A 57127-nucleotide genomic window follows, 5' to 3' on the forward strand; every position below is an offset into this window, starting at 1 on the left:
AAACTCTCCAAGAAAGTTGATTAGCTCATTTGTTACGTTGGCTTAGTTTCTTAAAAGAAACTAAAATTTATTGTTTGTTTGCACGATTTTGTTTGTTTAGTTTTCAAAGAACAATTTCTCTATCGCTCAAAAGCGACTTTATTAATATATCACCCGCAAAACATAAAGTCAATAACTTTTTTCAAAGTTTTTTATGTCAGCAGCGACGTTTATTAATATACCAAGATACTTATTTATTGTCAACGGATATTCACAAAAAAAATTAAAGTTTTTCCTTACCCCTTTTTCCTATCCTTCTTTCCTCTTCTCATATACTTAAGACAATCATGTGGAGATGCCACCCTGCGAAAAAGGGTAAACAATACTTTATATCTCTCTTCCATTGCTCTCTTTACTATATGGTCGATTCGATCATCTCTTAAATCAAAAAGGATTTCATCCATTTCTCTTTTAATAAGGTATTCCATTTCTTTTACTTCTTTATCATTTATTAGAAATCCAAACATTGAATAACCTCCAACGAATTATCTAGTTATTGTAGTCATTTCCAATTATTGAGATTTTATTATAAGATTTTCTAATCATATTTTAAAAAAAGCCCGCATAGGTTGAGACAAGGACAGTATTGGACGAGGTGGGGACGATGAAATTCTTTTTTGTATTTAACGGGAAGTCTTTGAAGAACATTTCACTTATTTTAATTGCAGCATTTTTTACTGCATGGTTTCTCTACATAGAGAACCTTACACAAATTCCTGTCTTTTCAACAAAGGATGGTCCGAAAGCGATTTATAGAGGAGAAAAGGGTCTTGCACTTTCTTTTAATATTGGTTGGGGTGATGAAAAGGCAGAGCCTATTTTAGACACCTTAAAGAAGGAAAATGTAAAAGCAGCTACTTTCTTCTTAGCTGGGTCGTGGGCCGAGCGACACCCAGACCTTGTTAACCGAATCATAAAGGATGGCTACGAGATCGGTATTCTTGGTTACGAATACAAAGACTACAGGGACTTAGAAGATGTGAAAATTGGCCAAGATATCTCAAAAGCACAAGAAGCCTTCAGAAAACTAAATGTGAAAGATATTAAATTACTCCGCGCTCCAACCGGTCATTTTGATGAGCGGACTTTAAAAATTGCCAAAAGATACGGATACACAGTAGTCCATTGGAGCGTGGATTCAAAAGACTGGAATAATCCAGGGGTCCCAGTCATTGTTAAAAATGTAGGTAAAGCAGACAAAGGCGATATTGTTCTTCTTCATGCTTCCGATTCAGCAAAACAAACGGCAAAAGCATTGCCGTTGATTTTAAAGGATATCCGCCAAAAAGGGTTTAAACTTGTTTCCGTATCAGAAATGATCGCTAACGGAGAGGCCAGTTCAAAAGAAATTAGATAACACAAAAAAACCGTCCAACTTTTTAAATGGACGGCTTTTTTGTCTTTCTCTTATTTACGGGTTTATTACTTTGGGCTTGGCTTGCCCTTTTTTGTCTTTCCTGCTGTGATTGCATGTTTAATTTATGCAAAATCAAAAGTTGGTAAGCATTACATGCCATTAATGCAAACATCATGAGGTAAAGCCAGCTATGTTCATTTACACGAAGGACTGGTACCCACTCAACTAATGTAACCACAATCATAAAGAACATGGCAGGAATAAATGCATCGCGATTGGTCTGTTTTACTTTATACCACGCTGCCGCCAATGCAGCTGCTAACAGGATGATAGCTAGACCAAAGTACGGGAGAATAGAATCACCTGGGTCAGCAAAATTTTCGTATCGCAGATAAACTAAATCAAATAAACCAAAAAGAATAAGAACAATTTGAACAGCATTCCACAATGAAGCAGATTTAAAAATTCCTAAACCGAAGCGGTGAACTGTTAAATATGCAAAAAAGCCCATTTGGCTAATGACACTAAACAAAAAGCCCATGACAATTAACCAAATCAATGTCGACAAAATATCAATGAGTTTAAATTCAGTAAAATAGGGCTCAAACTCATTCCAGCGAACAATAAAGCCCACAATAGCCGTTGTGAGTCCGCCCACTAATAATGTGTTTAAAAATAATTTTACCCAATTACGGCTTGTCACACTATAAACCTCCAAAATACAAAAATAATCAACATTATGATTGTACCAAGCCAAATTTGAAAAATCCATAATTTATAATTCCATACGAATAATCTTTCACAAGTTAAAACATGCTAAACTTAAGGATTTTTATGTGAAAGGGGCTTATTAATGAAAGCAAAGAGCATATTGCGCCTCCTGCCCATCTTGGTGTTTCTGACAAGCTGTTCTGCCAATGAATCCAGCGGCGGAGGACAAGTTGATTACGAACAAACGAAAAAGATGGTTGTTGATATTCTTAAAACGGATGATGGGAAGAAAGCACTCCAAGAAGTAATGTCAAGTGATGGCATGAAGGAAAAGCTGGTAATGGATCAAAAAGTAGTCTCTGATACGATCCAGCAAACTCTCACATCAGATAAGGCAAAAGATTATTGGAAAGAAACGTTTAGTGATCCTAAATTCGCACAAAGCGTGTCAAAAAACTTAAAAGCTGAAAACAAAAAGTTACTAAAGGAATTAATGAATGACCCCGAATACAGAGGAATGATGATTGAGGTTTTTAAAGAGCCAGAAATTCAAAAAGAGATGGCAGATGCATTAAAAAGTAAAGAGTACCGGTCTCATCTACAGAAAGTCATCACAGAAACAGTAGATAGTCCCTTGTTTAAAGCAAAAATACAAGAATTACTCTTAAAGGCAGCAGAAGAGGCAAATAGCAAAGCCGCAAGTAAAAGCCAAAGCTCCGACCAAGACAGCGGCAGTAAATCCGACACAGGGGGCTGAAGCAAATTATTTATCTTAACCTCTACTATCTAAAAAAAGAGAAGCCTTTTCCAGAAGGAAAAGCTTCTCTTTTTGAGTTTATTTATTTTTTGGCTCTGTTAAATTTGTTTGTTGATTTCCGCTCCAGGCGCTCGCTTTCCGCGGGCGTGCCGGGGAGCCTCCTCGGCGCTTAAGCGCCTGTGGGGTCTCCCCTGCCCCGTACTCCCGCAGGAGTCGAGCGCCTTCCACTCCAATCAACGGACTATAAAAAACAACAATCTCGTTTAACAGAGCCTATTTTTTAAGTAAGGCCGTTACTTTTTCAGCGATTTCTAAATAAATTTTTCCAGTCTGATGGTCTTCTTGATAGATCGATGGAGCGAAGTCTTCTTCGTTCCAATCAGGCTGGTTAAGCGGTAAACGGCCAAGAACTTCCGTATTCAATTCCTCCGCTAATTTATCGCCTCCGCCTTGGCCAAATACATATTCCTTTTCACCGGTCAGCTTACTTTCAAAGTATGCCATGTTTTCAATGACACCAAGAACTTCATGGTCAGTTTTCAGTGCCATTGCTCCTGCACGTGCTGCAACAAAGGCAGCTGTCGGATGCGGAGTAGTAACAATAATTTCTTTACATGCCGGAAGCATAGTGTGAACGTCTAAAGCCACATCCCCAGTACCTGGTGGCAAATCTAATAATAGATAGTCGATATCGCCCCACTCTACTTCACTAAAGAAGCTGTTTAACATTTTCCCTAACATTGGGCCACGCCAAATAATTGGCGAATTGTCTTCAACAAAGAAGCCCATTGAAATGACTTGAACGCCAAAACGTTCTACAGGGATAATCTTTTCTCCTCTAACTACAGGTCTTTGTGTAATTCCCATCATATCAGGCACACTAAATCCATAAATATCGGCATCAATTAAGCCAACCTTTTTGCCTAGGCGTGCAAGAGCGACAGCCAGGTTCACTGACACTGTTGATTTACCAACACCGCCTTTTCCACTTGCAATCGCAATGAAGGTGGTTTTATTTGAATGAAGTAAGTTTGTATCATTACTTTCTGGTTCCGCATGACGATGTGCGGCTAATACTTCTTCAGGGAGTTCGCTAAAGCGGATTCCAACTGTTGCTGCACCAGCTTCTTTTAGCAAATTAACAATTTGTGTTTGTAATTGAAGCTGCTCCGCTGTACCAGTTTTCGCGATTGCCACTTTTACGCTGACATGGTTTTTTTCTTCTTTGATTTTTATTTCCACAATAGCATTTAATTCAGCTAATGTTTTATGTAAAAATGGTTCTTTAAGGCTGCCAAGAACCTCATAGATTCTTTCCTCTGTTAACATAAAAAAGCACCTCACATTTTGAATTCGTTTCCATCTCTCAGTATATCATAACCAAGTTAAGAAACAGTTAAATGAATCACACGTATTTTTAATGCTATCTGCTTTTTTTCAAAAAAAAGAGAAGGTGTTCTCCCACCTTCAATACTCTGGCTCGACGAGTTCTTTTTCATTCGTATAATAACGAGTGATTCCTTGATAGATGGAAACGGCAATTTTCTCCTGGTAGGAATCCTTTTTTAACTTTTCCTTTTCTGCAGGGTTGGACAAAAAGCCAACTTCAACTAGAACGCCAGGTTTCTTCGCATTTTTTAAAATATAGACGTTATTAATGGGCTTCGCTCTACGCGTCGTATTCTGTAAATTTGTCCGCAGCTCGTCTTGGATAAACTTGGCTGCTTCTGCATTTTCCTTATATTGTGGCGCATAGAAGGTTTGCGCCCCACTCCATCTCGAAGAAGGAATCGCATTTAAATGAATACTGACAAAAAAGTCATTATCACCCTCGTTAATCATTTTCAGTCTAGTTTTTAAATCTTCCACTTTTCTTCGACTGTAACCCCGTGTATCAGAAGCCGCTAAATCGGTATCTGTTTCTCTAGTCATAATCACAAGGGCTCCCTGCATTTGCAAGTAATCCCGAACTTTTTTGGTGATTTCAAGGGCAATGTCTTTTTCTAATGTTTGACCCGTTCCTGCGCCGCCATCTGGTCCGCCGTGGCCCGGGTCAAGCAAAATGATTTTTCCCGACAACGGAAGATTCCACGCACTCAACGAGTCATCTTCAACAAAGTCATATTGTAAAACGAAAAATAAGACAAATAAGCCTACAATAAAACTAATTATTTTCAGTCTGCGCTTTGACACCCCGATCATTCCTTCCCGCTCGTCCCTATTCTCTAAACGATATGTGACAAAGGGGGGATTTAGAACAGGAAGAAATGCTAGACCTTAGTGCAGGCGGAGCTTGTGACGTCTTTGCCCTTTTTCAAAGCCCTCTCTCCACCAGATATGGATATACTGCTCACATAGGTAATAAAGTGATTCACTCATGGCGCCTTCTTCCCCGCTTCCCCAATAAAGGAAAAAGTTATATAACGTATCAATAAGGTGTTTTTCTTCTCGGTAGCAGCGTTTTCGAACATCATCAAGGTTTTCGCCATGATAGCCAAACTTGCTATATTTTGCTCCCAATAAAAAGGATTCAAGAGCGATGTCATAGCAGGCTTCTTCAATTCCTGTATTCATGATGAGGCTGGAAACAATTTTTGTTGAACCAAAGTATTGTTGGACTCGTTCTTTTAATGTATTGATCGATAGTTCCCGGAGAACTGATCGTTCATATTTTATTTGTTTTTCACGTTTTTTTTCCTTAAAGGTCGTAATTACTGTCACTACTTTTCACCTCTTAGAACTATTCTTTATCTAGGGTTCAGAAGAAATGCAAAGTTTTAAGTTGCCAATTTTTATCGGGTGGATCTCTAAATTGTTAACAAAGAATTCAAACCATTATTATGTTGTTCTTTGTAAAATAAGAGGTGGTCCCCAAAAAATTGTGGAGAGGAAGTGGCACATGCCGCATTATAAGTCTCGTGTGAGGTCAAAGGAATTACGAGTTCTGAGTTCATTGAATGTACGAATGGAGCTGTCTTTCAAGGAAAAGCAGCGTCATGCTTACCTTGAAAAGGGATACCAGGGGGAAGTGTTCTTTGACCAGTTAACTTCGGAGTTAAAAAATGATTTATACATTTTAAATGATTTAGGCCTTGAACAGAATAAAACGTTTTTTCAAATTGATACATTAATTATTTCACAGCATACGATTTATCCATATGAAATAAAAAACTATGAGGGGGATTATCGATATGAATCAGGAAATTTCTACCCCAAATCATCAAAGGATGAAATTAGTAATCCTTTACATCAATTAAAACGAAGTAAGTTGATCCTTCATTCTTTACTTAAAGATCTTGGCTTTCACTTACCTATTGAAGGCAACGTAACCTTTGTAAACCCCAATTTCACCTTATATCAAGCCCCATTAAAAGAGCCAATTATTCACCCCACTCAACTAAACATTCTGATGAAAAGATTAAATGAGATTCCATCAAAACTAACAAACCGCCATAAAACGCTTGCTGATCAACTAATCTCATTGCACCAAACTGACAATCCTTTTACCCGTTATCCCCCTTATAACTTTGGTCAATTGAAAAAGGGGTTTATTTGTGGAAAGTGCCACTCGCTGATCATTCCTGGTGAGGGGAAGATGATGATTGTCTGTGGTACATGCGGCCACATGGAAACAGTCGATTCTGCTGTTTTACGGTGTGTGGAGGAATTAATGTTGCTTTTTCCTGGCATCAAAATTACAACTAATCTGGTTTTCGAATGGTGTGGGGTTGGGTCAAAAAAACAAATTAGTCGAATCCTTAAACAAAACTATACTTTGATGGGGTTTGGTCAATGGACTTATTATGAATAGATTTACCAAGGCAACTCTTTTTCCTACACAGAGGTAGGCGCGATTGACTACCCTATGTACTCTTTTTTTCGCTACATGGTCGTCAATAGCCCTTATTGTCTACCCTGGCGAATCTTTTTTCTCTTGCTCAGTCGTCAATCGCCTCTATTGTCTACCCCTAGGGACCTTTTTTTCCCCTGCTCAGTCGTCAATCGCCTCTATTGTCTACCCCTAGGGACCTTTTTTTCCCCTGCTCAGTCGTCAATCGCCTCTATTGTCTACCCCTAGGGACCTTTTTTCCCCTGCTCAGTCGTCAATCGCCTCTATTGTCTACCAAGACGAATCTTTTTTCTCTTGCTTAGTCGTCAATGACATCTCTAATCACTGGTTATTTCTTCAATTTCTCATCCTAAAGTTGTAGGAAAACTTCAAGCTTTTTTCCGAAGGCTGATTTTCAAGAACCCTGTATGCTTAAGACATTAAGAAACAAAGGGAGAGATAGATATGAATAATAAAGTTGTGATGATTACAGGAGCTTCTAAGGGATTAGGCAGAGCGTTGACATTAGCTTTTGCAAAGGAAGGAGCAAAACTGGCGATTTGCTCAAGGACACTAGAAAAACTCTTAATAGTGAAAGACGAAGCTCAAAAGTTAGGTGCTGAGGTTCTCGCGGTTACTGCGGATATTTCTAAATCACGGGATGTGGAACGATTCATCGCGATGACCGAGGAGGCATTTGGCCACATTGATGTCCTCATTAATAATGCATCTATCCTAGGCCCTAGCCCAATGCCTTTACTTCTCGATTACCCAGAAGAAGATTTTGCGGAAGTGCTGCGAGTAAATACTGTTTCCCCATTCCTTGTGACAAGAAGAGTCATTCCAGGGATGCTTGAGCGGAACGAAGGATCAATTATTAATGTAACTTCCGAAGCTGGGCATACGGGTTATGCAGGATGGGGCGCATACGGAATTTCTAAATTCGCGGTTGAAGGTCTCACTCAAACGTGGGCGGATGAATTAAAGGAGACAAATATAAGGGTAAACATGGTCGATCCCGGTGAAATGGACACTGATATGCATCAATCGGCCGTCCCCGACTGCGATTATCCAGTAGCTAAGCCGGAAGATGTCATCGAAATTTTTCTTTATCTAGCATCAGACAAGGCAGCAGCAATTAACGGCCAGCGCTTTGAGGCCCAAGCAGAGGAGGAATTGTGATGGCAACAAGAGCTTTAGATTTTTATCTGCCGGATGAATTAAATGCTTCCCTTCCCCCTGAAAAACGCGGTGTACGAAGGGACCTTGTCAGGATGCTGGTTCTCGACCGGACTACAGGAGAAATCAGGCATGATCAGTTTTTCCACTTAGCAGATTATCTCCAATCCGGGGACCTGCTTATTGCCAACAATAGTCGAACCATCCCTGCGGTTTTACACGCCAGTTGGATACGAAACAAGGATTCCGTCATGCCCAATGTAGAAGTGCGGCTGGCTAGACGATGCCGCCAAGATCTATGGGAGGCATTAATTGTTGCTGCTCCAGTCAAACCCGGTGATATGCTCGAATTTTCACCAGACTTGTCCGCAATGGTAATTGCCGAAAAAGGGAATTCCCCCTTAAAAATCATTGAATTTACGAAAAAAGGAACGGAATTATTTAATATGATATATTCCCTTGGTGAGCCAATCCGTTATGAATATATCGAGGAGCCATGGGACCTCGATTACTATCAAACCGTTTTTGCCAGTCATCCCGGTTCCGTAGAAATGCCCTCTGCAGGCAGAGCCTTTAGCTGGGAGTTAATTTTCAAATTGAAGCGACAGAACATCCAACTTGATTTTATTCAATTGCATACAGGATTGAGCTACTTACTTGATGATACCTATCATCAATCACCTGAGGAAAATATCGAGGAGTACCATATCTCTAGACAAACTATGGACCGAATTATCCAGACAAAAGCCGCTGGCAAACGTGTCATTGCGGTTGGCACCACCGTGGTTCGGGCTCTTGAAAGTGCTGCTAAAAATGGAGTCTTTTCGGGCACAACCAATCTCTATATTGACCAGCAATATCCTTTAAAAATAGCCGACGGAATCATTACAGGTCTTCATGAACCTCAAGCGAGCCACCTTGATATGCTGTCCGCCTTTGTATCAGAGCAGCATTTGCTTCAAGCATACAATCATGCCATCGAAGCGGGCTATTTATGGCATGAGTTTGGAGATATGAATTTAATCTTATAATCCGAGGAGGGACCAAACATGCGTTTCCACCATTATGGTCTTGAAGTCGATAATCTCGAGGAGTCTTTAACTTTCTACAAAAAGCACTTAGGACTTCAGGAAGAATGCCGAATCTTTTTCATGGGGGAAATAATTGTGTTCCTTACTGCTGGTGATTTCCGGCTGGAACTAATCTCCAATCAACTTGAAGAAAAAAATGTACATTTATGCTTTGAGGTAAATGATCTCAATGAAGCCCTAGAGATATTTAACTCCCATCAAAAAATCGAAGGGCCTTACAAGTTAGAAAACGGCTGGGAGACCATTTTCTATGAAGGGCCAAATAACACCGTTATTGAGTTTCTGCAAGTAAAGCCTATTCTATGAATTTCTGACATCATACTTCCATCCGATAAGCTATAATTACAGTAAATGCAGACAGTGGAGGAAAATAGAATGTCTGAGGAGAATAAAGATATTGGCATTTTAAAAGAAATTGCTGAGTTATTAAACGAAGGAACGGATACAAAGGACGTTTTATCTGGAGTACTGAAAAAACTCCTTCAAGTAACTGGTTTACAAACTGGATGGATTTTTTTAATGGATGAGCATGGTATGCATCACCTTGCAGCTGACGAATCTCTGCCCCCTGCTTTGGCAGCTAACCAAAAAGAAAGAATGTGCCAGGGTGGATGTTGGTGCGTCAATAAATACAACAATAAAAAATTAACTAAAGCAACGAACATTATGGAATGCAAGCGAATTGAAGAAGCAATCGAAGAACATGCTGGTGAAACTTGCGGGCTGACCCATCACGCCACCGTCCCTCTCGGAGCTGGAAATGAACGATTTGGGATTTTAAATGTTGGTTCGCCTTATAAGACACATTTCAAAAAGAATGAACTAGCTTTACTTGAAGCTGTTGCCTATCAAATCGGTACAGCGTTAAAGCGAATTAAACTTACTCAGCGGGAACAGGAAACCGCACTTGTTGCCGAGCGAAATCGGCTGGCAAGGGATCTTCATGATTCCGTTAATCAACTGTTATTTTCCCTCAGCTTAACAGCAAGGGCAGGAGTGGAAATGACTGAACAAGAAGATGTAAAACATACGTTCGGATATATAAAGGACTTAGCTCAGGAAGCTCTTGGAGAGATGCGAGCATTGATATGGCAGCTGCGGCCGCTTGGGTTAGAGAATGGCATCGTAAGCGCCTTAAGAAGTTATGCTGAAATGCTTGGCCTAACCATTCATACCGAGGTTACAGGAGCAGCGAGCATTCCTGGAAAGGTCGAGGAAGCATTGTGGCGTATCGGTCAGGAGGCGTTAGCCAATTGCAAGAAGCATTCCCAGATCACTGAGGTTGACTTGATGTTCCATGCCGCTAAGGACCACGTTGTGATGATCATCAACGATCAAGGCTGTGGCTTCCATTTTAAAGAAAATGTAGAAATCCCCACGCTCGGACTTAAAAATATGAGAACACGGACAGAATCACATAACGGACAATTTTTAATAAAGAGCAAACCAGGAAGCGGGACAGAAATAGAAATCCGTATTCCTTTTTAGAGAGGAGAATTCACATGAGTATACGCATTCTAATCGCTGATGATCATCACGTCGTCAGAAGAGGTCTTGTCTTTTTTCTTCGAACACAAAAAGACCTTGAAATTATCGGGGAAGCCTCCAATGGCAAAGAAGCCGTGAATCAAGCCCAGTTGTTAAAGCCAGATATTATTTTAATGGATCTCGTCATGCCGGAAATGGACGGAATCCAGGCAACAAAGATCATAAAAGAAAAGCAGCCCGAAATTAAAATTATGATGTTGACCAGTTTTTCCGACCAAGATCATGTCATTCCTGCGCTCGAAGCTGGTGCTTCCGGGTTCCAACTAAAAGATATTCAGCCTGATGAACTGGTCACTTCGATTAAAAAAATCATTAGCGGGGAAAACCAGCTTCACCCAAAGGCTACCTCACATTTACTGGCCAACTTGTCTAATAAAAGTAAACAAGAAAAGAACTTACTCGAGGAATTAACGAAAAGAGAGTTAGATGTGTTAAAAGAAATCGCGAAAGGAAAAAGCAATAAAGAAATTGCTGCCGCATTATTTATTACCGAGAAGACGGTTAAAACTCATGTATCGAATATTTTAGCAAAGCTTGAGCTGGCAGACAGGACACAAGCCGCCCTTTTTGCAGTTAAAAACCAACTAGTCAACTAATGCGGATGCTGGGAAGAACTCAAACCTGTTTTGTTTGAAAATTAATTGCAATGAATTGAGCAATATCTTTATCATTTTATACACGCCTTTAATAGGATGAATTAAGCTTATTAAGGATGTGTTTTTAGTGGAACAAATACCTTACCAAATTCCATCTTATTTTTTAGAAATGAAAAAAGCTGATCTAAAAGATCTTAGGAAAGATATTTGGAGCGACACCCCTGTTCCTGCCATTTTACGGGTGGGAGATACCCTCAATAATGTTGCTATTTGCTACCGCGGCTCCTATACCCGGGAATTCCGTAAAAGATCTTATATGATCAAGTTCTTGGAACCAAAGACTTTTACTGATGCCCATGTCATTCACCTTAATGCCGAGTACAGAGATCCCTCACTCTTTCGCAACAAACTTTCTCTCGACTTTTTTGAGGATATAGGTGTCTTATCTCCTGAAAGTCAACATGTCAATTTAATAAGGAATGGCTCTTTAAAAGGGGTGTATCTACAATTAGAATCCGTGGATGAAATGTTCTTAAGAAGAAGAGGGCTCCCTTTAGGCCCGATTTTTTATGCCGTAGGTAGTGGCGCCAACTTTTCACTATATAAAAAAAATGGCAAACGTAAGACTTCTCTTACTTCAGGCTACCAAAAAGCCTATGGGAATGAATCCGATTATAAATACCTCATTGAACTAGTAAAACAAGTCAATAGCATACCACTCTCCGACTTCCCCCGGACCATTTTCAACCTAATTGATATAAAAAAATACGCACGGTGGCTGGCATGCGCGGTTTGCACCATGAATAATGATGGATTCACCCATAACTATGCCCTATACCGTAACAGCGAAACAGAGTTATTTGAGTTCATTCCTTGGGATTATGATGGCACCTGGGGCCGGAAAATTAGCGGCGGTATTATGGAGGTTGATTATGTTCCTATTGGTGGCAAAAAAACCAACCAACTTTCTATTCTGTTGCTGCAAGTACCTGAATTTCGCACACTTTACAGAAGTATTTTAGAAGAAATCTTGGAAACTAAGTTCACAGTTCCATATATAACAAATAAAGTTACTTCCCTGCATCAAGCTTTAAAGCCGCATATCCTGCAAGATCCATATAAAAAGAAGGATATCGAATTATTTGATGGGGAACCGGAAGTGATTTTTCAATTCATTCGTGACAGATCTGCCTATTTGAAAAAGAGACTCAAGTATTTAGACTCATAGCTAGGTTGGTTATATCGGAAAAAACTATATCCCCAGGCAAAAAAAGACCTTCAACCAAAATTGGTTGAGGGTCTTTTAAAGTTCCAAAATTAACGTTTTGAGAACTGAGGCGCACGACGAGCACCTTTAAGACCGTATTTTTTATACCCTTTCATTTATACATCAGATTTAACTAATTTACTCAAATAATTAACTGACATAGTTGGCCATGCCTGAAAAATAGTTGTTTATATTAGTACAAGCGCCGTATCTAAAAAGGGACGTTTTTTATAGAATACAGTATAAAGAAACGAAGGAGGTGATTATGAATGCCGAAACTACCAAATCCCCACAGCCATAGCGGAAGCGACAGCGACAGCCACAGCAACAGCCACAGCAACAGCCACAGCAACAGCAACAGCAACAGCAACAGCCACCACACAAGTTGTCCGTGCCCTGATGAGTGTTGTACTACAGCAACTGTAAACCTTACTGCTCAGGGGAATGTTAGCGCTGTTTCAGCTAACCTACTTGCTATTCTTGCAGATTGCAGTATTACTATAGGTAATACCCCAGCAACTCAACCAACATTCGAAGCTGTATTCACATGCTTATGTAATGCAGGTTTGCGTTTTGTAACTATCTTTACAAGAGCTGGTGTTCCAGGAGGAGTAGCTCTATTCGTATTCTGCGACTAGTTTAACAGCAGGGAGAGCCAAGGGTATGAACCCTTGGTTTTCCTTAGCATTTTTAAATTTTTGACACGGAATGATTATCAAAAGACATCCGCGATTGGACGAAGAGACTTTCGATAGGAAAACCTGTATCCAAGAATCCTAAGAAAGGATGTATCGATTTGAAAAACGATAAAACAAATCTACCAGTATATTCCTTGTTCATTCGTCGCTGGGATCTTAGAGAGCTGAATTACAAGTTAAGACCCTTCGATGATCCAGTTCCTGCTAAATTATTCATTGAGGATATGAATTTTGATATATCCACAAAATTCCGGGGTAACTACACAAGAAAACTGCGTAAAAGATCCTACTTTATTAAGTTAAAAAGACTTCAAACCTTTAATGGAGCCCGAGAGTTTCATCTCAATGCTGAATATAAAGATCCATCCTCCATTCGCAATAAACTATCACTTGATTTGTTTCAATCCTTTGGTGTTCTGTCTCCGGACTCCCAGCATGTTCAATTGTTTTTAAATGGCAACTATGAGGGAGTCTATTTACAACTGGAGTCTGTAGATGACTTATTTTTAGAAAAGAGGGGTCTCCCTTACGGACCAATTTACTATGCCGTAAAAACTGATGCCAACTTTTCACTAGATAGTCATAAAACGAAGGCTCCAAAAGAATCTTTGCTGATGGGGTACCAGCGTAAAATCGGAATGGCTGAGGATGACAAATTTTTAATTGAACTCATCCAAAAAATTAACACGACTTCACTTGAAGAATTTGAGCATGAGATTCCAAAATACCTTGCTGTGGAAAAGTACCTTCGCTGGCTGGCTGTGGCGGTCTGCACCCAAAACCATGACGGTTTTCTAAAAAACTATACACTTTATCGCAGTTCCAAAACGGGCTTATTTGAAATTATTCCTTGGGACTATGATGGGACATTTGGCCGAGAATGGAATGGGGAGGCCATTGAACCTGATTCACTCTGTATTAAAGGGAAAAATCATTTAACTAAAAAGCTGTTAGAAATTCCTGCATTCAGAAAGCAGTACCGGGAACTGATGGATGAGCTGCTTAGTACGCTTTTCACCCCCGCTTACCTCGAACCAATCATTTCATCTCTCATGGAGTCCATTCGCCCTCATCTTCTATTTAGCGATCCTAGTCAATTGGAAACGTTTGATGGAGAAAAGGAAGTTATGATTACGTTTATAAAGGAAAGAAGACAATACTTACAAGCTAATTTAAAGCTCTTAGAATAAAGGCCCAGTCATATTGGTTGGGACCTTTAAAATGCTTGATACCTCCATGATAGGTCACCTGTTAAGTAAGTTTCGCGTCAGAAATACTTATAGCTATGATTGGTGTCCAAAATGTGGTCAAAAGCAATATTTAGTAATAAAAAAGACCCCCAACCAAATTGGTTGGGAGCCTTTGAAAGTTCCAAAATTAACGTTTTGAGAACTGAGGCGCACGACGAGCACCTTTAAGACCGTATTTTTTACGTTCTTTCATACGTGGATCACGAGTTAATAATCCAGCGCGCTTTAATGTTGGACGGAATTCAGGGTCAGCTTGTAATAATGCACGAGCAACACCATGACGGATTGCTCCAGCTTGACCAGTGTATCCACCACCGCTTACGTTTACAAGAACATCGTAGCTTCCAACAGTTTCAGTAGCTACTAATGGTTGTCTTACAACAACACGTAACGCTTCAAATGGGATATAATCTTCGATTTCACGACCATTAACAATAATTTTACCTGTGCCTGGTACTAAACGCACACGTGCGACAGAACTCTTACGGCGACCTGTACCGATATATTGAACTTGTGCCAAGTTAATTCCCTCCCTCTTTATTAACCGCGAAGTTCGTAAACTTCAGGTTGTTGTGCTTGGTGCGGATGTTCGCTGCCAGCATAAACGTGTAATTTTTTAATCATTTGACGGCCAAGAGAATTCTTTGGAAGCATACCTTTAACAGCAAGCTCGATCATTTTCTCAGCATAGTTAGTACGCATTTCTAGAGCAGTTCTTTGTTTTAAACCACCTGGGTGATTTGTGTGACGGTAGTAAATCTTGTCAGTTAATTTCTTACCAGTAAGTTCTACTTTAGAAGCGTTAAGAATGATTACATTATCACCAGTGTCAACATGTGGTGTAAAAGTTGGTTTGTTTTTACCACGTAAAATTGATGCTACTTCAGAAGCAAGACGTCCAAGAGTTTTGCCCTCAGCATCAATTACGTACCATTTACGCTCGATAGTGTTGGCATTTGCCATAAACGTTGTACGCATGAGTTTCCCTCCTAATTTAAATCCATAAAAGATTATTGTTTTCGCACTTTCAAAGCAATTAGAGTTCGATTCTGTTCCGGGAATGAACATCTACTACCCTTGTGCGGTTAAGTTTGTATTCATATATTTTCAATCACGATGAAGACTTTCCGGGGCTTTATCGTGGGATTAAAAACACGCACATATAATATAATAAATTCTTCAGCTCTATATGTCAAGAAAATGTTACACCAGGTTCGGTTGTATTACTAAATTTTATTCATAAAATACTTCCCAAAGGTATAATCCGTGGCCAGGAGCAGTTTTTCCAGCGGACGTCCGGTCTTTCTGCTCCAGTATAATTGGGATATCCTCGGGGCTGCGATCACCAGATCCAACTTCTAATAAAGTTCCCACTAAAATGCGAACCATATTATACAAAAAGCCATTTCCAACAAAACGGATCGTCAATAACTCATTCTCTTGTGAAAAATCAATCGATTTAATCGTTCGGACTTTATCTTCCACTTCAGTTCTTGCGGCACAAAAACTAGTAAAGTTATGGGTACCTAGGAAAAAGTTACTTGCCTGTTCCATCGAATTCAAATCTAATACATATGGATATTGATAAGCAAATTTCCGCAAAAAGGGATCCCTATTTGAAGATAAATGAAGCTTGTAGCGGTATTCCTTCCCTTTTGCGTCAAAACGGGCATGAAACGACTTATCCACCTCAACAGTGGAAAGAACAGAAATATCATCTGGAAGGAGTGAATTTAACGCTCTTCCCCATTTTTCCTCCGGAATATGGAGCGGTGAATCAAAATGAACGACCTGTCCTTTTGCATGTACACCCGCATCTGTTCGTCCAGAAGCAAAGACCTTCATTGGTTCACCCTTATGCATTTTTGTTAACACAGATTCAAAAACAGACTGCACAGTCCGCATATTAGGCTGAACCTGATAACCGGAAAATCCTGAACCATCATAGGAAATGATACATTTATACCTTGGCATAGCTTCGCTCCATTATGAACGTAATAAGAATAACAAAATAGTTACAAGAACTAAAAGGACCATCTGAAGGGAATCAGCTTTTTTCCAGGATAACTCCCGATACTTTGTTCGTCCTTCCCCACCTCGATAGCCTCTAGCTTCCATCGCAATTGCTAATTCCTCTGCCCGTTTAAATGAACTGACAAACAAAGGGATTAGCAGTGGAACGACGGCTTTGATCCGCTCCATAAAAGGTCCGCTCGCAAACTCTACGCCTCTGGCGATTTGCGCCTTCATAATTTTATCCGTTTCCTGCATAAGCGTGGGAATGAATCGCAGTGAAATTGACATCATTAACGCCATCTCATGAACAGGGAAACGAACTTTATTTAAAGGATGTAGAAGTGTTTCCAGACCATCCGTAATTTCAATCGGAGTGGTTGTCAGTGTTAACAAAGACGTCATAAGAATTAAAAAGAAGAATCGTAAGGAAATAAAAATCCCTTGTCTTAACCCTTCCTCATAAATCTTGACTGGCCCTAGTTCATATAAAAGGGCACCTTCTTTTGTAAAAAACAACTGTAGAATAAATGTAAAAAGGACGAGCCAAATAACTGGCTTCAACCCACCATACAGAAAGCGTACAGGGACTCGCGACAATCCGAGCATAAAAAAAGTATAAATACCAATAAGTGCATAGGTTACCACATTATTTGCTAGAAAAATAATACAGACAAAAAGAAAGATAATCATTATTTTAGAACGAGGATCCATCTTATGAAGAACCGAATCGGCCGGGACATAGCGCCCAAAAATCATTTTATCCATCATAAGCGAACACCTCTACTTAACACCTTAGTGACAGCAGCAGACAGTTCATCAATGGTTAGGAACATTTTCTCTAATTTAATACCTAATTTGTCCTCAAGTTTCAGTTGAAACCGAACCACTTCGGGTACATCAAGTCCCATTTTAACCAGTTCAACCGGTGCTGAGAAAATCTCTTCCGGTGTCCCTCTTTGAACAACCTTGCCTTGCTGCATAATGACAATTTGGTCTGCATATCTTGCAGCATCCTCCATACTATGTGTGACAAGTATGGTAGAAAGCTTTTTTTCTTTATGAAGATCGTAAAACATATCCATGACCTCTTTACGGCCTCTAGGGTCTAACCCTGCAGTAGGCTCGTCCAGGACAATAACATCGGGTTCCATAGCGAGTACACCTGCAATGGCCACGCGCCGCATTTGGCCCCCAGAGAGATCAAATGGGGATTTTTGAAGGACTTCTTCACCTAAGCCCACTTGATGTAAGGCAATCCGTGCCCGTTCCTTTGCATCACTCTCAGAAACGCCAAAATTCATGGGCCCAAACATAATGTCCTTTTCAACCGTTTCTTCGAACAATTGATGTTCAGGGAATTGAAAAACAATCCCAACTTTTTGACGGATCTTCTTCAAATTCTTATTTTTTTGCCCAGCCTTTATTTCGTAATCACCAATCGTGACTGATCCTTTTGTTGGCTGCAAAAGTGCATTTAAATGCTGGAGGACGGTGGACTTTCCTGAGCCAGTATGACCAATTATAGCCATATACACCCCTGTCGGAATATCAATCGATACGTCAGCAATAGCCAATCGTTCAAAAGGAGTATTTGCTTGATACCGATAATCTACGTGCTTGAGCGAGATGTCCATAACTCTGTCACCAACTCTTCTTCCGATAAATAGTGTCTCGATAGTCCAATACCATTGTCCCTTAACGATTTCGTCATTTTTACTGAAAAAGGAATATCCAAACCTAATTGAACTAATTGTTCATCCATGGAGAAAATTTCTTCAGGTATCCCTTCACGAAAAACTTCCCCTTTATTCATCACAATAATCCGATCCGCCTTGGCTGCCTCATCTAAGTCATGTGTAATTGAGATAACGGTTAAAGACTTCTCTTCTTTTAATAATCGAACCGTCTCCAATACCTCTTCTCGACCCTTTGGATCAAGCATCGATGTTGCCTCATCCAATATGATAATCGAGGGCCTTAGTGCAAGAACACCAGCTATCGCCACACGCTGTTTTTGGCCTCCAGAAAGATGGTGGGGCTCTTGATGTAGAAACTTATCCATTTTGACCCTCTTTAACGAATCCTCGACTCTTTTAACCATTTCGTCTCTAGGTATACCATTATTTTCTAAACCAAAAGCCACATCATCCTGTACAGTCGTACCAACAAATTGATTATCAGGATTTTGAAAGACCATCCCAATTTTTTTACGGATATCCCAGATTGTTTGTTCGTCAAGCTTAATACCACAAACATGTATTTCACCCGCTTGAGGGAATTGTAAACCATTTAGTAGTTTTGCCATTGTCGACTTCCCGGAACCATTATGACCGACGATTGCCAGCCATTCTCCCTCATATATGTCAAAGGAGACATTATTTAGAGCATAGCGTTCTTGTGTATCGTATTGAAAAGATATTCCATCAAGAGTCACAATTGGATTTTTCATCAGGATATGCCTCCTCTCAGCTAGACTATTCTCTGCTCATATTTCTTGTACATATAAAAAAAAGCCTGCACCTCGTCCCTATGCAGTAACGACATATCTGCAAAAAAGGAATTTCATAAAAGAAATGGGAGGAGGTGCATGAGCTAGACGAGTCGTAATTCAAATCACACATCCACAGATGCGGCAGAATAAAAGCTGTATTAAATCTGTCCACCAAAGGAAGACGATCAAACTTTTTTATTTCTCCAACTAGTTGGAGTTACGCTCATCGTAACACTCTTTTGGGCTCGGGTCTAACATGATATAGAGTTCATTTACAGAAAAAGGGCAAAGAACAAGTTTGTTACAAAACTGTCCAGCGCCCTTGTTGTCTGTTGATTACTATTAAACTAACTCGATAATAACCATTGGTGCACCGTCACCGCGGCGTGGTCCAAGTTTCATAATACGAGTATATCCACCTTGACGCTCAGTATAACGTGGAGCGATATCAGCGAAAAGTTTTTGTAATGCACTTGTATTGTTTTCAGCATCAGCAACTTCGTTACGTACATATGAAGCAGCTTGACGACGAGCATGTAAATCACCGCGTTTACCTAAAGTGATCATTTTTTCAACAGTCACACGAATTTCTTTCGCACGAGTTTCTGTTGTTTCAATGCGCTCGTTGATAATTAAATCTGTAGTTAAATCACGTAGCATAGCTTTACGCTGTGCACTTGTGCGTCCTAACTTTCTGTATGCCATGAAGGGTTCCCTCCTTTGTTGAAGTCATAAGTCGGATATTTAGCTAACGATAGACTAGTCGTCTTTACGTAAGCCTAATCCAAGCTCTTCTAGTTTTGCCTTCACTTCTTCAAGTGATTTACGGCCTAAGTTACGAACTTTCATCATATCTTCTTCAGTCTTATTAGCTAGTTCCTGAACAGTGTTGATTCCAGCACGCTTTAAACAGTTATAAGAACGAACAGAAAGATCGAGTTCCTCAATAGTCATTTCAAGAACTTTTTCCTTTTGATCTTCTTCTTTTTCTATCATAATTTCTGCATTTTGAGCTTCATCGGTTAAACCTACGAATATATTCAAATGCTCAGTCAAAATTTTCGAACCAAGAGCGATTGCTTCTTTTGGTCCAGTGCTTCCATCTGTCCACACATCAAGTGTCAATTTATCAAAATTAGACATTTGGCCAACACGTGTATTTTCTACATGAAACATTACACGTGATACAGGTGTAAAGATAGAATCAATTGGAATCACACCAATAGGCTGGTCTTCTCTTTTGTTTTGAACAGCTGGAGTGTAACCACGTCCACGTTTTGCTGTTAAACGCATGCGAAGATGACCATTTGACGCTAAAGTTGCAATATGAAGATCTGGATTTAACACCTCAACATCACTATCGTGAGTGATATTGCCTGCTAAAACAGGTCCCTCGCCTTGCACATCAAATTCTAGCGTCTTCTCTTCATCAGAGTAGATTTTTAAAGCTAGTTTTTTAATGTTTAAAATGATGGATGTTACATCCTCCACGACGCCTTCAATTGTTGAGAACTCATGAAGTACCCCATCGATTTGAATCGATGTAACCGCGGCACCTGGGAGTGAAGATAATAGGATACGACGTAAGGAGTTACCCAAAGTGGTACCATATCCACGCTCAAGTGGCTCTACGATAAATTTGCCGTACTTGGCATCGTCGTTGATCTCAATCGTTTCGATTTTTGGTTTTTCTATTTCGATCATCAAATAACCCTCCTTCAAAACGTCGAAACTTCAAATTAGCTTGTGTACTAATTAAAGTCCCCATGTATAGGTTCCCGTTTTGTGCACAACAACTGGAATAAATCTTCTGTAAGAGTGCAAAAAATTAATATCATATCCCATTATAGACATATGATACAAAATCTATACAGAAAAATTAAACACGACGACGTTTTGGTGGACGGCATCCATTATGAGGAACAGGTGTAACATCTTTGATCGCAGTTACTTCAAGACCCGCAGCTTGAAGAGCACGGATTGCTGCTTCACGTCCTGCACCAGGTCCTTTAACAGTAACTTCAAGAGTTTTCATACCATGTTCAATAGATGTCTTAGCTGCAGTTTCAGCCGCCATTTGTGCAGCAAATGGTGTAGATTTACGAGAACCTCTAAATCCAAGCGCACCAGCACTTGACCATGAAATTGCATTACCATGTACATCAGTAATAGTTACAATCGTATTGTTAAAAGTTGAACGAATATGAGCAATACCAGCTTCAATATTCTTTTTAACACGACGTTTACGTGTATTTGTTTTACGTGCCATTTAAATTACCTCCTTTACCGATTACTTCTTCTTGTTCGCTACAGTCTTACGAGGACCTTTGCGAGTACGAGCGTTGTTTTTCGTATTTTGTCCACGAACTGGTAAACCACGACGATGACGTAATCCGCGGTAGCAGCCGATTTCCATTAAACGCTTAATGTTAAGAGAAATTTCACGGCGAAGGTCACCTTCAACTTTTAATTTGTCGATGATGTCACGGATTTTGTTTAATTCGTCTTCTGTTAAATCACGTACACGTGTATCTTCAGAAACACCAGCATCTGCTAGTACTTTTTGTGCAGTATTTTTACCAATTCCATAAATGTAAGTTAAAGAGATAACTACACGTTTTTCACGTGGAATATCTACACCAGCAATACGTGCCATATTAAAGCGCACCTCCTTCAAAATTAACCTTGTTTTTGTTTATGTTTAGGGTTTTCACAGATAACCATAACTTTTCCGCGTCTACGGATAACTTTACACTTTTCGCAGATGGGTTTAACAGATGGTCTTACTTTCATTATTATCCTAACCTCCTTAGTAGTACGGAGTGCAAGCATTATTTAAAGCGGTAAGTAATTCTTCCGCGTGTTAAGTCATATGGAGAAAGCTCAACAGTCACTTTGTCACCCGGAAGGATCCGAATGAAATGCATTCGTATTTTACCAGAAACATGCGCTAGCACGGTATGACCATTTTCTAATTCTACCTTAAACATTGCATTCGGCAATGTTTCAATGACTTTACCTTCAATTTCAATTACATCATCTTTGGCCATCGATCTCGTCTCCCTTCTCAATTCAAAAATTGTGAATTCAATACAATACAACTCTTCTTATTCGTACACAAATAGCAACCTTATAATATTAACATATTGTTCTTCTTCTGTCCGCAAGTAAATTCTACATAATTAGGAATAAATTAATTCCACATGTAAGTCTTGCCCAACTCTCGGTCCTACATACTCCGTACAATAGAAAAGCGATTTGCTTTCACATATTTTTGAATCTTAGTGAAGAGATGGTCGAGAGTCGTTCGTACAGATTTACTTATGGTCATTAATGTAATTCCCCAAGTAATTGCTCGATATCAGCGAATACCTTGTTAATATCCTGCTGACCATCGATTGTACGAAGATATCCTTTAATTTCATAAAAAGTTAATAATGGTTCTTGTTGTTTGATATTTACGTCTAATCGATTTTGAACAGTTTCTGCATTATCATCCGCTCTTTGGTATAACTCTCCGCCGCAGCGATCGCATACACCCTCTTGTTTAGGAGGGTTAAACTCTAAATGATAAGTAGATCCACATTCTTTACAAATTCGACGTCCAGTCAAACGAGCCATTAATAATTCTTTATCAACATTAATATTAATTACATAGTTGATTGTTTTATTTAAATCAACTAATAGATTTTCCAACGCCTCTGCTTGAGGTACAGTTCTAGGGAAACCATCTAAAAGAAAACCTTTTTGACAATCTTCCTTGCTTAAACGCTCACGAACAATGCCGATTGTTACTTCATCAGGAACAAGTTCGCCTTTATCCATGAATGATTTCGCTTGTAAACCTAGTTCTGTTCCTTCTTTCATCGCTGCACGGAACATATCGCCAGTGGAGATATGAGGGATGCCGTATTGCTCGACGATTCTTTCAGCTTGAGTACCTTTACCGGCACCTGGAAGCCCCATTAATACTAAATTCACACGTGTTCCCCCCTCGTGCTTTAAATGGGTTTTAGGGAGCTTGGGCCCCTAAAACCTTACTTAATAAATCCTTTATAATGACGTTTAACTAATTGTGCTTCTAGCTGCTTCATCGTATCAAGTGCAACACCGACGACGATTAACAAACTAGTTCCACCAATTTGAGCTGATTGCGGAAGGTTTGCTATTGAAATAAATAACATTGGCAATACCGCAATGACAGCAAGGAAGATCGCACCAACAAAAGTTAAACGATATAAGACACGCGTTAAGTATTCTTGCGTACTCTTTCCTGGACGAATTCCAGGAATATATCCGCTTTGCTTTTGTAAATTCTCCGCTGCTTGTTCAGGGTTAACTTGAATAAAAGCATAGAAATAAGTGAACGCGATAATTAATGCCGCATATAAAGTCATCCCGATTGGATGAGAATAATCAAAGACCTTAGTAATCCAAAGTGTTACATCATTCGTTGGGAAGAATGAGGCAACCGTTCTAGGCGTTACAATAAATGAAACGGCAAAGATAACAGGAATAACACCTGCAGCATTAACTTTTAATGGCATGTGTGTGGATTGTCCTCCAACTGGATTACGTCCAGCAACTACGCGTTTTGCATATTGAATAGGTATCTTACGATTTGCTTGTTGGATAAAGATAACCCCAACTATGATAGCAATAACCGCTAGAGCGATTAGAATTACCGTAACAATCCGTAAGAATAATGCTTCCCCAGCATTCTCAAATTGTTGTACATAAATTTGATTAATAGTGGATGGCATACCAGCAACGATCCCGGCAAAGATGATAATAGAAATCCCATTACCAACACCTTTTTCAGTAATCTGTTCCCCTAACCACATTAAAAATGAAGTACCAGCTGTTAAAACAACCGCAATCAATAAATAAGTACCAATTCCAGGATTTTCAATCAACTGACCGCTAGCTAAGTTATTAAAACCGTAGGACATACCTAATGCTTGGATAAACCCAAGAACGACAGTAAAATAACGAGTTAATTGGGCAATCTTACGACGGCCTGATTCACCTTGCTTTGACCATTCTGTAAATTTCGGTACAACATCCATTTGAAGAAGTTGAATAATGATTGAAGCTGTAATGTATGGCATGATACCCATTGCAAAGATGGAGAATTGTTTTAATGCTCCACCGCCAAAAGTATTTAATATACCGAACACACTTAGCTTATCTTGGTTAGCTAGTACATCAGCATTTACATTGGGTACTGGGATAAATGTACCTAACCGAAATACGACTAACATTAAAAGGGTGAATATGATCTTACGTCTTATCTCACCCACGCGCATAAAATTGGAGAATGTCTGGAACATTAGATCACCTCAGTGTTTCCACCAGCAGCTTCGATAGCTTCCTTAGCAGCAGAGGAGAATTTGTGAGCTTTTACAGTCAACTTTTTCTCTAGTGTCCCTTTTGCAAGAATCTTGATTCCTGCTTTTTCGTTACTTACAACGCCTGATTCGATAAGAAGTTCTGGAGTAACTTCTGTACCTTCAACAAAGCGGTTTAAAGCATCAAGATTTACAATAGCATATTCCTTACGGCTGATGTTTGTAAATCCACGTTTTGGTAAACGACGGTATAAAGGTGTTTGACCACCCTCAAAACCTACACGTACACCGCCACCAGAACGAGCATTTTGACCTTTGTGACCTTTACCAGCAGTTTTACCTTGACCAGATCCGATACCACGTCCTAAACGCTTGCGCTCTTTACGAGAACCTTCAGCAGGCTTTAATTCATGAAGTTTCATATTGGCACCTCCTTATGAAAGAAAACAATTAATTATTGTTCTTTTACTGTAACAAGGTGAGCAACTTTGGTAATCATACCGCGAATAGCAGCGTTATCTGGGTGCTCAACTGTTTGATTTAATTTACGTAATCCAAGAGCTTTAACTGTTTCGCGTTGATCGCCTGGGCGGCCAATCAAGCTGCGAGTGAGGGTAACTGATAGTTTGTTCGCCATTTTATTTCCCCCCGTATCCTAACAGTTCTTCTACTGATTTACCACGTAGTTTTGCTACGTCTTCAGCACGTTTTAATTGTTTTAAACCGTCAATTGTAGCACGAACCATATTAATTGGAGTGTTTGTTCCTAATGATTTAGAAAGAATGTCAGCAACTCCGCCTAATTCTAGTACGGCACGAACTGGTCCACCAGCGATAACTCCTGTACCTTCAGAAGCAGGTTTTAGAAGGATTTCACCAGCACCAAAACGTCCAATTACTTGGTGAGGAATGGTTGTTCCAACCATTGGTACTTCGACTAAGTTTTTCTTTGCATCTTCGATGGCTTTACGAATAGCATCAGGTACTTCTTGAGCTTTACCAGTACCGAAACCAACGTGGCCGTTTTTATCGCCTACAACAACAAGGGCTGTGAAGCGGAAACGACGTCCACCTTTAACAACTTTCGCAACACGGTTAACCGTGACTACGCGTTCTTCTAGTTCAAGTTTGTTTGGATCAATACGACGCATCTTTTTGTGTCCCTCCTTTGTCTATTAGAATTGTAAGCCGTTTTCACGGGCAGCATCAGCTAATGCTTGAATACGTCCATGGTATAGGTATCCGCCACGGTCAAAGACAATAGAAGTGATACCTTTTTCTACAGCACGTTTAGCGACTAATTCTCCGACCTTTTGTGCAGCCTCAACGTTGTTTGTAGATTCTAAACCAAAGTCTTTATCTAAAGTAGAAGCACTTGCTAAAGTTACTCCGTTAATGTCATCAATTACTTGAGCATAAATATGTTTGTTAGAACGAAACACATTTAGACGTGGACGAGCAGAAGTACCGCTAAGTTTCGCACGAACACGAGCGTGTCTTTTCTTGCGAGTAGCGTTTTTATCTTGCTTCGTAATCATTTACGTCACTCCTTTCGTTTACCTATGCGGCATTACTTACCAGTTTTACCTTCTTTACGACGAACAAATTCACCTTCGTAACGAATTCCTTTACCTTTATACGGCTCCGGAGGACGAACTCCGCGAATATTTGCTGCTAATGCACCAACACGTTCTTTGTCAGTACCTTTGATAACGATTTTCGTGTTTGCAGGAACTTCGATTTCAAGTCCCTCTTCAGCTTCGATCTCAACTGGATGAGAGTATCCAACGTTTAATACAAGTTTGTTACCTTGCTTTTGAGCACGGTATCCAACCCCGATTAACTCTAGGCCTCTAGTGAAGCCAGTAGATACACCTTCAACCATGTTCGCAAGCACGGCACGAGTAGTTCCATGTAATGCGCGGTGTTCTTTCGCATCAGAAGGACGAGTGATTGTTACAAGATTCTCTTCCACAGTGATGGTGATATCAGTGTGGAATGTACGAGTAAGTTCACCTTTAGGTCCTTTAACTGAAACAGTATTGTTATTTAAAGTAACTGTTACTCCTGCTGGAATAACAATTGGTTTTTTTCCTACGCGAGACATTTAGTGCACCTCCATTCATTCAAAAGCTCAATTACCAAACGTAAGCTAATATTTCTCCGCCGATTTGTTTTGCACGAGCTTCTTTATCTGTAATAACACCTTGTGATGTTGATACTAATGCGATACCAAGACCATTAAGAACGCGTGGTACCTCAGTTGATTTTGCGTAAACTCTAAGTCCAGGCTTGCTTATGCGCTTAAGACCAGTAATAACACGTTCGTTACTAGCACCGTATTTTAAGAAGATACGGATGATACCTTGTTTGTTGTCTTCAATAAATTCGACATCACGTACGAAACCTTCGCGCTTTAAAATTTCAGCAATTTCTTTTTTCATATTAGAAGCAGGCACTTCTAACTTTTCGTGACGCACCATGTTCGCATTACGAATGCGAGTAAGCAAATCAGCAATTGGATCTGTCATGACCATTATTTTTACCTCCTTCCCAGACTTGGGTTTTACCAGCTAGCTTTTTTGACACCAGGAATTTGTCCTTTGTATGCTAATTCACGGAAACAAATACGGCAAAGCTTAAATTTACGATATACAGAGTGTGGACGACCACAACGTTCGCAGCGTGTATACTCTTGTACTTTGAATTTAGGCGTGCGTTGTTGTTTCGCAATCATTGACTTTTTAGCCACGTTTTCGCCTCCCTTATTTAAGGATTACTTTTGGAATGGCATTCCAAATTGAGTTAAAAGTTCACGAGATTCTTCATCAGTTTTTGCAGTCGTTACGATAACGATATCCATACCACGAACTTTGCTTACTTTATCGTAATCAATTTCAGGGAAGATTAATTGTTCTTTAACACCTAGAGTGTAGTTACCACGACCGTCGAATGCTTTTTTAGAAATACCACGGAAGTCACGTACACGAGGTAATGATACAGAAACTAATTTATCTAAGAATTCGTACATGCGTTCACCGCGAAGAGTAACCTTAGCGCCGATCGGCATACCTTCACGAAGACGGAAGCCAGCGATAGATTTTTTCGCACGTGTAACGACAGGCTTTTGACCTGTAATTGTTGAAAGCTCTTCAACCGCGTTATCGAGTGCTTTTGCGTTAGCAACTGCGTCACCAACGCCCATGTTCACAACGATTTTTTCAAGTTTAGGAACTTCCATAACTGATTTATAGTTGAACTTGCTCATAAGAGCAGGAGTAACTTCTTTTACAAATTTTTCTTTTAGGCGGTTCACTTATAGTACCTCCCTTCTAAATTTTAAACTATTTATCTAAAACTTCACCGGATTTTGCTACGCGTACTTTTTTGCCATCAACCGTTGTGGAACCTACACGAGTTGGGTTACCAGTTTTAGGGTCGATAGGCATAACGTTTGATACATGAATAGGAGCCTCAAAGCTAATAATTCCGCCTTGTGGATTCACTTGAGAAGGTTTAGAGTGTTTTTTCACAATGTTAACACCTTCAACTAGTACACGGCTATCTTTAGGATAAGCAGCTAGGATCACACCTGTTTTGCCTTTATCCTTGCCAGAAATAACTCTGACTTGATCACCTTTTTTCACATGCATCAGTAAGCACCTCCTTAAAGGCAATTGATTTTGAAATTATAATACTTCTGGAGCAAGAGAAACGATTTTCATAAAGTTGTTGTCGCGAAGTTCGCGGGCAACTGGTCCGAAGATACGAGTTCCACGTGGACTCTTATCATCTTTGATAATTACACATGCGTTTTCATCAAAACGAATGTATGAACCGTCAGGACGACGAGCACCGCTCTTTGTACGAACAATAACTGCTTTAACAACGTCACCCTTTTTAACAACGCCACCTGGTGTTGCTTGTTTTACTGTGCAGACGATAACATCACCAATACCAGCAAACTTACGGCCTGAACCACCAAGAACTTTAATCGTTAGTACCTCACGTGCACCAGAGTTGTCAGCAACTTTTAAACGTGATTCTTGTTGAATCATGTGTGTAACCTCCCTTCGGAATGAAGCTTAATCCGAACAATTAAATAATAACTGCTTTTTCTACAACTTCAACTAAACGGAAACGCTTAGTAGCTGAAAGCGGACGAGTTTCCATGATACGAACTACATCGCCGATTTTTGCTTCGTTTTGCTCATCATGAGCTTTATACTTTTTAGAATACTTAACGCGTTTACCATATAATGAATGCTTTTTGTGTGTTTCTACAAGTACTGTAACTGTTTTGTCCATCTTGTCAGAAACAACGCGTCCTGTGTAAACTTTACGTTGGTTACGTTCACTCATCGTGTGAACCTCCCTTCATTAATCACTTGTTAACGCTGATTTCTCTTTCACGAACAACTGTTTTCATACGAGCGATCGCTTTACGTACTTCACGAATGCGAGCTGTGTTTTCAAGTTGTCCTGTCGCCAATTGAAAGCGAAGGTTGAAAAGTTCTTCTTTTAAAGATTTTACTTTTTGTTCAATTTCAGCAGTGGTAAGGTCACGAAGTTCATTAGCTTTCATTTGATTCACCACCAATTTCTTCTCGTTTTACAAACTTACACTTAACAGGAAGTTTGTGCATTGCAAGTCGAAGTGCTTCACGAGCGATTTCTTCAGAAACGCCAGCGATTTCGAACATGATTTTTCCAGGCTTAACAACCGCTACCCAGCCTTCAGGAGCACCTTTACCGGAACCCATCCGAACTTCAAGAGGTTTTGCAGTGTAAGGCTTGTGAGGGAAAATTTTAATCCAAACTTTACCGCCACGTTTCATGTAACGTGTCATCGCAATACGTGCTGCTTCGATTTGGCGGTTCGTGATCCAAGAAGCTTCTAAAGCTTGTAGGCCGAATTCACCGAATGTCACTTCTGTACCGCCTTTTGCGTTACCACGCATGTTACCACGGTGTTGACGGCGATATTTTACGCGTTTTGGCAATAACATATTATTTGCCTCCTTCCACAGATTTCTTCTTAGTAGGAAGGACTTCTCCCTTGTAGATCCATACTTTTACGCCAAGCTTACCATAAGTAGTATCGGCTTCAGCAGTAGCATAGTCGATATCAGCGCGAAGTGTATGAAGTGGAACAGTTCCTTCGCTGTAATGTTCAGCACGAGCGATATCTGCACCGCCAAGACGACCAGATACTTGTGTTTTGATACCTTTTGAACCAGCGCGCATAGCACGTTGAATAGCTTGCTTTTGTGCACGACGGAAAGATACACGGTTTTCTAATTGACGAGCGATATTTTCAGCAACTAATTTCGCATCAACGTCAGCTCTCTTGATTTCAAGGATGTTGATGTGAACACGTTTGCCAGTTAATTGATTTAATGCTTTACGAAGTGCTTCAACTTCAGTACCGCCTTTACCAATAACCATACCAGGCTTAGCTGTATGCACTGTTACGTTTACACGGTTTGCAGCACGTTCGATTTCTACTTTAGAAACAGAAGCATCTTTTAAACGCTTCGTGATGTATTCACGAATTTTAAGGTCTTCGTGTAAAAGAGTAGCGAAGTCTTTGCCTGCGTACCATTTAGATTCCCAATCACGGATGATTCCAATACGCAAACCGACAGGATTTACTTTTTGACCCACAGCTTATCCCTCCTTCTTTTCTGATAATACTATTGTGATGTGGCTAGTGCGTTTGTTGATCTGGCTTGCACGGCCCATAGCGCGAGGACGGAAACGTTTTAAGGTTGGTCCTTCGTCAACAAATGCTTGTGCTACAACTAGATTGTTAACGTCCATTTCATAGTTGTGCTCAGCGTTTGCCATAGCTGATTTTAATACTTTTTCTACGATTGGAGAAGCAGCCTTAGGAGTGAGATTTAAAATCGCCACAGCTTCACCAATTTGCTTACCTCGGATTAAATCAACGACTAAACGTGCTTTACGAGGAGCAATACGAACTGTTCTTGCAACAGCTTTAGCTTGCATTTGGATGCCCTCCTCTCTTAACGTCTTGTTTTCTTGTCATCATTACCATGACCCTTGTATGCACGAGTTGGAGCAAACTCTCCAAGCTTGTGTCCTACCATGTCTTCAGTAACATATACAGGTACATGTTTACGACCATCATACACTGCGATAGTATGGCCAATAAATTGCGGGAATATTGTAGAACGACGTGACCAAGTTTTAATAACTTGTTTGCTTTCAGTCTCGTTCAACTTTTCTACCTTAACCATTAAATGATCATCAACGAATGGTCCTTTTTTTAAGCTGCGACCCATGAAGGAACCTCCCTTCGTGACTGTTCTACGGTTCTTTCTTTGAACCGTAGGAATATCACGTTATTTTTTACGACGACGTACGATAAATTTATCTGATTTGTTTTTCTTTTTACGAGTTTTGAATCCAAGAGTTGGTTTACCCCATGGAGACATTGGTGATTTACGTCCGATTGGTGAACGTCCTTCACCACCACCGTGTGGGTGATCGTTAGGGTTCATTACAGATCCACGAACAGTTGGACGCTTGCCTAACCAACGAGAACGACCTGCTTTACCAATGTTGATTAATTCGTGTTGTTCATTACCTACTTGACCAACTGTAGCACGGCATTCAGCAAGAATCATACGAACTTCACCAGAATTTAAACGTACTAAAACATATTTACCTTCTTTACCTAGTACTTGAGCGCTTGTTCCAGCAGAACGAACTAACTGGCCGCCTTTTCCTGGTTTTAACTCGATGTTGTGTACTACTGTACCAACAGGAATGTTTGCTAATGGAAGTGCGTTACCTACTTTAATATCAGCCTCAGGGCCAGACATTACTTCCATGCCAACTACTAGGTTTTTAGGAGCTAAGATATAACGCTTTTCTCCATCCACGTAATTGATTAATGCGATATTTGCAGAACGGTTTGGATCGTACTCGATTGTAGCAACGCGTCCTGGAATGCCATCTTTGTTACGTTTAAAGTCAATTAAACGATATTGACGTTTGTGACCGCCACCTTGATGACGAACAGTTAACTTACCTTGGTTATTACGGCCGCCTTTTCTCTTGACTGGAGCTAAAAGAGATTTTTCTGGAGTACTAGTTGTGATTTCTGCGAAATCAGAAGTAGTCATTCCGCGACGACCATTGGAGGTAGGTTTGTACTTTTTAATCGCCATTTTATTTCCCTCCTCTTCTTGATAGGTTCTTATGCTTCAAAGAATTCGATTTCTTTGCTATCAGCAGTTAATTTTACAATAGCTTTACGACGTTTGTTTGTGTAACCACCGAATTTTCCCATACGCTTGAATTTACCTTTGTAGTTCATGATGTTTACTTTCTCAACATCCACGCTAAAGATTTCTTCGATAGCATCTTTAACTTGTGTTTTGTTAGCTTTAACATCTACTTCAAAAGTGTATTTTTTCTCAGCCATTAGGTCAGTAGAACGTTCAGTGATAACGGGGCGCTTAATGATATCGCGTGCATCCATTATGCAAGCACCTCCTCTACTTTTTCAACCGCTGCTTTAGTCATGATTAATTTCTCATGATTAACAACATCTAATACGTTAATTCCGTCAGCAGTTACTACTGTAACACCAGGAATGTTGCGTGCAGATAATGCTACATTTTCGTCAAGATCCGCAGTAACGATTAACGCTTTTTTCTCTACAGAAAGACCATTTAATACAGTCTTGAATTCTTTTGTTTTCGGAGCATCGAAAGTTAATAGATCTAACACTAAGATGTTTTCTTCTAATACTTTAGAAGAAAGTGCAGATTTGATTGCTAAACGACGAACCTTTTTCGGTAATTTATAGCTGTAGCTGCGTGGTGTTGGACCGAATACAGTACCACCTCCGCGCCATTGTGGAGAACGGATAGACCCTTGACGAGCACGTCCAGTTCCTTTTTGACGCCATGGCTTACGACCACCGCCGCGTACTTCAGAACGAATTTTAGTTTTATGAGTTCCTTGACGTAATGAAGCTCTTTGCATAACAATCGCTTCGAATAATACGTGTTGGTTAGGCTCAATACCAAATACAGAATCATTAAGTTCGATATCTCCAACTTGAGACCCAGTTTGGTTTAATAATGCTACTTTAGGCATTCTTTGTTCCTCCTTTCTAAAAGGGTGACTATGCTTTAATTGCACCTTTAATTTTTAATAGAGCTTTTTTAGCGCCTGGTACATTACCTTTGATTAAAAGTAAGTTACGCTCTGTATCAACCTTAACGATTTCAAGGTTTTGTACAGTAATTTGTTCTCCGCCCATACGTCCTGGTAATAATTTACCTTTGAAAACGCGGTTTGGAGCAACAGGTCCCATTGAACCTGGACGACGGTGATAACGAGAACCGTGAGCCATTGGGCCGCGTGATTGTCCGTGGCGTTTAATTACACCTTGGAAACCTTTACCCTTTGAGATTCCTGTTACATCTACGATATCTCCAGCAGCGAAAATATCAACTTTGACTTCTTGACCAACTTCATAGCTTGCTAAGTCATCTCCGCGGAATTCGCGAACGAAGCGCTTAGGAGCAGTATTAGCTTTAGCAACATGTCCTTTTTCTGGTTTGTTAGCTAACTTTTCACGTTTGTCTTCAAAACCAACTTGAACTGCAACATAACCGTCACTTTCAACTGATTTCTTTTGAAGTACTACGTTTGGAGCTACCTCAACTACAGTTACAGGAATTAAGTTACCATTACTAGCAAATACTTGAGTCATACCAATCTTTCTTCCTAAGATTCCTTTGGTCATTTAAGTCACACCTCCTAAATTATTTATGATTTATTTTGATTAAAGTTTAATTTCGATATCAACACCAGATGGTAAATCTAAACGCATTAACGCATCAACAGTTTGTGGAGTTGGGTTAACGATGTCGATTAGACGCTTATGTGTCCGTTGTTCAAATTGCTCACGGGAATCTTTGTACTTATGAACCGCACGAAGAATTGTGTAAACAGTTTTTTCAGTTGGTAACGGAATTGGACCAGAAACTGCCGCACCAGAACGTTTTGCTGTTTCAACGATTTTTTCTGCAGATTGATCAAGAATTCTGTGATCATACGCTTTTAAACGGATACGAATTTTTTGTTTTGCCATTATTTTCCCTCCTTTATTCGCCTATTTTCTAAATAGACATTCTCAGTGAAAATTTCCCTCACACACTCGCCATGGCAAAGCGGCCGGGTGTGTCAGCAACCTTTCACATCATCGCAGTCAAAGACCAACATTGTCTATTATACATAAAACATAAAGCAAACGCAACACTTATTACAATTTTTTTCTTTATGTTTCTGTTTCGAACACTTTTCCTATTATAGCGGGTGATATTCACTTTTTCAACAGTTATTATTAAACTCCAGAAATATCCTAATTAGCAATTGTGGTGTCATAGAACACGTGCTGGCCAGCTTCTCAAAAATCTGCTTTATATTATTCATTATATATAGTAGAAACTCGTCTTTTTAACCGGTCAAAATGTTATTTCATTGTGTATTACAGTGTGAACCCCTTTGATAAACACTAATTTTCAAAGCATGTTCTATAAATCCCTCTTATCAATTACATCATGTGATTCGGTGCCACTATCAGGTGTTCTATAAATCTTCTTATTGACCATAACATGTGATACAACGCTTCTTTCAAGCTTTATAAACCCTTCTTATCGACCTCATCAAGTGGTTCACTTCCCTGTCAGGCATTTTATACCCTTCTTATAACCATCATGTGTTTCACTTCCCTATCAGGCTTTTTAAACCCTTCTTATCGACCTAATCTATGATTAAAAGACACAAAAAAAACAGATGGATCGTCATCCATCTGCTTTCATATCTTTGATCATCATCCACTTAGCACCAAAGGAGCTGCAGTTTCAAATTACTCAGTGATTGTAGTGATTGAACCTGAACCTACTGTACGTCCACCTTCACGGATTGAGAACTTAGTTCCTTCTTCGATAGCGATTGGAGCGATAAGTTCAACAGTCATTTCGATGTGGTCGCCAGGCATAACCATTTCAGTACCTTCTGGTAACATACAAATACCAGTGATATCAGAAGTACGGAAATAGAATTGTGGACGGTAGTTTGAGAAGAATGGAGTGTGACGTCCACCCTCTTCTTTTGATAATACGTAAACTTGTGCTTTGAACTTTGTGTGTGGAGTGATTGACTTTGGTTTAGCCAATACTTGACCACGTTCGATATCTTCACGAGCTACACCACGAAGAAGGGCACCAATGTTGTCTCCTGCTTCAGCGAAGTCAAGAAGCTTACGGAACATTTCTACACCTGTTACAGTAGTAGATTTTGGCTCTTCAGTGAAACCAACGATTTCAACTACGTCACCAACTTTAACTACACCACGCTCAACACGTCCTGTAGCAACAGTTCCACGACCAGTGATTGAGAATACATCCTCAACCGGCATCATGAATGGCTTATCAGTGTCACGAGTTGGAGTTGGAATGAACTCATCAACAGCGTTCATAAGTTCAAAGATTTTTTCTTCCCAAGCAGCTTCGCCTTCTAATGCTTTAAGAGCAGAACCTTTGATAACTGGAGTGTCATCGCCAGGGAAATCGTATTCAGATAATAGATCACGAATTTCCATTTCTACTAATTCAAGAAGCTCTTCGTCATCAACCATATCACACTTGTTCATGAATACAACAAGGTAAGGTACGCCTACCTGACGAGAAAGAAGGATGTGCTCACGAGTTTGTGGCATTGGGCCATCAGTTGCAGATACTACAAGGATACCGCCGTCCATTTGAGCAGCACCAGTGATCATGTTTTTAACATAGTCAGCGTGTCCTGGGCAGTCAACGTGTGCATAGTGACGGTTATCAGTTTCATACTCAACGTGTGCAGTAGAGATTGTGATACCACGTTCTTTTTCTTCCGGTGCACCATCGATTTGATCATATGCACGAGCTTCTGCTTTACCAGATTTAGCAAGTACAGAAGTGATTGCAGCAGTTAAAGTTGTTTTACCATGGTCAACGTGTCCGATTGTACCAATGTTAACGTGTGGCTTTGAACGGTCGAATTTAGCTTTACCCATTAGGAAATCCTCCTCTAAATTATAAAAATTTAATTATTATTATTTTATGTAAGCCGTGAGTAAGGTTGTCCCAAACCCACGACTTCCACTTCTTACATAGTAGTTATACTTTAACAAAGGATGAAAATCAATTATTCACCTTTATTTTTTTTGATGATTTCTTCAGAAACTGATTTTGGTACTTCTTCGTAGTGATCGAAGTGCATAGAGAATACTCCACGTCCTTGAGTACTAGAACGAAGTGCAGTTGCATAACCAAACATTTCTGAAAGTGGAACCATTGATCGAACTACCTGTGCATTTCCGCGTGCTTCCATACCTTCTACACGACCACGGCGAGCAGTGATTTGTCCCATGATATCTCCAAGATATTCTTCTGGGATAACTACTTCTACTCTCATCATCGGTTCAAGGATTACAGGACTACACTTAGAAGCAGCATTTTTAAGTGCCATAGATGCGGCAATTTTAAACGCCATTTCAGAGGAGTCAACATCATGGTATGATCCGTCAAATAGTCTTGCTTTAATATCAACTAGTGGATATCCAGCAAGTACACCACGTTGTAGAGCATCTTCAAGTCCAGCTTGAACTGGAGCGATGTATTCACGAGGAACAACACCACCAACAATACCGTTTTCAAATTCGAATCCTTTTCCTTCTTCGTTAGGTGAGAATTCGATCCAAACGTGACCGTATTGTCCACGACCACCAGATTGACGAGCGAATTTACCTTCAACTTGTGCAGAAGCACGGAAAGTTTCGCGGTAGGCAACCTGCGGAGCACCTACATTTGCTTCAACTTTAAATTCACGACGCATACGGTCAACAATGATATCTAGGTGAAGTTCACCCATACCAGCGATGATTACTTGTCCAGTTTCCTGGTCAGTATGTGCACGGAACGTCGGATCTTCTTCTTGAAGCTTTTGCAGAGCAGTAGTCATTTTGTCTTGGTCTGCTTTTGATTTTGGTTCAACTGAAAGTTGGATTACTGGTTCAGGGAATTGCATAGACTCTAAGATAACAAGGTTTTTCTCGTCACATAGAGTATCACCAGTAGTTGTATCTTTCAAACCTACAGCAGCAGCAATGTCACCAGCATAAACCTTTGAGATTTCTTGACGGCTGTTTGCATGCATTTGCAGGATACGTCCGATACGTTCACGCTTGCCTTTTGTAGAGTTTTGGACATATGATCCAGACTCTAGAGTACCAGAGTAAACGCGGAAGAACGTTAATTTACCAACATAAGGGTCAGTCATAACTTTAAATGCAAGAGCAGAAAACGGCTCTTCATCGCTTGAATGACGCTCAATAACTTCATCTTCATCATCAATAGCGTGACCTTTGATTGCAGGTACATCTAATGGAGATGGAAGGTAGTCAATAACTGCATCAAGCATTAGCTGAACACCTTTGTTTTTGAATGCTGATCCACAGATTACTGGATAGAATTCTACATTAACAGTACCTTTACGAATTGCTGCTTTAAGCTCTTCTTTAGAGATTTCTTCTCCACCAAGGTATTTTTCCATTAATTCTTCATCTAACTCAGCAACTGCTTCGACTAACTTCTCACGGTATTCTTCAGCTTGAGCCATGTATTCTTCTGGAATCTCACGAACTTCAATGTCAGTTCCTAAGTCATTTCCGTAAAATACAGCATTCATTTCCACTAGGTCAATGATTGCTTCAAACTGATCTTCAGCACCGATTGGTAACTGAATTGGATGTGCATTCGCTTGAAGACGGTCATGGATTGTTCCTACAGAATATAAGAAGTCAGCTCCAATTTTGTCCATCTTGTTTACGAAAACAACACGAGGTACACCGTAAGTTGTTGCTTGGCGCCATACAGTTTCAGTTTGAGGCTCAACACCAGATTGAGCATCAAGTACAGCTACTGCACCATCAAGTACACGAAGTGAACGTTCAACTTCAACTGTGAAGTCTACGTGTCCTGGTGTATCAATGATGTTTACACGATGGCCATGCCATTGTGCAGTTGTTGCTGCGGATGTGATTGTGATTCCGCGTTCTTGTTCTTGTTCCATCCAGTCCATCTGAGACGCACCTTCATGTGTTTCACCGATCTTATGGATACGGCCAGTGTAATAAAGAACACGCTCAGTGGTAGTCGTTTTACCGGCATCAATGTGAGCCATGATACCGATATTACGAGTATTTGCTAAGGAGAACTCTCTTGCCATTGGGTCTTTCTCCTTCCTAGTTTGAAAGTTTTTATATTGAAGGTTAGATTACCAACGATAGTGAGCAAACGCTTTGTTTGCTTCAGCCATTTTGTGTGTATCTTCACGCTTTTTAACAGATGCACCAGTGTTGTTTGCTGCATCCATGATTTCATTAGCTAAACGCTCTTCCATTGTTTTCTCTCCGCGGTTACGTGAATAGTTCACCAACCAACGAAGACCAAGAGTTGAACGGCGGTCAGGACGCACCTCAACTGGTACTTGGTAGTTAGCACCACCTACACGGCGAGCTCTAACTTCTAGTACTGGCATGATATTTTTCATAGCTGCTTCAAATACTTCCATTGGCTCTTTACCAGAACGCTCACGGATTGTATTGAATGCAGAGTAAAGAATTTCTTGAGATTTACCTCTTTTACCGTCAACCATCATTTTGTTGATTAAACGAGTAACTAATTTTGAATTGTAAAGTGGATCTGGTAACACGTCTCTCTTTGCTACAGGACCTTTACGTGGCATAATTTTTCCTCCTTTCAAAGAAGCTTCTATTTAAGTTGTTATTATTTCTTAGCTGCTTTTGGTCTCTTAGTACCGTATTTAGAACGACCTTGCATACGGTTGTTAACACCAGCAGTATCAAGCGCTCCACGTACGATGTGATAACGTACCCCTGGTAAGTCTTTTACACGTCCTCCACGAATAAGAACAACGCTGTGCTCTTGAAGGTTGTGTCCAATACCAGGAATGTATGCTGTCACCTCGATACCATTCGTCAAACGTACACGAGCATATTTACGTAACGCTGAGTTTGGTTTCTTTGGAGTCATTGTACCAACACGAGTACATACACCGCGTTTTTGTGGTGAAGATACATTGGTTTGAGATTTTTTGAAGCTGTTATAACCTTTGTTAAGTGCTGGTGATTTTGACTTTTCCTCTTTAGATTGACGAGGTTTACGCACTAATTGGTTAATAGTAGGCATTTATGTTTCCTCCCTTCATTATTTGTAAGCCCACACATCCAGGTGGTTCATTTTTTTGCAAAAACAAAGTTTTTGCAGACTTTCTATCTACAAAAACGCTTTTAGCTGATAATTGCAACAGTTGAAGCACCAACTTCAATCCCACATGCTTTTCCGAGTTTTTTCATCGAATCCACATAAAGGATAGGAACATTTATTTCAAGAGCTTCCTCAACAACTTTTGACGTTAACTTTAGATCAGCGTCGCTAGCAATGATTAACTCTCTCACATTACCTTCTTTAAGTGCCTTTACTGTTTGTTTTGTTCCTATAACGAACTTTTGTGCCTGTAATACTTTTTCATAAGACATCGTTCATATCCTCCAAAGTATCAGGTGAATAGGAGCACCTTTGATATAGTAACATCTTAATAAAAGGATGTCAACACGACATTTAATATTTTCTTAAAATAAGGAATCTGCATGTTAGCAGATTCCTTATTTTTATTAATCAATGGTCACTGTTTCTTCGGAAGTTGTATCACGAAGGACAGGCTCAGCTTTGCGGTAACGCTGCATTCCTGTTCCAGCTGGTACAAGCTTACCAATGATAACATTTTCTTTTAAGCCAAGTAATTCATCGCGTTTGCCTTTAATGGCAGCATCTGTAAGAACCCTTGTGGTTTCTTGGAAGGATGCAGCCGATAGGAATGAATCAGTTTCAAGCGACGCTTTTGTAATACCAAGTAATACCGGTCGTCCTGTTGCAGGCATTTTTCCTGCTAACAATGCCTTTTCGTTCGCATCAGTAAACTGGTGAATATCCAGAAGTGTACCTGGTAGTACATCTGTTTCACCCGCATCACCAACACGTACTTTACGTAACATTTGACGGACCATTACTTCCACGTGCTTATCGCCAATTTCTACCCCTTGCATACGATAAACCTTTTGAACTTCACGCAATAAGTACTCTTGGACAGAAGTAACGTCTTTGACTCTAATTAATTCTTTCGGATCAATAGAACCTTCGGTTAATTCTTCCCCACGAGCCACGTTATCATTTACAGCCACTTTTAAGCGGGCGGTATATGGTGCATTGTATGTTCTTGATTCAACTTCACCTTGAACAACAATTTCATGCTGGCGGTCACGGCCCTCGTTAATACCTACGACAACCCCATCAATTTCAGAAATAACCGCTTGACCTTTAGGGTTACGCGCTTCAAAAATTTCCTGGATACGTGGTAAACCTTGTGTAATATCGTCTCCGGCAACCCCACCAGTATGGAATGTACGCATCGTTAACTGTGTACCTGGCTCACCGATAGATTGGGCAGCGATAATACCAACTGCTTCACCAACTTCAACCTCTTGACCTGTTGCCAGATTTCGACCATAGCATTTCTTACAAACACCATGACGAGTGTTACATGTAAACGCGGAACGAATTTTTACAGTTTCAATGCCAGCATTCACAATCGCTTCTGCCAAATCTTCTGTAATTAAACCATTTTCAGGAACGAAAACTTCTCCTGTTTCAGGATGTTTAATAGCCTTACGTGCATATCGGCCAATCAAACGTTCGTCTAATCCTTCAATGATTTCAGTGCCGTCTTTAAGGGCGCTTATTGTGAAGCCGCGGTCTGTGCCACAATCGTCTTCACGAACAATAACATCCTGGGCAACGTCAACAAGTCGACGTGTTAAATAACCAGAGTCAGCTGTCTTAAGCGCTGTATCAGCAAGACCTTTACGGGCACCGTGTGTCGAGATAAAGTACTCTAATACTGTTAACCCTTCACGGAAACTTGATTTAATTGGTAACTCAATGATACGTCCAGCCGGGTTGGCCATCAGACCACGCATACCAGCAAGCTGCGTAAAGTTAGATGCGTTACCACGGGCTCCGGAATCACTCATCATAAAGATTGGATTCGATTTATTCAACGATTGCATTAGTTTACCTTGAATGGTATCTTTTGCAGCACTCCAGATGGCAATTACGCGGTCGTAACGCTCATCTTCGGTAATTAGACCACGTCTGAATTGCTTCATAACGCTATCTACTTTACCTTGTGCTTCATGAAGAATTTCCTGCTTCTCTGGAAGTACGACGATATCAGCTACACCTACAGTAAGACCTGCTTTGGTTGAATGTTTAAATCCTAAATCCTTCATACGGTCAAGCATTTTAGACGTTTCTGTAATCTTGAAACGTTTGAACACTTCAGCAATAACATTTCCAAGGATTTTCTTTTTAAACGGATCAATCAATGGCATCGACTGGATTTTCGCCTTAATATCTTCGCCTTTTTCAACGAAATATTTTACAGGTGTTTCAACTTCTAGATTCTGTCTAGTCGGTTCATTAATGTATGGGAATGATTTCGGCAGAATTTCATTGAAAATAAGCTTACCAACTGTAGTAATTAATAGCTTATTATTTTGTTCTTCTGTAAAAGTTTCATTTCCTAATGAACCTGCATGCACAGCTACACGTGTATGCAAATGAACATAGCCATTTTGATACGCGAGAATTGCTTCGCTTGTATCTTTAAAGATCATACCCTCGCCGACTGCGCCTTCTCTTTCAAGAGTCAAGTAATAGTTACCTAAAACCATGTCTTGGGAAGGAGTAACAACTGGCTTACCATCTTTAGGGTTTAAGATATTTTGTGCTGCAAGCATTAATAGTCTTGCTTCTGCTTGTGCTTCTGATGATAACGGTACGTGAACCGCCATTTGGTCACCGTCAAAATCGGCATTGTATGCAGTACATACAAGTGGATGCAGACGGATGGCCCGGCCTTCAACTAGAGTTGGTTCAAATGCTTGAATCCCTAGTCTATGAAGTGTAGGGGCACGGTTTAATAATACTGGATGCTCTTTAATGACATCTTCGAGTACATCCCAAACATCTGGAGATACTCTTTCTATTTTGCGTTTTGCAGATTTAATGTTATGTGCTAACCCTTTTTCAACTAATTCCTTCATAACGAAAGGTTTAAATAGTTCTAGTGCCATTTCTTTTGGAAGTCCACATTGGAACATTTTCAAGTTTGGTCCTACAACGATAACCGAACGCCCTGAATAGTCAACACGCTTACCAAGCAAGTTTTGACGGAAACGGCCTTGTTTACCTTTTAACATATGAGAAAGTGATTTCAACGGACGGTTACCCGGTCCAGTAACAGGACGTCCACGGCGGCCGTTATCAATCAAGGCATCAACAGCTTCTTGAAGCATCCGTTTTTCATTCTGAACAATAATACTTGGTGCACCTAGATCTAATAAACGTTTTAAGCGGTTATTACGGTTAATAACACGGCGATATAAATCATTTAAGTCAGATGTTGCAAATCTCCCGCCATCCAATTGTACCATTGGACGAAGTTCTGGAGGGATAACAGGAAGAACATCAAGAATCATCCAAGATGGCTCATTTCCAGAACCACGGAATGCTTCTAACACTTCAAGGCGTTTGATCGCACGTGTACGACGCTGACCTTGTGCGCTTTTTAATTCCTCTTTTAAACTGTCTACTTCCTTGTCTAAATCGATATCGAAAAGAAGTTTTTTAATTGCTTCTGCACCCATGGCAGCTTGGAATTTGTTTCCGTACTTTTCACGATATGCACGATATTCTTTTTCAGATAATAGCTGCTTCTTATCAAGAGCTGTATCTCCTGATTCCGTTACAACATAGGAAGCAAAATAAATAATCTCCTCCAAAGCTCTTGGAGACATGTCTAATACAAGACCCATCCGGCTTGGAATTCCTTTAAAGTACCATATATGTGAAACTGGCGCAGCAAGCTCAATATGCCCCATACGTTCACGACGAACCTTTGCTCGTGTGACTTCCACACCACAGCGATCACAAACGACACCTTTATAACGGACACGCTTATACTTTCCGCAATGACATTCCCAATCCTTTGTTGGACCAAAAATACGTTCGCAGAATAAGCCGTCCTTTTCAGGCTTTAATGTACGATAGTTAATCGTTTCTGGTTTTTTGACTTCTCCGAAGGACCATGAACGGATTTTATCCGGTGAAGCAAGACCAATCTTCATAAACTCAAAATTATTAACATCCAGCAAGGGGCCTACCTCCCTTTTGATATCTCCAGGTTTTACCCTTATCACACAATAAAGCGGAAGCGCGCGTCTTAGCCCCGACAAGCATAAGACGAAATTCGCAAGAAGGCGCTCTTTGCCTTCTTGAGGATTTTGGCTTATGTCCTCGAGGGGTTGCGCGCTGCAGCTAGGGAACAATGAAAGCGGGAGCGCATGGTTGCGCTCCAACTAAATTATATAATTACTCTTTTGAACCCACTTTTTCTGATTCAAATGCTTGTTCAGGAACAATGTTTAACGTATCGACTTGTTGTAAGTCATCGTCATCTTCCGTATCGCGCATTTCAATTTCTTTTTCGTCACCTGAAAGAATTTTTACATCCATTCCTAGACTCTGAAGTTCTTTAATTAATACTTTGAATGATTCTGGAACACCTGGTTCCGGAACATTTTCACCTTTGACAATCGCTTCGTACGTTTTCACACGACCAACCACGTCATCGGATTTAACCGTAAGGATTTCTTGAAGTGTGTATGCTGCACCGTATGCTTCAAGTGCCCAAACCTCCATCTCACCAAAGCGCTGACCACCAAATTGAGCTTTACCGCCCAGTGGCTGCTGCGTAACTAATGAGTAAGGTCCAGTTGAACGGGCATGGAGTTTATCATCAACCATGTGTGCAAGTTTAATCATATACATGACACCTACAGAGACACGGTTGTCAAATGGTTCCCCAGAACGGCCATCATATAGGACGGTTTTCGCATCACGAGCCATACCTGCTTCTTCAATTGTTCCCCAAACATCTTCTTCACGGGCTCCGTCAAATACTGGAGAAGCAACATGAATGCCTAGGTAGCGTGCTGCCATTCCAAGATGGAGTTCCAGCACCTGTCCAATGTTCATCCGTGATGGTACCCCTAGTGGATTTAACATGATATCGACTGGTGTGCCGTCTGGTAAATACGGCATATCTTCTTCCGGTAAAATCCTTGAGATAACCCCTTTGTTACCGTGACGTCCCGCCATTTTATCACCTTCAGAAATCTTACGTTTCTGAACGATGTAGACACGGACAAGTTGGTTTACACCTGGTGGCAGTTCATCGCCATCTTCACGATTAAAGACTTTAACATCAAGGACAATCCCACCGCCGCCATGTGGCACACGAAGAGAAGTATCACGAACTTCACGAGCCTTTTCACCAAAGATTGCATGTAAAAGACGTTCCTCTGCTGTTAATTCTGTAACCCCTTTTGGTGTTACTTTACCAACTAACAAATCACCATCTTTAACTTCGGCACCAGTACGAATGATACCGCGCTCATCCAAGTTACGAAGAGCATCTTCTCCGACGTTTGGAATATCACGTGTAATTTCTTCAGGCCCTAGTTTGGTATCACGGGATTCTGATTCATATTCTTCAATATGAATCGATGTGTATACATCGTCTTTTACAAGACGTTGATTCATAATAATCGCATCTTCATAGTTATAACCATCCCATGTCATAAAGGCAACAAGGACGTTTCGGCCTAATGCTAATTCTCCCAATTCCATTGATGGACCATCAGCAAGAATTTCGCCTTTGGTTACACGGTTACCCACTGCAACAATCGGACGTTGGTTATAACAGGTTCCTTGGTTAGAACGGATGAATTTTAGCATGCGGTATTTATCAAGATTTCCTTTTACCTCTTGACCGTCAACCACATTAATACGACGCACCCATACCTCACGCGCTTCCACGTGTTCAACAATACCTTCGTGCTTACAGATTACCGCTGCACCTGAGTCTTTACCAGATACATATTCCATACCTGTTCCAACACGAGGGGCTTCTGGCTGCATAAGCGGTACGGCTTGACGCTGCATGTTCGCACCCATTAGAGCACGGTTGGAGTCATCATTTTCAAGGAACGGAATACATGCTGTTGCCGCAGACACTACTTGCTTTGGCGATACATCCATATAGTCAATGCGTTCACGTTTAACAACAGTATTCTCACCACGGAAACGAGCAACAACTTCCTCATCCAAGAAGGAACCGTCGTCACCTAAGCGAGAGTTTGCTTGGGCTACTACATAGTTATCTTCTTCGTCAGCTGTTAAGTAATCGATCCGAGCAGTAACCTTACCAGTATCAGGGTCAACCCTCCGGTATGGTGTTTCGATAAAACCAAAACGGTTAACTTTCGCATATGATGAAAGCGAGTTAATCAGACCAATGTTTGGACCTTCAGGTGTTTCAATCGGACACATCCGGCCATAGTGGGAGTAGTGAACGTCACGAACTTCCATTCCAGCACGTTCACGCGTTAAACCACCAGGTCCTAATGCAGAGAGACGGCGCTTGTGAGTTAATTCAGCAAGCGGGTTGGTTTGGTCCATGAACTGTGATAATTGCGAGCTGCCAAAGAACTCTTTAATAGACGCAATAACTGGACGAATGTTGATCAATTGCTGTGGTGTGATCGTTGCAGTGTCTTGAATTGACATTCTTTCACGAACCACACGCTCCATACGGGATAACCCAATCCGGAATTGATTCTGAAGCAATTCTCCAACAGAACGAAGACGTCTGTTCCCTAAGTGATCGATATCATCCGTGTCACCGACACCATGTAATAAATTAAAGAAGTAGCTAATTGATGCAATGATATCAGCCGGTGTAATATTTTTAATTGGTTCTGCCACATAGGCATTACCTAAGACATTAATTACTTTTTCACTTTCATCACCAGGAGCATAAATCTTAATATCCTGAAGTGTGATCTCGTCTTCTACAACTCCGCCATACGGATTAAAGCCTTTGAAATTAATATTCTTTTCAAGAGCAGGGATAATTCTATCAAGGTTTCTTCTATCTAGAATCAATCCTTTTTCGGCAATAATTTCACCTGTTTCAGGATCCGCAAGGGACTCTGCTAAGCGTTGGTTGAATAAACGATTTTTAATATGAAGCTTTTTATTAATTTTATAGCGGCCTACATTAGCAAGGTCATAGCGCTTAGGGTCAAAGAAACGTGACACTAATAAGCTCTTTGCATTTTCAACGGTAGGTGGTTCACCAGGACGCAGACGCTCATAAATTTCTAAAAGGGCCTTTTCGACACCTTCCGTATTGTCTTTCTCAAGTGTATTACGGATGTATTCGTTATCCCCAATCAATTCAATGATTTCTTGATCAGAGCCGAAACCAAGTGCACGCAAAAGAACCGTAACGGGCAGTTTCCGAGTACGATCTATTCTCACATAAACGACATCTTTAGCATCTGTTTCATATTCGAGCCAAGCGCCGCGGTTCGGAATGACGGTAGCTGAAAAGCCCCTCTTTCCATTTTTATCGAACTTCCCACTATAGTAAACACTCGGAGAGCGCACTAATTGTGAAACGATAACACGTTCTGCCCCATTAATGACAAACGTACCTGTTTCAGTCATAAGTGGAAAATCACCCATAAATACATCTTGATCTTTTACTTCACCTGTTTCTTTGTTAACAAGACGTACTTTTACACGCAAAGGAGCAGAATATGTAACGTCCCGTTCTTTTGATTCCTCTACTGAATACTTTGGATCGCCAAGACTGTAATCAATAAATTCTAGTGATAGGTTACCAGTAAAGTCCTCGATTGGTGAAATATCCTGGAACATTTCACGCAAACCCTCATCAAGAAACCATTGATAAGAAGAGGTTTGGATTTCAATAAGATTTGGTAATTCTAAAACTTCACTGATTCGTGCGTAACTTCTTCGTTGGCGGTGTCGTCCATACTGAACTAGTTGACCTGTCAACTGATTCACCCCTCAAATCAAGCGTTATTATTAAAATCTATTTACGTTTATGGAACAGAAATTTACTCCTTTTCCAGTAAACAAAAAGAAAAAGGGTTTTTTGTTAAAAACCACATTTTCACATTTAGACTATTATTTTGTCATCATTTCCTTAATATTCCTTTTTTATACAAGATATTCAAGTATTTATAGGAATAATTCGGAAATTATTATGATGGCATTTTATAATGCTATCATAGTGACATTTTCAAGTCAACTTTTTTGTGCCCTTATGACAAAATAACCTTTGGATTTGTCAATAGTTTCGACGTGATTAAATAAATTATTTAATTTTTCAATTGCGGATGGTGCACCTTGTTTCTTTTGAATGACAACCCAGAGCTCCCCTTGTGACACGAGATGATCAAAGCTTTGTTCAAAAATGTCATGGACTGTTTTTTTCCCTGCTCTGATCGGCGGATTTGTTAAAATAGCTGCAAATGTGTTTTCCTTCACATTTAACAACCGATCACTTTCATAGATTGTAACATTCTGGATCCGATTTAATTCTGCATTTTCCTTTGCCAATTCAATAGCCCGCTCATTAACATCAACCATATGTATCATACGTTCATGATAATATTTTGCAAGCGAAAGACCAATTGGACCGTAGCCGCAGCCAACATCCAGGAGTAATCCGTCTGCATTTGGCATTTCAAAAGACTCAATTAATAAACGTGAGCCGAAATCTACTTCTCCTTTTGAAAACACACCGTTATCCGTTTTAAAACGAAAAAGGTTATTTTTTAAAGTGTAGTCCCAAAATTTCGGGTCACTTTCGACCTTTTGTGTTCGAGAATAGTAGTGTTCAGACAACTGACTCACCTCCGAGGAAGATTAATAATTGAAGATTAACGAGGAAAAGAAACTAAAAACCTAGATTCTATTAAGCCAAAAAAAGCCCGCTTATACAGCGAGCTCGTTTTTGTGATTATTACTTAACTTCAACGTTTGCTCCAACTTCATCAAGCTTAGCTTTAATTGCTTCAGCTTCATCTTTAGAAACGCCTTCTTTAACTGGCTTTGGAGTGTTGTCAACAAGGTCTTTTGCTTCTTTAAGACCAAGACCAGTGATTTCACGAACAACTTTGATAACCTTGATTTTTTGATCGCCAGCGCCAGCTAGGATTACATCAAATTCAGTTTTTTCTTCAACAGCAGCAGCACCTGCGCCGCCAACCATTGCTACTGGAGCAGCAGCAGTTACGCCGAATTCTTCTTCGATTGCTTTTACTAGATCGTTAAGTTCTAAAACAGTCATAGTTTTAACTGCTTCAATGATTTGTTCTTTAGTCATGATTAATTTCCTCCTTAGTTTTCGTTCGAATTTATTAGTGTGACGTTAAGACTAGCTTACGCGCCTTGTTCTTCTTTTTGTTCTGCAACTGCTTTTGTAACAAGAGCAAGGTTGCGGATTGGAGCTTGTAGTACGCTGAGTAACATAGATAGTAAACCTTCGCGTGATGGTAGGTCAGCAAGAGCTTTAATTTCTTCAGCTGTTGCAACGTTTCCTTCAATTACACCTGCTTTTAGTTCAAGTGCTTCATGCTTTTTCGCAAAGTCGTTCAAGATTTTAGCTGGTGCTACTACATCTTCAGTACTGAACGCAATTGCGTTTGGACCTGTTAATGCAGCGTTTAAATCAGCAAGGCCAGCTGCTTCAGCCGCACGGCGTGTCATTGAGTTTTTGTAAACTTTGAATTCCACACCAGCTTCACGAAGCTGTTTACGAAGTTCAGTTACTTCTGCAACTGAAAGACCACGGTAATCAACAACAACTGTTGATACGCTGTTCTTTAATTTATCAGAAATTTCGCTAACGATTTGTTGCTTTAATTCGATTGCACTGCTCATCTTTACACCTCCTGTAGAATTTCTACATTTATACCAGGCAAATAAACGCCTCCATATCGAACGGTGACATGGAGGCAGGATAACAACTGATTACTCAGTTATATATATCGCATTACCTCGGCAGGAAATTAAGTGCATTTAGCACACCTGCTGTCTACAGTACAAATGTTATTATTTTAAACAACAAAATAGATTATATAAAATCTAGTTTACGTTGTCAATTGGTAAAATTTATTTAACAGCTACTGATGAAGGATCAACTTTAACGCCAGGTCCCATTGTAGAAGCAACAGTTACGTTCTTCATGTAAGTACCTTTTGCAGCAGAAGGCTTCACTTTTAGCATAGTTTCAAATACAGTGTTGAAGTTTTCAACAAGCTTTTCGTTTTCGAAAGAAGCTTTACCGATTGGCACGTGGATGTTACCAGACTTGTCAACGCGGTATTCAACTTTACCTGCTTTAATTTCATTGATTGCACGAGTTACATCAAATGTAACTGTACCTGTTTTAGGGTTTGGCATTAAGCCTTTAGGTCCTAATACACGACCTAATTTACCAACTTCACCCATCATGTCAGGAGTTGCTACGATTACATCAAATTCAAACCAACCTTGTTGGATCTTGTTGATGTACTCAGCATCGCCTACATAATCAGCGCCAGCTGCTTCTGCTTCTTTTACTTTTTCCCCTTTAGCGAAAACTAGAACGCGTTGCGTTTTACCAGTTCCGTTAGGAAGTACAACTGCACCACGAATTTGTTGGTCAGCTTTCTTAGGGTCAACACCTAAACGGAATGCTACTTCAAGAGTTGCATCAAATTTAGCGAAGTTTGTTTGTTTTGCAAGATCAATTGCTTCAACAATTGGATATGCTTTTAGGCGATCTACAAGCTTTGAAGCTTCTAAATACTTCTTACCTTTTTTAGCCATTTTAATTTCCTCCTAGATTGTGGTTTTAACGTTGAATAACTCCCACGAAAAAGGTTGCGAGTGTTTATAACGTCGCAACCCCTTCATTTTACAAAAAACAATCAGTTACATGGATTAGTCTTCGATGACGATACCCATGCTGCGAGCAGTACCTTCAACCATGCGCATTGCTGCTTCAACGCTAGCTGCGTTTAGGTCAGGCATTTTCTGTTCCGCAATCTCGCGTACTGTATTACGCTTAACTGTTGCTACTTTATTACGGTTAGGTTCACCAGAACCTGACTGGATTCCAGCTGCTACTTTCAAAAGAACGGCAGCAGGAGGAGTTTTCGTAATAAATGTAAATGAACGGTCTTCAAATACCGTAATTTCAACAGGGATGATCAAACCAGCTTGATCTGCTGTACGAGCGTTAAATTCTTTACAGAATCCCATGATGTTAACACCGGCTTGACCTAGTGCAGGACCAACTGGCGGCGCAGGGTTTGCTTTCCCAGCAGGAATTTGTAATTTAACGACTTTAATTACTTTTTTAGCCACGAGACACACCTCCTTAAAGTCCGTGATGTGGTAATAGGGTCTTTAGGAACCCTCCCACTCAGGCATCTGTCTTTATCTATTGATCATAAAGAACTTGACATAAGTCTTGTCTCACATGGAGACATACTGACCTATGAAATATTACCACTTTTTTAAAATGATTTCAAGTTTTTTTACATTAAAGTTTTTCAATCTGAGTAAAATCAAGTTCTACAGGGGTATCACGGCCGAACATATTAACAAGAACCTTCAGCTTCGCCTTGTCTTTATCCATCTCTTCCACTGATCCTGTAAAGTTAGCAAATGGACCTTCTTTAACTCGAACCGTTTCGCCAATTTCATAATCAGCATCGACACGAGTTTCGGTAACACCCATTCGTTTTAGTATTACGACAACCTCTTCTGGTAGTAAGGGGGTTGGTTTAGAACCTGATCCTGATGATCCAACAAACCCTGTTACTCCAGGAGTATTCCGTACTACGTACCAAGAATCATCTGTCATCACAATTTCCACTAATACATAACCTGGGAACACTTTACGCTTTACTACTTTTTTCTTGCCGTTTTTTAGTTCGGTCTCTTCTTCTTCAGGGACAACTACTCGGAAAATCTTATCTTGCATCCCCATTGATTCAACCCGTTTTTCTAAATTTGCTTTTACTTTATTTTCATAACCCGAGTAAGTATGTAATACATACCAATTTTTTTCCATTTAAGAGGACTAGAACGTCCGTCCCTCCCTATTTATTAGTCATAGACTATTTTTAGGCTCTGTTAATATTGCTTGTTGATTTCCGCTTCAGGCACGTGCGGTTCGCGGGCGGTCCGGGGAGCCTCCTCGGCGCTTAAGCGCCTGTGGGGTCTCCCCTGCCCCGTACTCCCGCAGGTGTCTCATGCCTTCCGCTCCAATTAACATAGTCGCATAATTAACAATGGGCTTTAAAATAGTATTTTTTAAACAAATAAAAAACCCGTTATACGGGCTTTTAGATAAAAATTCCTTTATTAATCACCATTATACCATGAAAGTTGATTTATTATTCAAGAATTAAACGAATCAATTTTGAAATCCCTAAATCAAGAACTGCAAAGAACGCTGCGAAAAAAACAACGGTCGTTAATACAGTAATCGTCGAGCGTGTTAGTTCTCCGCGTTTTGGCCAGCTAACTTTCCTCATCTCACGGAATATATCACTGAAGAACTTCGTTATGCGCTGCATGTTAAGTAACCCCCAAAATAAAATAACTATAAGAATATAGGATGACTATTTTGTTTCTCGATGAATGGTATGGGTGGTGCACGTTTTGCAGAATTTTTTCAATTCTAATCGCTCTGTTTGTGTCTGCTTGCTGATTGTCGAATAGTTACGAGAACCGCAAACTGCACATGCAAGGATAACTTTTTTACTCATCTTCGACACCTTTACCCAATTTTCTATTATATCCTTAAAAATGTACCATGTACCCTAATTATTGTCAATATCCCTTGAAAACGGTTCAAATTTATGCCATAAAGGTAGGTTATTACAGTGAAAATTCACGAAGTTCGAGATATCGTTCCAACTTTCTTTTCACTCGCTGCAGAGCATTATCAATGGATTTCACATGACGATTCAGTTCTTCTGAAATTTCTTGATAGGATTGACCATCCAAGTAAAGGGCTAATACCTTTCTTTCTAAGTCACTTAATAATTCAGTCATTTTAAATTCAATATGGTCAAATTCTTCTTGATTAATGATTAGCTCCTCAGGGTCAAGTACCTTTGCTCCTGACAAAACATCCATTAATGTTCGATCGGACTCCTCATCATAAATCGGCTTGTCCAAAGAGACATACGAATTTAACGGGATATGCTTTTGCCGTGTTGCGGTTTTAATGGCTGTTATAATTTGACGAGTAATGCACAGCTCGGCAAATGCCTTAAAGGAGGTCAGTTTGTCCTCTCTGAAGTCACGAATGGCTTTATACAAACCAATCATCCCTTCTTGGACAATATCTTCTTTATCAGCTCCAATTAAAAAATAGGACCTAGCTTTTGCACGTACAAAATTACGATACTTGTGAATTAAATAATCCAACGCTTCACTATCACCGTGGTGCACCAAATAAACAATTTCTTCATCTTCCATTATGAGGAACTGCTGGTTGACCTTTGTTCCGAAGTCCGTACTCAAAGTAGATCGCCTCCACCGAACAAGCATAGTTAGTAATAGTATACATGACAATTTTTTCAGTGTCCACGTTCACTTTTGACCTCTGCGCCACTTTTCAAAAATTTCTGCCATTTCATCACTCATATTTATTTTCGATACAGGTTTTTTTTCTTGAATCTTCTTCACTTTCTGTTCGATCCCTTTTTCAATGGAGGACATTTCAATGAGCAGCTCTCGAGCGGATTTCCTTAATGCCCCTTGTCCAAAGATAGCCCATTGCTCTGTAAAATCGGAGGTGGCAACATGTATTTGCGTTCTCCGATTACTTAGGCTAATCGCCAATTTTTCTATCCGCTCATCTGCTGTTTCATTTTCTTTAGTAAAGATGACTTCTACTTGATGATTTTTATATTTCTTCTCTGTTCCTTGTACATAATAGGCATCAAAGACAACAATTACACGATATCCGGAATAGGCTTGATACTCCGCCATTCTTTCAACAAGACGATCTCTTGCAGCTGGCAGATCTCGATCTTTTAACGCCCTAAGTTCCGGCCAGGCCCCAATAATGTTATATCCGTCGACAAGCAGGATATCCATATGTTACCCCTCAAGCGGGTGTCGTTTTCGATATACCTCATACATGAGTAAAGATGCTGCAACAGAAGCATTTAACGAAGTAACTTTTCCGACCATTGGCAGGTGAATAAGAAAATCACATTTATCACGGATTAATCTACCCATTCCTTTTCCTTCGCTGCCAATGACCAATCCAAGCGGCAAGGTCCCATCTAACCTGCGGTAGTCATCTTTTCCTTTTGCATCTGTTCCAGCGATCCAAATGCCCCGTTCCTTTAATTCATCAATTGTTCTCGCCATATTTGTGACACGTACGACTGGAATATACTCAATTGCACCTGTTGAGGCTTTAGCCACTGTTGCGGTTAAACCGACAGCTCTCCGTTTCGGTATAATGATGCCATGTGCCCCCACAGAATCCGCCGTTCTCATAATCGAACCGAGATTATGAGGATCTTCAATTTCATCAAGCAATAAAAAGAAAGGCGTTTCGTTTTTCTTTTCGGCAGCAGCAAACAAATTATCGATCTCTGCATATTGATACGCAGCAACATAGGCCAGAACTCCTTGGTGGTTTTCACCGGAAATTTGATCAATTTTTTTCTTTGGCACAAATTGAACTATCACGTGTGCTTCTTTTGCTAACTGCGTAATTTGCTGCATTTGGCCGCGTTGTGATCCTTCAGCAATTAAGATTTTATTAATATCCCTTTCTGATTTCAACGCTTCAATAACTGGATTTTTGCCAACAATATATTCTTGTTCCATCCTAGCGTTCCTCCTTTCTTTCATCTACATATCTAAATGCCAGATTAATCAGTTCTTCCATCCGTTCTATTTTACCCGTTAAATATAAATAACCCATCAACGCTTCGAACGCTGTACTGTAATGATAGGTTTGGACATCTGTATTTTTAGGAACAGAGCCTGACTTTGCATTTCGACCGCGCATAATCACCGCTAATTCTTCCTCGTCGAGTAGATGATCATCCATCATTTGAAAAAGAATTTTGCATTGTGCCTTTGCTGAAACGTAAGTCGTTCCCGTCCGGTGTAAATGATTGGGTCTTACCTTCCCGCTATAGAGGAGGTGGCGCCTTACATACGTTTCATAAATGGCGTCCCCCATATAAGCAAGGGCGAGACTATTCAATTGTTTGGCATCGACGGTATTTTCATATTCAAGCATGAATTAGCCTCTTTTCCACCTTGTACCTTGCGGGGTATCTTCTAAAATAATATTCATTTCCTTGAGCTGATCTCGGATTTGGTCAGACAATTGGAAATTACGGTCTTTTCGGGCCTGGATTCGTTTTTCAATCAATGCATCAATTTCTTCATCCAGCATTTCTTCTTTTTCAATCGTCAGTCCTAAAACATGTAACAAATCTTCAAACTGTTTAGTAAAGGCATCAATTACTGAAACTGACGTATTTTTTTCTAAAAGATAATAATTTGCCAATTTCGAGAGGTCAAATAAGACTGAAATGGCTTTAGCTGTGTTGAAATCATCATCCATTGCCTCAATAAACTGTTCCTGTGAGCTTGCAATTTTATCAAGCCATTCTTGATTATTATCAGTTAAATCTGTGCTTGCTTCTTTACGATGCTTTAAATTTTGATAGGAGGTAATCAAGCGTTCAAATGCTGCTTTTGTACTTTCCAGTAATTCCTCACTGTAATTAATCGGATTACGGTAATGAACTGATAACATGAAAAAGCGCAGCACTTGTGGATTGTGTTTCTTGATAATGTCATGAACTAACACAAAGTTTCCAAGCGACTTTGACATTTTTTCATTGTCAATATTGATATAGCCGTTGTGCATCCAGTAGCGGGAAAATAATTTTCCTGTTAGTGCCTCTGACTGAGCAATTTCATTTTCATGATGCGGGAAAGTTAAATCCTGCCCACCTGCATGAATATCAATCGTTTCACCCAGATACTTTTTTGCCATCGCTGAGCACTCAATATGCCATCCAGGACGGCCAAGTCCCCATGGGCTTTCCCAGAAGATTTCCCCTTCCTTCGCCGCTTTCCAAAGGGCAAAATCTAAGTCATCTTGTTTCCTATCGCCAACTTCAATTCTTGCGCCTACCTGCAAATCATCAATCGATTGATGCGACAATTTACCATAACCATCGAATTTTCTTGTCCGGAAATACACATCTCCAGCCGATTCATAAGCGAAACCTTTATCAATTAATTCACTAATAAATTCAATAATAATGTCCATGTTCTCCATTACCCGTGGATGAACATCCGCTTTTTGGCAGCCTAATGCAGATACATCTTCAAAATAGGCATTGATAAACCGGTCAGCAATTGCTGGCACGTCTTCTCCTAATTGATTGGCAGCTCGGATTAATTTATCATCTACGTCGGTAAAATTGGAAACATATTTAACATCATAGCCGCGGTATTCTAAATAACGTCGGACAGTATCAAAAACGATGGCCGGACGGGCATTACCAATATGAATATAATTATAGACAGTCGGACCGCAAACATACATTTTGACCTTTCCCTCTTCAAGCGGTACGAAGGTTTCTTTTTTACGTGTAAGTGTATTATAAAGTTGAATGGCCATTGACTTTTATCCTTTCTCCTTTTAATTCTTCGAGTTCATACATTAATCTATCCAAGTCATTTTGCATTTCTCTTAAGCGGTCGGCAACAGGGTCTGGCAAGTCACAATGGTTTAAGTCTTTTGTGATTTTTCTTCCATCTTGCATGACTACTCTACCTGGAATTCCTACTACTGTTGAGTTAGGAGGAACCTCTTTCAATACAACCGAGCCGCCGCCAATCTTGGAATTTTCTCCAACTGTAATTGATCCAAGTACCTTAGCCCCAGTAGAAATTAGAACATTATCCTTAATCGTCGGATGCCTTTTTCCTTTTTCTTTCCCCGTTCCACCAAGTGTGACTCCTTGATATATAGTTACATTATCCCCAATTTCACATGTTTCCCCAATAACAACACCCATACCATGATCAATAAAAAATCTTCTGCCTATTTTTGCCCCGGGATGGATCTCAATACCGGTAAAAAATCGGCTTACTTGCGAAATAACCCTGGCTAGAAAAAATAATTTTCGATTAAAGAGTGCATGGGCAATTCGGTGTGACCAAATGGCATGCAAGCCTGAATAGGTTAAGATGACTTCTAAATGGCTCCTTGCCGCAGGATCTTGCTCGAAAACAACCTCTACATCCTCCCTCAACTTCTTGAACATTACCATTCTCCCCTTATTGTTTGGTAAATAAAAATGTAAATAAAAAACGCCTCTGTCATTACGACAGAGGCGCTTAACGCGCGGTTCCACTCTGATTAGACCGGAAAGCTCGGATGGTAACAATAGCTCAAAACTTGGTCTCACTCTACCTGTTAACGGATCGGTTCCGCCCATCTCTACTTAGAGTTGACTCTTTTCGAAACAGGGCTCAGAGGTGCATTTCAAAAAACGAGAGGCCTAAACCACTTTCAGCCGGTGATGGTTTTCTCTTTGAAGCGTCCTTTTTTTACTTATCCTCTTCTACACTTTAGTAACTATATAATTGTTTATTCTACTATATTACATTTCGGCTTTAATGTTAACTAATAATTTTATTAATTCTTGTTTGAACTTTATTTTTACCTAATAGTTCAATTGCCTGTGGCAAGTCTGGTCCATGTGTTTGGCCTGTTACTGCAGCACGAATTGGCATAAATAGGTTTTTTCCCTTTTGACCGGTTGACTTTTGGACTGCTTTCATTGCAGCCTTTATTCCGTCAGCTCGGAAATGTTCTAACTGATCCAGTTCATGCGAAAATGCCTTTAACACCTCTGGAACTGTTTCTCCTGCTAGAATTTCCTTCGCATCTTCTTCGTAGTCAGCTTCCTCTTTGAAGAACATGTCGGATAATTCCACGATTTCGGCACCAAAGCTCATTTTTTCCTGCAAGAGTTCAATTAGCCCTTGAACCCATTGATACTGTTCATCCGTTTGACTTTCACTTAAGCGGCCGGCTTTCACCAAGTGCGGTAAAGCCAGTTCAACTGCACGATCAATCTCAATCTTTTTCATGTATTGGTTATTCATCCACAGCAGTTTCTGCTTATCAAATAATGCTGGGGATTTAGATAAGCGATTCGCATCAAATATCTCAATAAACTCATTCTTAGAGTATATTTCTTCTTCACCTGCCGGCGACCAGCCAAGGAGTGTAATAAAGTTAAATAACGCTTCTGGGAGATACCCTAACTCTTCATATTGTTCAATAAACTGGATGATCGATTCATCGCGCTTACTTAACTTTTTACGGCTTTCATTGACAATCAATGTCATATGACCAAAAATTGGCGGCTCCCAGCCTAATGCTTCATAGACCATGAGTTGTTTAGGTGTGTTAGAAATATGATCATCGCCACGGAGCACGTGAGAGATTTTCATTAAATAATCATCAACCGTAACCGCAAAGTTATAAGTTGGGGTGCCATCCTTTTTAATGATGACCCAGTCGCCCATCCCTTCGGATTCAAAGGAAACGCTGCCCTTTACCATATCATCAAACGTATAGGTTTTCCCTTCAGGTACGATAATCCGAATACTTGGCTGGCGGCCTTCGCTTTCTAATTCACGGCGTTGTTCGTCTGTTAAATGGCGGCATTTACCCGAATAATGCGGTGTTTCGCCCCTTTCGGTCT

Annotated in this window: 73 protein-coding genes and 2 other annotated features (1 of these 75 cut by a window edge); of the genes, 10 read left to right on the forward strand and 63 right to left on the reverse strand. The window is 40.1% G+C overall.

What is annotated here, in order from left to right:
* Positions 1-275: 275 nt before the first annotated feature.
* The gene (locus FS608_RS26370) at positions 276-506 is read right to left on the reverse strand and encodes a hypothetical protein (RefSeq protein ID WP_144555541.1); all 231 of its coding nucleotides are present in this window, start codon (positions 504-506) and stop codon (positions 276-278) included.
* 137 nt (positions 507-643) lie between these two features.
* On the opposite strand from FS608_RS26370, the gene pdaB reads away from it, so the two are divergent.
* A complete protein-coding gene (gene pdaB / locus FS608_RS26375; RefSeq protein ID WP_144555542.1) occupies positions 644-1396 on the forward strand; it encodes a polysaccharide deacetylase family sporulation protein PdaB in 753 nt (250 codons plus the stop codon).
* A 22-nt stretch (positions 1397-1418) separates the two neighbouring features.
* Here pdaB and FS608_RS26380 read toward each other — a convergent pair whose 3' ends face one another.
* Complete coding sequence (locus FS608_RS26380; RefSeq protein ID WP_144555543.1) at positions 1419-2099, reverse strand: KinB-signaling pathway activation protein; 681 nt, start codon at positions 2097-2099, stop codon at positions 1419-1421.
* A 150-nt stretch (positions 2100-2249) separates the two neighbouring features.
* Here FS608_RS26380 and gerD point away from each other — a divergent pair, with 150 nt between their 5' ends.
* A complete protein-coding gene (gene gerD, locus FS608_RS26385) occupies positions 2250-2864 on the forward strand; it encodes a spore germination lipoprotein GerD (RefSeq protein ID WP_186328908.1) in 615 nt (204 codons plus the stop codon).
* Positions 2865-2942: 78 nt separating this feature from the next.
* Here the strand turns inward: gerD and FS608_RS30970 are convergent, their stop codons facing one another.
* The 4 genes from FS608_RS30970 to FS608_RS26400 form a co-directional block, all read right to left on the reverse strand.
* The gene (locus tag FS608_RS30970) at positions 2943-3101 is read right to left on the reverse strand and encodes a hypothetical protein (RefSeq protein WP_222127411.1); all 159 of its coding nucleotides are present in this window, start codon (positions 3099-3101) and stop codon (positions 2943-2945) included.
* Between the two features lie 36 nt (positions 3102-3137).
* Positions 3138-4193 (reverse strand): Mrp/NBP35 family ATP-binding protein, encoded by a 1056-nt coding sequence (locus tag FS608_RS26390; protein ID WP_144555544.1) that lies wholly within the window; start codon positions 4191-4193, stop codon positions 3138-3140.
* Positions 4194-4331: 138 nt separating this feature from the next.
* Positions 4332-5057, reverse strand: a complete 726-nt coding sequence (gene cwlD / locus FS608_RS26395; RefSeq protein WP_313958746.1) for an N-acetylmuramoyl-L-alanine amidase CwlD — start codon at positions 5055-5057, stop codon at positions 4332-4334.
* Between the two features lie 84 nt (positions 5058-5141).
* Positions 5142-5585 (reverse strand): YbaK family protein, encoded by a 444-nt coding sequence (locus FS608_RS26400; protein WP_144555546.1) that lies wholly within the window; start codon positions 5583-5585, stop codon positions 5142-5144.
* A 178-nt stretch (positions 5586-5763) separates the two neighbouring features.
* On the opposite strand from FS608_RS26400, the gene FS608_RS26405 reads away from it, so the two are divergent.
* The 8 genes from FS608_RS26405 (at position 5764) to FS608_RS26440 (ending at position 14262) form a co-directional block, all read left to right on the forward strand.
* Complete coding sequence (locus tag FS608_RS26405; RefSeq protein WP_144555547.1) at positions 5764-6675, forward strand: nuclease-related domain-containing protein; 912 nt, start codon at positions 5764-5766, stop codon at positions 6673-6675.
* Between the two features lie 483 nt (positions 6676-7158).
* Positions 7159-7875 carry an SDR family NAD(P)-dependent oxidoreductase gene (locus FS608_RS26410; protein ID WP_144555548.1) on the forward strand — a complete coding sequence of 239 codons (717 nt, stop codon included), beginning with the start codon at positions 7159-7161 and terminating at the stop codon, positions 7873-7875.
* Positions 7875-8903, forward strand: a complete 1029-nt coding sequence (locus tag FS608_RS26415; protein WP_144555549.1) for an S-adenosylmethionine:tRNA ribosyltransferase-isomerase — start codon at positions 7875-7877, stop codon at positions 8901-8903. The genes FS608_RS26410 and FS608_RS26415 overlap by 1 nt, the downstream gene beginning before the upstream one ends.
* Before the next feature lie 18 nt (positions 8904-8921).
* Positions 8922-9269: a VOC family protein gene (locus FS608_RS26420; protein WP_144555550.1), complete on the forward strand. Its 348-nt coding sequence runs from the start codon at positions 8922-8924 to the stop codon at positions 9267-9269.
* A 69-nt stretch (positions 9270-9338) separates the two neighbouring features.
* Entirely contained in the window at positions 9339-10451 is a 1113-nt protein-coding gene (locus FS608_RS26425) for a GAF domain-containing sensor histidine kinase (protein WP_144555551.1), read from the forward strand.
* Positions 10452-10465: 14 nt separating this feature from the next.
* Complete coding sequence (locus FS608_RS26430; protein ID WP_144555552.1) at positions 10466-11107, forward strand: response regulator; 642 nt, start codon at positions 10466-10468, stop codon at positions 11105-11107.
* Between the two features lie 169 nt (positions 11108-11276).
* Positions 11277-12335 carry a CotH kinase family protein gene (locus FS608_RS26435; protein ID WP_144555592.1) on the forward strand — a complete coding sequence of 353 codons (1059 nt, stop codon included), beginning with the start codon at positions 11277-11279 and terminating at the stop codon, positions 12333-12335.
* 835 nt (positions 12336-13170) lie between these two features.
* Positions 13171-14262, forward strand: a complete 1092-nt coding sequence (locus tag FS608_RS26440; RefSeq protein ID WP_144555553.1) for a CotH kinase family protein — start codon at positions 13171-13173, stop codon at positions 14260-14262.
* A 187-nt stretch (positions 14263-14449) separates the two neighbouring features.
* Here the strand turns inward: FS608_RS26440 and rpsI are convergent, their stop codons facing one another.
* The 57 genes from rpsI to gltX form a co-directional block, all read right to left on the reverse strand.
* Positions 14450-14842 (reverse strand): 30S ribosomal protein S9, encoded by a 393-nt coding sequence (gene rpsI, locus FS608_RS26445; protein ID WP_026565721.1) that lies wholly within the window; start codon positions 14840-14842, stop codon positions 14450-14452.
* A gap of 20 nt (positions 14843-14862) precedes the next feature.
* On the reverse strand, positions 14863-15300 hold the full coding sequence (gene rplM, locus FS608_RS26450) for a 50S ribosomal protein L13 (RefSeq protein WP_026565722.1): 438 nt from the start codon (positions 15298-15300) through the stop codon (positions 14863-14865).
* A gap of 255 nt (positions 15301-15555) precedes the next feature.
* Entirely contained in the window at positions 15556-16296 is a 741-nt protein-coding gene (gene truA / locus FS608_RS26455) for a tRNA pseudouridine(38-40) synthase TruA (RefSeq protein ID WP_144555554.1), read from the reverse strand.
* A gap of 12 nt (positions 16297-16308) precedes the next feature.
* Entirely contained in the window at positions 16309-17106 is a 798-nt protein-coding gene (locus FS608_RS26460; RefSeq protein WP_144555555.1) for an energy-coupling factor transporter transmembrane component T family protein, read from the reverse strand.
* Positions 17103-17972: an energy-coupling factor ABC transporter ATP-binding protein gene (locus FS608_RS26465; protein WP_144555556.1), complete on the reverse strand. Its 870-nt coding sequence runs from the start codon at positions 17970-17972 to the stop codon at positions 17103-17105. Before FS608_RS26465 ends, FS608_RS26460 begins: the two co-directional genes overlap by 4 nt.
* On the reverse strand, positions 17948-18787 hold the full coding sequence (locus tag FS608_RS26470) for an energy-coupling factor ABC transporter ATP-binding protein (protein ID WP_144555557.1): 840 nt from the start codon (positions 18785-18787) through the stop codon (positions 17948-17950). Before FS608_RS26470 ends, FS608_RS26465 begins: the two co-directional genes overlap by 25 nt.
* A 384-nt stretch (positions 18788-19171) precedes the next feature.
* Positions 19172-19534 (reverse strand): 50S ribosomal protein L17, encoded by a 363-nt coding sequence (rplQ, locus tag FS608_RS26475; protein WP_026565727.1) that lies wholly within the window; start codon positions 19532-19534, stop codon positions 19172-19174.
* Positions 19535-19588: 54 nt separating this feature from the next.
* Complete coding sequence (locus tag FS608_RS26480; protein WP_098573648.1) at positions 19589-20533, reverse strand: DNA-directed RNA polymerase subunit alpha; 945 nt, start codon at positions 20531-20533, stop codon at positions 19589-19591.
* A gap of 175 nt (positions 20534-20708) precedes the next feature.
* A complete protein-coding gene (gene rpsK / locus FS608_RS26485; protein WP_075689916.1) occupies positions 20709-21098 on the reverse strand; it encodes a 30S ribosomal protein S11 in 390 nt (129 codons plus the stop codon).
* 21 nt (positions 21099-21119) lie between these two features.
* Complete coding sequence (rpsM, locus tag FS608_RS26490; RefSeq protein ID WP_090767670.1) at positions 21120-21485, reverse strand: 30S ribosomal protein S13; 366 nt, start codon at positions 21483-21485, stop codon at positions 21120-21122.
* A gap of 23 nt (positions 21486-21508) precedes the next feature.
* Positions 21509-21622, reverse strand: a complete 114-nt coding sequence (rpmJ, locus tag FS608_RS26495) for a 50S ribosomal protein L36 (protein WP_000868344.1) — start codon at positions 21620-21622, stop codon at positions 21509-21511.
* A 38-nt stretch (positions 21623-21660) separates the two neighbouring features.
* Positions 21661-21879 carry a translation initiation factor IF-1 gene (gene infA / locus FS608_RS26500; protein WP_007085268.1) on the reverse strand — a complete coding sequence of 73 codons (219 nt, stop codon included), beginning with the start codon at positions 21877-21879 and terminating at the stop codon, positions 21661-21663.
* Between the two features lie 280 nt (positions 21880-22159).
* Positions 22160-22810, reverse strand: a complete 651-nt coding sequence (locus FS608_RS26505) for an adenylate kinase (RefSeq protein WP_144555558.1) — start codon at positions 22808-22810, stop codon at positions 22160-22162.
* Positions 22811-22866: 56 nt separating this feature from the next.
* Positions 22867-24162, reverse strand: coding sequence for a preprotein translocase subunit SecY (gene secY, locus FS608_RS26510; protein ID WP_144555559.1), 1296 nt, complete (start codon positions 24160-24162; stop codon positions 22867-22869).
* Positions 24162-24602 carry a 50S ribosomal protein L15 gene (gene rplO / locus FS608_RS26515; protein ID WP_144555560.1) on the reverse strand — a complete coding sequence of 147 codons (441 nt, stop codon included), beginning with the start codon at positions 24600-24602 and terminating at the stop codon, positions 24162-24164. The genes secY and rplO overlap by 1 nt, the downstream gene beginning before the upstream one ends.
* A gap of 32 nt (positions 24603-24634) precedes the next feature.
* The gene (rpmD, locus tag FS608_RS26520) at positions 24635-24817 is read right to left on the reverse strand and encodes a 50S ribosomal protein L30 (RefSeq protein WP_026565539.1); all 183 of its coding nucleotides are present in this window, start codon (positions 24815-24817) and stop codon (positions 24635-24637) included.
* Position 24818: 1 nt separating this feature from the next.
* Complete coding sequence (gene rpsE, locus FS608_RS26525) at positions 24819-25331, reverse strand: 30S ribosomal protein S5 (protein ID WP_026565538.1); 513 nt, start codon at positions 25329-25331, stop codon at positions 24819-24821.
* Positions 25332-25355: 24 nt separating this feature from the next.
* Positions 25356-25718 carry a 50S ribosomal protein L18 gene (gene rplR / locus FS608_RS26530; RefSeq protein WP_098573661.1) on the reverse strand — a complete coding sequence of 121 codons (363 nt, stop codon included), beginning with the start codon at positions 25716-25718 and terminating at the stop codon, positions 25356-25358.
* Between the two features lie 32 nt (positions 25719-25750).
* Complete coding sequence (gene rplF, locus FS608_RS26535) at positions 25751-26287, reverse strand: 50S ribosomal protein L6 (RefSeq protein WP_144555561.1); 537 nt, start codon at positions 26285-26287, stop codon at positions 25751-25753.
* Between the two features lie 31 nt (positions 26288-26318).
* Complete coding sequence (gene rpsH / locus FS608_RS26540) at positions 26319-26717, reverse strand: 30S ribosomal protein S8 (protein ID WP_098573665.1); 399 nt, start codon at positions 26715-26717, stop codon at positions 26319-26321.
* A 29-nt stretch (positions 26718-26746) separates the two neighbouring features.
* Entirely contained in the window at positions 26747-26932 is a 186-nt protein-coding gene (gene rpsN / locus FS608_RS26545; RefSeq protein WP_007085277.1) for a 30S ribosomal protein S14, read from the reverse strand.
* 24 nt (positions 26933-26956) lie between these two features.
* Positions 26957-27496 carry a 50S ribosomal protein L5 gene (gene rplE / locus FS608_RS26550; RefSeq protein ID WP_026565534.1) on the reverse strand — a complete coding sequence of 180 codons (540 nt, stop codon included), beginning with the start codon at positions 27494-27496 and terminating at the stop codon, positions 26957-26959.
* Positions 27497-27524: 28 nt separating this feature from the next.
* Positions 27525-27833 carry a 50S ribosomal protein L24 gene (gene rplX / locus FS608_RS26555; RefSeq protein WP_144555562.1) on the reverse strand — a complete coding sequence of 103 codons (309 nt, stop codon included), beginning with the start codon at positions 27831-27833 and terminating at the stop codon, positions 27525-27527.
* Positions 27834-27869: 36 nt separating this feature from the next.
* Positions 27870-28238 (reverse strand): 50S ribosomal protein L14, encoded by a 369-nt coding sequence (gene rplN, locus FS608_RS26560; RefSeq protein ID WP_026565532.1) that lies wholly within the window; start codon positions 28236-28238, stop codon positions 27870-27872.
* Positions 28239-28278: 40 nt separating this feature from the next.
* Entirely contained in the window at positions 28279-28542 is a 264-nt protein-coding gene (rpsQ, locus tag FS608_RS26565) for a 30S ribosomal protein S17 (protein WP_144555563.1), read from the reverse strand.
* 22 nt (positions 28543-28564) lie between these two features.
* Positions 28565-28765, reverse strand: a complete 201-nt coding sequence (gene rpmC, locus FS608_RS26570; RefSeq protein ID WP_007085282.1) for a 50S ribosomal protein L29 — start codon at positions 28763-28765, stop codon at positions 28565-28567.
* Positions 28755-29189, reverse strand: a complete 435-nt coding sequence (gene rplP, locus FS608_RS26575; RefSeq protein WP_026565529.1) for a 50S ribosomal protein L16 — start codon at positions 29187-29189, stop codon at positions 28755-28757. The genes rpmC and rplP overlap by 11 nt, the downstream gene beginning before the upstream one ends.
* A 1-nt stretch (position 29190) precedes the next feature.
* Entirely contained in the window at positions 29191-29847 is a 657-nt protein-coding gene (gene rpsC, locus FS608_RS26580) for a 30S ribosomal protein S3 (RefSeq protein ID WP_026565528.1), read from the reverse strand.
* A 3-nt stretch (positions 29848-29850) separates the two neighbouring features.
* Positions 29851-30192 (reverse strand): 50S ribosomal protein L22, encoded by a 342-nt coding sequence (gene rplV / locus FS608_RS26585; protein ID WP_026565527.1) that lies wholly within the window; start codon positions 30190-30192, stop codon positions 29851-29853.
* Positions 30193-30209: 17 nt separating this feature from the next.
* Positions 30210-30488, reverse strand: coding sequence for a 30S ribosomal protein S19 (gene rpsS, locus FS608_RS26590; RefSeq protein ID WP_026565526.1), 279 nt, complete (start codon positions 30486-30488; stop codon positions 30210-30212).
* A gap of 60 nt (positions 30489-30548) precedes the next feature.
* Positions 30549-31379: a 50S ribosomal protein L2 gene (gene rplB / locus FS608_RS26595; RefSeq protein ID WP_144555564.1), complete on the reverse strand. Its 831-nt coding sequence runs from the start codon at positions 31377-31379 to the stop codon at positions 30549-30551.
* 29 nt (positions 31380-31408) lie between these two features.
* Entirely contained in the window at positions 31409-31696 is a 288-nt protein-coding gene (rplW, locus tag FS608_RS26600; protein ID WP_186328910.1) for a 50S ribosomal protein L23, read from the reverse strand.
* Entirely contained in the window at positions 31693-32316 is a 624-nt protein-coding gene (gene rplD / locus FS608_RS26605; RefSeq protein ID WP_144555566.1) for a 50S ribosomal protein L4, read from the reverse strand. Before rplD ends, rplW begins: the two co-directional genes overlap by 4 nt.
* A 28-nt stretch (positions 32317-32344) precedes the next feature.
* The gene (rplC, locus tag FS608_RS26610) at positions 32345-32971 is read right to left on the reverse strand and encodes a 50S ribosomal protein L3 (RefSeq protein WP_026565522.1); all 627 of its coding nucleotides are present in this window, start codon (positions 32969-32971) and stop codon (positions 32345-32347) included.
* Between the two features lie 39 nt (positions 32972-33010).
* The gene (rpsJ, locus tag FS608_RS26615; RefSeq protein ID WP_026565521.1) at positions 33011-33319 is read right to left on the reverse strand and encodes a 30S ribosomal protein S10; all 309 of its coding nucleotides are present in this window, start codon (positions 33317-33319) and stop codon (positions 33011-33013) included.
* Positions 33320-34096: 777 nt separating this feature from the next.
* Positions 34097-35284: an elongation factor Tu gene (gene tuf / locus FS608_RS26620; protein WP_144555567.1), complete on the reverse strand. Its 1188-nt coding sequence runs from the start codon at positions 35282-35284 to the stop codon at positions 34097-34099.
* Between the two features lie 131 nt (positions 35285-35415).
* Positions 35416-37497, reverse strand: coding sequence for an elongation factor G (gene fusA / locus FS608_RS26625; RefSeq protein ID WP_144555568.1), 2082 nt, complete (start codon positions 37495-37497; stop codon positions 35416-35418).
* Between the two features lie 48 nt (positions 37498-37545).
* On the reverse strand, positions 37546-38016 hold the full coding sequence (rpsG, locus tag FS608_RS26630; protein ID WP_144555569.1) for a 30S ribosomal protein S7: 471 nt from the start codon (positions 38014-38016) through the stop codon (positions 37546-37548).
* A 41-nt stretch (positions 38017-38057) separates the two neighbouring features.
* Complete coding sequence (gene rpsL, locus FS608_RS26635; protein ID WP_026565517.1) at positions 38058-38480, reverse strand: 30S ribosomal protein S12; 423 nt, start codon at positions 38478-38480, stop codon at positions 38058-38060.
* A 101-nt stretch (positions 38481-38581) separates the two neighbouring features.
* Positions 38582-38830, reverse strand: coding sequence for a 50S ribosomal protein L7ae-like protein (locus FS608_RS26640; protein WP_144555570.1), 249 nt, complete (start codon positions 38828-38830; stop codon positions 38582-38584).
* A gap of 135 nt (positions 38831-38965) precedes the next feature.
* The gene (gene rpoC / locus FS608_RS26645) at positions 38966-42565 is read right to left on the reverse strand and encodes a DNA-directed RNA polymerase subunit beta' (RefSeq protein ID WP_144555571.1); all 3600 of its coding nucleotides are present in this window, start codon (positions 42563-42565) and stop codon (positions 38966-38968) included.
* Between the two features lie 217 nt (positions 42566-42782).
* Positions 42783-46340 (reverse strand): DNA-directed RNA polymerase subunit beta, encoded by a 3558-nt coding sequence (rpoB, locus tag FS608_RS26650; RefSeq protein ID WP_144555572.1) that lies wholly within the window; start codon positions 46338-46340, stop codon positions 42783-42785.
* A gap of 252 nt (positions 46341-46592) precedes the next feature.
* Complete coding sequence (locus FS608_RS26655) at positions 46593-47195, reverse strand: class I SAM-dependent methyltransferase (protein WP_144555573.1); 603 nt, start codon at positions 47193-47195, stop codon at positions 46593-46595.
* Between the two features lie 118 nt (positions 47196-47313).
* Complete coding sequence (rplL, locus tag FS608_RS26660) at positions 47314-47676, reverse strand: 50S ribosomal protein L7/L12 (RefSeq protein ID WP_144555574.1); 363 nt, start codon at positions 47674-47676, stop codon at positions 47314-47316.
* 56 nt (positions 47677-47732) lie between these two features.
* Complete coding sequence (rplJ, locus tag FS608_RS26665; protein WP_144555575.1) at positions 47733-48233, reverse strand: 50S ribosomal protein L10; 501 nt, start codon at positions 48231-48233, stop codon at positions 47733-47735.
* A gap of 33 nt (positions 48234-48266) precedes the next feature.
* Positions 48267-48411 (reverse strand) — a sequence feature (ribosomal protein L10 leader region).
* A gap of 53 nt (positions 48412-48464) precedes the next feature.
* Positions 48465-49163, reverse strand: coding sequence for a 50S ribosomal protein L1 (gene rplA, locus FS608_RS26670; protein ID WP_144555576.1), 699 nt, complete (start codon positions 49161-49163; stop codon positions 48465-48467).
* A 114-nt stretch (positions 49164-49277) separates the two neighbouring features.
* The gene (gene rplK, locus FS608_RS26675; RefSeq protein WP_026565509.1) at positions 49278-49703 is read right to left on the reverse strand and encodes a 50S ribosomal protein L11; all 426 of its coding nucleotides are present in this window, start codon (positions 49701-49703) and stop codon (positions 49278-49280) included.
* 178 nt (positions 49704-49881) lie between these two features.
* A complete protein-coding gene (nusG, locus tag FS608_RS26680; RefSeq protein ID WP_026565508.1) occupies positions 49882-50415 on the reverse strand; it encodes a transcription termination/antitermination protein NusG in 534 nt (177 codons plus the stop codon).
* Positions 50416-50740: 325 nt separating this feature from the next.
* Entirely contained in the window at positions 50741-50923 is a 183-nt protein-coding gene (secE, locus tag FS608_RS26685; RefSeq protein WP_098573710.1) for a preprotein translocase subunit SecE, read from the reverse strand.
* Positions 50924-50968: 45 nt separating this feature from the next.
* Positions 50969-51115, reverse strand: a complete 147-nt coding sequence (gene rpmG, locus FS608_RS26690) for a 50S ribosomal protein L33 (protein WP_098573712.1) — start codon at positions 51113-51115, stop codon at positions 50969-50971.
* Positions 51116-51227: 112 nt separating this feature from the next.
* Positions 51228-51833, reverse strand: a complete 606-nt coding sequence (gene sigH / locus FS608_RS26695; RefSeq protein WP_257148501.1) for an RNA polymerase sporulation sigma factor SigH — start codon at positions 51831-51833, stop codon at positions 51228-51230.
* Positions 51834-51947: 114 nt separating this feature from the next.
* Positions 51948-52457 (reverse strand): NYN domain-containing protein, encoded by a 510-nt coding sequence (locus FS608_RS26700; RefSeq protein WP_144555577.1) that lies wholly within the window; start codon positions 52455-52457, stop codon positions 51948-51950.
* 3 nt (positions 52458-52460) lie between these two features.
* Positions 52461-53204: a 23S rRNA (guanosine(2251)-2'-O)-methyltransferase RlmB gene (rlmB, locus tag FS608_RS26705; protein ID WP_144555578.1), complete on the reverse strand. Its 744-nt coding sequence runs from the start codon at positions 53202-53204 to the stop codon at positions 52461-52463.
* 1 nt (position 53205) lies between these two features.
* A complete protein-coding gene (locus FS608_RS26710; RefSeq protein ID WP_144555579.1) occupies positions 53206-53625 on the reverse strand; it encodes a Mini-ribonuclease 3 in 420 nt (139 codons plus the stop codon).
* 3 nt (positions 53626-53628) lie between these two features.
* On the reverse strand, positions 53629-55026 hold the full coding sequence (cysS, locus tag FS608_RS26715; protein ID WP_144555580.1) for a cysteine--tRNA ligase: 1398 nt from the start codon (positions 55024-55026) through the stop codon (positions 53629-53631).
* Positions 55007-55675, reverse strand: a complete 669-nt coding sequence (gene cysE / locus FS608_RS26720; protein ID WP_144555581.1) for a serine O-acetyltransferase — start codon at positions 55673-55675, stop codon at positions 55007-55009. Before cysE ends, cysS begins: the two co-directional genes overlap by 20 nt.
* A gap of 62 nt (positions 55676-55737) precedes the next feature.
* Positions 55738-55987: a binding site (T-box leader), on the reverse strand.
* Between the two features lie 46 nt (positions 55988-56033).
* Positions 56034-57127, reverse strand: the 3' portion of a protein-coding gene (gene gltX, locus FS608_RS26725; protein WP_144555582.1) for a glutamate--tRNA ligase. The gene runs 364 nt beyond the window's last position; only the last 1094 of its 1458 coding nucleotides appear in the window; its start codon lies beyond the right edge, outside the window; the stop codon is at positions 56034-56036.

Source organism: Bacillus sp. X1(2014) (genome assembly GCF_007678255.1).

Bases quoted from the DNA above. Each gene is read 5' to 3' on its own strand.
- FS608_RS26370 (WP_144555541.1), bottom strand. From the start codon at position 506: ATGTTTGGATTTCTAATAAATGATAAAGAAGTAAAAGAAATGGAATAC.
- pdaB (WP_144555542.1), top strand. From the start codon at position 644: ATGAAATTCTTTTTTGTATTTAACGGGAAGTCTTTGAAGAACATTTCA.
- gerD (WP_186328908.1), top strand. From the start codon at position 2,250: ATGAAAGCAAAGAGCATATTGCGCCTCCTGCCCATCTTGGTGTTTCTG.
- FS608_RS26390 (WP_144555544.1), bottom strand. From the start codon at position 4,193: ATGTTAACAGAGGAAAGAATCTATGAGGTTCTTGGCAGCCTTAAAGAA.
- FS608_RS26405 (WP_144555547.1), top strand. From the start codon at position 5,764: ATGCCGCATTATAAGTCTCGTGTGAGGTCAAAGGAATTACGAGTTCTG.
- FS608_RS26410 (WP_144555548.1), top strand. From the start codon at position 7,159: ATGAATAATAAAGTTGTGATGATTACAGGAGCTTCTAAGGGATTAGGC.
- FS608_RS26415 (WP_144555549.1), top strand. From the start codon at position 7,875: ATGGCAACAAGAGCTTTAGATTTTTATCTGCCGGATGAATTAAATGCT.
- FS608_RS26420 (WP_144555550.1), top strand. From the start codon at position 8,922: ATGCGTTTCCACCATTATGGTCTTGAAGTCGATAATCTCGAGGAGTCT.
- FS608_RS26425 (WP_144555551.1), top strand. From the start codon at position 9,339: ATGTCTGAGGAGAATAAAGATATTGGCATTTTAAAAGAAATTGCTGAG.
- FS608_RS26430 (WP_144555552.1), top strand. From the start codon at position 10,466: ATGAGTATACGCATTCTAATCGCTGATGATCATCACGTCGTCAGAAGA.
- FS608_RS26435 (WP_144555592.1), top strand. From the start codon at position 11,277: ATGAAAAAAGCTGATCTAAAAGATCTTAGGAAAGATATTTGGAGCGAC.
- rplM (WP_026565722.1), bottom strand. From the start codon at position 15,300: ATGCGTACAACGTTTATGGCAAATGCCAACACTATCGAGCGTAAATGG.
- truA (WP_144555554.1), bottom strand. From the start codon at position 16,296: ATGCCAAGGTATAAATGTATCATTTCCTATGATGGTTCAGGATTTTCC.
- FS608_RS26460 (WP_144555555.1), bottom strand. From the start codon at position 17,106: ATGATGGATAAAATGATTTTTGGGCGCTATGTCCCGGCCGATTCGGTT.
- FS608_RS26465 (WP_144555556.1), bottom strand. From the start codon at position 17,972: ATGGACATCTCGCTCAAGCACGTAGATTATCGGTATCAAGCAAATACT.
- FS608_RS26470 (WP_144555557.1), bottom strand. From the start codon at position 18,787: ATGAAAAATCCAATTGTGACTCTTGATGGAATATCTTTTCAATACGAT.
- rplQ (WP_026565727.1), bottom strand. From the start codon at position 19,534: ATGGCATACAGAAAGTTAGGACGCACAAGTGCACAGCGTAAAGCTATG.
- FS608_RS26480 (WP_098573648.1), bottom strand. From the start codon at position 20,533: ATGATCGAAATAGAAAAACCAAAAATCGAAACGATTGAGATCAACGAC.
- rpsK (WP_075689916.1), bottom strand. From the start codon at position 21,098: ATGGCACGTAAAACAAATACACGTAAACGTCGTGTTAAAAAGAATATT.
- rpsM (WP_090767670.1), bottom strand. From the start codon at position 21,485: ATGGCACGTATTGCTGGTGTAGATATTCCACGTGAAAAACGTGTAGTT.
- rpmJ (WP_000868344.1), bottom strand. From the start codon at position 21,622: ATGAAAGTAAGACCATCTGTTAAACCCATCTGCGAAAAGTGTAAAGTT.
- infA (WP_007085268.1), bottom strand. From the start codon at position 21,879: ATGGCCAAAGATGATGTAATTGAAATTGAAGGTAAAGTCATTGAAACA.
- secY (WP_144555559.1), bottom strand. From the start codon at position 24,162: ATGTTCCAGACATTCTCCAATTTTATGCGCGTGGGTGAGATAAGACGT.
- rplO (WP_144555560.1), bottom strand. From the start codon at position 24,602: ATGAAACTTCATGAATTAAAGCCTGCTGAAGGTTCTCGTAAAGAGCGC.
- rpmD (WP_026565539.1), bottom strand. From the start codon at position 24,817: ATGGCGAACAAACTATCAGTTACCCTCACTCGCAGCTTGATTGGCCGC.
- rpsE (WP_026565538.1), bottom strand. From the start codon at position 25,331: ATGCGTCGTATTGATCCAAACAAACTTGAACTAGAAGAACGCGTAGTC.
- rplR (WP_098573661.1), bottom strand. From the start codon at position 25,718: ATGATTACGAAGCAAGATAAAAACGCTACTCGCAAGAAAAGACACGCT.
- rplF (WP_144555561.1), bottom strand. From the start codon at position 26,287: ATGTCTCGCGTAGGAAAAAAACCAATTGTTATTCCAGCAGGAGTAACA.
- rpsH (WP_098573665.1), bottom strand. From the start codon at position 26,717: ATGGTCATGACAGATCCAATTGCTGATTTGCTTACTCGCATTCGTAAT.
- rplX (WP_144555562.1), bottom strand. From the start codon at position 27,833: ATGCATGTGAAAAAAGGTGATCAAGTCAGAGTTATTTCTGGCAAGGAT.
- rplN (WP_026565532.1), bottom strand. From the start codon at position 28,238: ATGATTCAACAAGAATCACGTTTAAAAGTTGCTGACAACTCTGGTGCA.
- rpsQ (WP_144555563.1), bottom strand. From the start codon at position 28,542: ATGAGTGAACGTAACCAACGTAAAGTTTACACAGGACGCGTTGTTTCT.
- rpmC (WP_007085282.1), bottom strand. From the start codon at position 28,765: ATGAAAGCTAATGAACTTCGTGACCTTACCACTGCTGAAATTGAACAA.
- rplP (WP_026565529.1), bottom strand. From the start codon at position 29,189: ATGTTATTGCCAAAACGCGTAAAATATCGCCGTCAACACCGTGGTAAC.
- rplV (WP_026565527.1), bottom strand. From the start codon at position 30,192: ATGCAAGCTAAAGCTGTTGCAAGAACAGTTCGTATTGCTCCTCGTAAA.
- rpsS (WP_026565526.1), bottom strand. From the start codon at position 30,488: ATGGGTCGCAGCTTAAAAAAAGGACCATTCGTTGATGATCATTTAATG.
- rplB (WP_144555564.1), bottom strand. From the start codon at position 31,379: ATGGCGATTAAAAAGTACAAACCTACCTCCAATGGTCGTCGCGGAATG.
- rplD (WP_144555566.1), bottom strand. From the start codon at position 32,316: ATGCCTAAAGTAGCATTATTAAACCAAACTGGGTCTCAAGTTGGAGAT.
- rplC (WP_026565522.1), bottom strand. From the start codon at position 32,971: ATGACCAAAGGAATCTTAGGAAGAAAGATTGGTATGACTCAAGTATTT.
- rpsJ (WP_026565521.1), bottom strand. From the start codon at position 33,319: ATGGCAAAACAAAAAATTCGTATCCGTTTAAAAGCGTATGATCACAGA.
- tuf (WP_144555567.1), bottom strand. From the start codon at position 35,284: ATGGGTAAAGCTAAATTCGACCGTTCAAAGCCACACGTTAACATTGGT.
- fusA (WP_144555568.1), bottom strand. From the start codon at position 37,497: ATGGCAAGAGAGTTCTCCTTAGCAAATACTCGTAATATCGGTATCATG.
- rpsG (WP_144555569.1), bottom strand. From the start codon at position 38,016: ATGCCACGTAAAGGTCCTGTAGCAAAGAGAGACGTGTTACCAGATCCA.
- rpsL (WP_026565517.1), bottom strand. From the start codon at position 38,480: ATGCCTACTATTAACCAATTAGTGCGTAAACCTCGTCAATCTAAAGAG.
- FS608_RS26640 (WP_144555570.1), bottom strand. From the start codon at position 38,830: ATGTCTTATGAAAAAGTATTACAGGCACAAAAGTTCGTTATAGGAACA.
- rplL (WP_144555574.1), bottom strand. From the start codon at position 47,676: ATGACTAAAGAACAAATCATTGAAGCAGTTAAAACTATGACTGTTTTA.
- rplJ (WP_144555575.1), bottom strand. From the start codon at position 48,233: ATGAGCAGTGCAATCGAATTAAAGCAACAAATCGTTAGCGAAATTTCT.
- rplA (WP_144555576.1), bottom strand. From the start codon at position 49,163: ATGGCTAAAAAAGGTAAGAAGTATTTAGAAGCTTCAAAGCTTGTAGAT.
- nusG (WP_026565508.1), bottom strand. From the start codon at position 50,415: ATGGAAAAAAATTGGTATGTATTACATACTTACTCGGGTTATGAAAAT.
- secE (WP_098573710.1), bottom strand. From the start codon at position 50,923: ATGCAGCGCATAACGAAGTTCTTCAGTGATATATTCCGTGAGATGAGG.
- rpmG (WP_098573712.1), bottom strand. From the start codon at position 51,115: ATGAGTAAAAAAGTTATCCTTGCATGTGCAGTTTGCGGTTCTCGTAAC.
- sigH (WP_257148501.1), bottom strand. From the start codon at position 51,833: ATGGAAGATGAAGAAATTGTTTATTTGGTGCACCACGGTGATAGTGAA.
- FS608_RS26700 (WP_144555577.1), bottom strand. From the start codon at position 52,457: ATGGATATCCTGCTTGTCGACGGATATAACATTATTGGGGCCTGGCCG.
- rlmB (WP_144555578.1), bottom strand. From the start codon at position 53,204: ATGGAACAAGAATATATTGTTGGCAAAAATCCAGTTATTGAAGCGTTG.
- FS608_RS26710 (WP_144555579.1), bottom strand. From the start codon at position 53,625: ATGCTTGAATATGAAAATACCGTCGATGCCAAACAATTGAATAGTCTC.
- cysS (WP_144555580.1), bottom strand. From the start codon at position 55,026: ATGGCCATTCAACTTTATAATACACTTACACGTAAAAAAGAAACCTTC.
- cysE (WP_144555581.1), bottom strand. From the start codon at position 55,675: ATGTTCAAGAAGTTGAGGGAGGATGTAGAGGTTGTTTTCGAGCAAGAT.